At 66.3% G+C, this 54,752-nt stretch carries 61 protein-coding genes (1 of these 61 running past the window's edge); 30 read left to right on the top strand and 31 right to left on the bottom strand.

All coding sequences use genetic code 11. From position 1 onward, the window contains the following. The 3 genes in view from C493_RS11260 to hemC are tightly spaced (at most 14 nt apart) and all read right to left on the bottom strand, a layout consistent with a single transcriptional unit that may run on beyond the window. Positions 1-51, bottom strand: partial view of a uroporphyrinogen-III synthase gene (locus C493_RS11260; protein WP_007259560.1) — the beginning only. 693 nt of this gene lie to the left of the window's left edge; 51 of the gene's 744 nt are visible here — the first part of the coding sequence; its start codon is at positions 49-51; its stop codon lies off the left edge, out of view. Positions 52-60: 9 nt separating this feature from the next. Continuing rightward, on the bottom strand, positions 61-864 hold the full coding sequence (gene cobA / locus C493_RS11255) for a uroporphyrinogen-III C-methyltransferase (RefSeq protein WP_007259559.1): 804 nt from the start codon (positions 862-864) through the stop codon (positions 61-63). A gap of 14 nt (positions 865-878) precedes the next feature. Beyond that, a complete protein-coding gene (hemC, locus tag C493_RS11250) occupies positions 879-2,045 on the bottom strand; it encodes a hydroxymethylbilane synthase (protein WP_007259558.1) in 1,167 nt (388 codons plus the stop codon). Between the two features lie 214 nt (positions 2,046-2,259). Between hemC and C493_RS11245 the strand changes: the two genes are divergently transcribed. The 6 genes from C493_RS11245 to cysE all read left to right on the top strand — a co-directional run bounded on the left by C493_RS11245 (position 2,260) and on the right by cysE (position 5,518). Beyond that, on the top strand, positions 2,260-2,625 hold the full coding sequence (locus C493_RS11245; protein WP_007259557.1) for a group I truncated hemoglobin: 366 nt from the start codon (positions 2,260-2,262) through the stop codon (positions 2,623-2,625). Between the two features lie 84 nt (positions 2,626-2,709). Continuing rightward, entirely contained in the window at positions 2,710-3,528 is an 819-nt protein-coding gene (pheA, locus tag C493_RS11240; protein ID WP_049889314.1) for a prephenate dehydratase, read from the top strand. A 156-nt stretch (positions 3,529-3,684) separates the two neighbouring features. Next, on the top strand, positions 3,685-4,353 hold the full coding sequence (locus C493_RS11235; protein ID WP_007259555.1) for a metallophosphoesterase family protein: 669 nt from the start codon (positions 3,685-3,687) through the stop codon (positions 4,351-4,353). 59 nt (positions 4,354-4,412) lie between these two features. Further along, positions 4,413-4,850 (top strand): hypothetical protein, encoded by a 438-nt coding sequence (locus tag C493_RS11230; RefSeq protein WP_007259554.1) that lies wholly within the window; start codon positions 4,413-4,415, stop codon positions 4,848-4,850. A gap of 25 nt (positions 4,851-4,875) precedes the next feature. After that, positions 4,876-5,016 carry a hypothetical protein gene (locus C493_RS23050; protein WP_161606894.1) on the top strand — a complete coding sequence of 47 codons (141 nt, stop codon included), beginning with the start codon at positions 4,876-4,878 and terminating at the stop codon, positions 5,014-5,016. After that, positions 5,009-5,518 (top strand): serine O-acetyltransferase, encoded by a 510-nt coding sequence (cysE, locus tag C493_RS11225; RefSeq protein ID WP_007259553.1) that lies wholly within the window; start codon positions 5,009-5,011, stop codon positions 5,516-5,518. Before C493_RS23050 ends, cysE begins: the two co-directional genes overlap by 8 nt. Before the next feature lie 28 nt (positions 5,519-5,546). On the opposite strand, the gene C493_RS11220 is transcribed toward cysE, so the two are convergent. Together C493_RS11220 and C493_RS11215 are read right to left on the bottom strand one after the other, a co-directional pair. Beyond that, the gene (locus C493_RS11220; RefSeq protein WP_007259552.1) at positions 5,547-5,915 is read right to left on the bottom strand and encodes a hypothetical protein; all 369 of its coding nucleotides are present in this window, start codon (positions 5,913-5,915) and stop codon (positions 5,547-5,549) included. A 78-nt stretch (positions 5,916-5,993) separates the two neighbouring features. Then, complete coding sequence (locus C493_RS11215) at positions 5,994-7,388, bottom strand: phosphoglucomutase/phosphomannomutase family protein (protein ID WP_007259551.1); 1,395 nt, start codon at positions 7,386-7,388, stop codon at positions 5,994-5,996. 166 nt (positions 7,389-7,554) lie between these two features. Here C493_RS11215 and C493_RS11210 point away from each other — a divergent pair, with 166 nt between their 5' ends. Next, the gene (locus C493_RS11210) at positions 7,555-8,145 is read left to right on the top strand and encodes an NADPH-dependent FMN reductase (RefSeq protein ID WP_007259550.1); all 591 of its coding nucleotides are present in this window, start codon (positions 7,555-7,557) and stop codon (positions 8,143-8,145) included. A gap of 180 nt (positions 8,146-8,325) precedes the next feature. Here the strand turns inward: C493_RS11210 and C493_RS11205 are convergent, their stop codons facing one another. The 4 genes from C493_RS11205 to larB all read right to left on the bottom strand — a co-directional run bounded on the left by C493_RS11205 (position 8,326) and on the right by larB (position 10,811). Next, entirely contained in the window at positions 8,326-9,324 is a 999-nt protein-coding gene (locus C493_RS11205; protein ID WP_007259549.1) for a hypothetical protein, read from the bottom strand. A gap of 98 nt (positions 9,325-9,422) precedes the next feature. Then, the gene (locus tag C493_RS11200) at positions 9,423-9,671 is read right to left on the bottom strand and encodes a GIY-YIG nuclease family protein (protein ID WP_007259548.1); all 249 of its coding nucleotides are present in this window, start codon (positions 9,669-9,671) and stop codon (positions 9,423-9,425) included. A gap of 89 nt (positions 9,672-9,760) precedes the next feature. Next, the gene (locus C493_RS23425) at positions 9,761-9,910 is read right to left on the bottom strand and encodes a DUF7563 family protein (RefSeq protein WP_007259547.1); all 150 of its coding nucleotides are present in this window, start codon (positions 9,908-9,910) and stop codon (positions 9,761-9,763) included. A 142-nt stretch (positions 9,911-10,052) separates the two neighbouring features. Continuing rightward, a complete protein-coding gene (larB, locus tag C493_RS11195) occupies positions 10,053-10,811 on the bottom strand; it encodes a nickel pincer cofactor biosynthesis protein LarB (RefSeq protein WP_049889315.1) in 759 nt (252 codons plus the stop codon). A 323-nt stretch (positions 10,812-11,134) separates the two neighbouring features. On the opposite strand from larB, the gene C493_RS11190 reads away from it, so the two are divergent. Beyond that, entirely contained in the window at positions 11,135-11,302 is a 168-nt protein-coding gene (locus C493_RS11190; RefSeq protein ID WP_005578700.1) for a DUF1931 family protein, read from the top strand. Positions 11,303-11,388: 86 nt separating this feature from the next. Here C493_RS11190 and fni read toward each other — a convergent pair whose 3' ends face one another. Then, positions 11,389-12,450, bottom strand: a complete 1,062-nt coding sequence (fni, locus tag C493_RS11185) for a type 2 isopentenyl-diphosphate Delta-isomerase (RefSeq protein ID WP_007259545.1) — start codon at positions 12,448-12,450, stop codon at positions 11,389-11,391. A 434-nt stretch (positions 12,451-12,884) separates the two neighbouring features. On the opposite strand from fni, the gene C493_RS11180 reads away from it, so the two are divergent. The 3 genes from C493_RS11180 to C493_RS23045 all read left to right on the top strand — a co-directional run bounded on the left by C493_RS11180 (position 12,885) and on the right by C493_RS23045 (position 15,035). Next, positions 12,885-13,307, top strand: a complete 423-nt coding sequence (locus tag C493_RS11180) for a hypothetical protein (protein ID WP_007259544.1) — start codon at positions 12,885-12,887, stop codon at positions 13,305-13,307. Between the two features lie 88 nt (positions 13,308-13,395). Further along, on the top strand, positions 13,396-14,760 hold the full coding sequence (glmM, locus tag C493_RS11175; protein ID WP_007259543.1) for a phosphoglucosamine mutase: 1,365 nt from the start codon (positions 13,396-13,398) through the stop codon (positions 14,758-14,760). A 101-nt stretch (positions 14,761-14,861) separates the two neighbouring features. Then, a complete protein-coding gene (locus C493_RS23045; protein WP_007259542.1) occupies positions 14,862-15,035 on the top strand; it encodes a hypothetical protein in 174 nt (57 codons plus the stop codon). 41 nt (positions 15,036-15,076) lie between these two features. Here C493_RS23045 and C493_RS11170 read toward each other — a convergent pair whose 3' ends face one another. The 6 genes from C493_RS11170 to hisI all read right to left on the bottom strand — a co-directional run bounded on the left by C493_RS11170 (position 15,077) and on the right by hisI (position 21,123). Continuing rightward, the gene (locus C493_RS11170) at positions 15,077-16,630 is read right to left on the bottom strand and encodes a site-2 protease family protein (protein ID WP_449289427.1); all 1,554 of its coding nucleotides are present in this window, start codon (positions 16,628-16,630) and stop codon (positions 15,077-15,079) included. A 435-nt stretch (positions 16,631-17,065) separates the two neighbouring features. After that, entirely contained in the window at positions 17,066-17,575 is a 510-nt protein-coding gene (locus tag C493_RS11165; protein ID WP_007259540.1) for an HPP family protein, read from the bottom strand. A 49-nt stretch (positions 17,576-17,624) separates the two neighbouring features. Then, positions 17,625-18,077 (bottom strand): universal stress protein, encoded by a 453-nt coding sequence (locus C493_RS11160; protein ID WP_049889313.1) that lies wholly within the window; start codon positions 18,075-18,077, stop codon positions 17,625-17,627. 120 nt (positions 18,078-18,197) lie between these two features. Continuing rightward, the gene (locus C493_RS11155) at positions 18,198-19,451 is read right to left on the bottom strand and encodes a sensor histidine kinase (protein ID WP_007259538.1); all 1,254 of its coding nucleotides are present in this window, start codon (positions 19,449-19,451) and stop codon (positions 18,198-18,200) included. A 112-nt stretch (positions 19,452-19,563) separates the two neighbouring features. Beyond that, on the bottom strand, positions 19,564-20,742 hold the full coding sequence (locus tag C493_RS11150; protein WP_007259537.1) for a DUF7118 family protein: 1,179 nt from the start codon (positions 20,740-20,742) through the stop codon (positions 19,564-19,566). Between the two features lie 6 nt (positions 20,743-20,748). Further along, positions 20,749-21,123 (bottom strand): phosphoribosyl-AMP cyclohydrolase, encoded by a 375-nt coding sequence (gene hisI / locus C493_RS11145; RefSeq protein WP_007259536.1) that lies wholly within the window; start codon positions 21,121-21,123, stop codon positions 20,749-20,751. Positions 21,124-21,547: 424 nt separating this feature from the next. Between hisI and C493_RS11140 the strand changes: the two genes are divergently transcribed. Then, positions 21,548-21,784: a hypothetical protein gene (locus C493_RS11140; protein WP_007259535.1), complete on the top strand. Its 237-nt coding sequence runs from the start codon at positions 21,548-21,550 to the stop codon at positions 21,782-21,784. A 24-nt stretch (positions 21,785-21,808) separates the two neighbouring features. On the opposite strand, the gene C493_RS11135 is transcribed toward C493_RS11140, so the two are convergent. Beyond that, positions 21,809-22,006, bottom strand: a complete 198-nt coding sequence (locus C493_RS11135; protein WP_007259534.1) for a hypothetical protein — start codon at positions 22,004-22,006, stop codon at positions 21,809-21,811. Between the two features lie 219 nt (positions 22,007-22,225). On the opposite strand from C493_RS11135, the gene C493_RS24045 reads away from it, so the two are divergent. After that, positions 22,226-22,351 (top strand): DUF7577 domain-containing protein, encoded by a 126-nt coding sequence (locus C493_RS24045; RefSeq protein WP_275039830.1) that lies wholly within the window; start codon positions 22,226-22,228, stop codon positions 22,349-22,351. A gap of 52 nt (positions 22,352-22,403) precedes the next feature. Here C493_RS24045 and serA read toward each other — a convergent pair whose 3' ends face one another. After that, positions 22,404-23,984 carry a phosphoglycerate dehydrogenase gene (serA, locus tag C493_RS11130; RefSeq protein WP_007259533.1) on the bottom strand — a complete coding sequence of 527 codons (1,581 nt, stop codon included), beginning with the start codon at positions 23,982-23,984 and terminating at the stop codon, positions 22,404-22,406. A gap of 225 nt (positions 23,985-24,209) precedes the next feature. On the opposite strand from serA, the gene C493_RS11125 reads away from it, so the two are divergent. After that, positions 24,210-25,046, top strand: a complete 837-nt coding sequence (locus tag C493_RS11125) for an MOSC domain-containing protein (protein WP_007259532.1) — start codon at positions 24,210-24,212, stop codon at positions 25,044-25,046. A 649-nt stretch (positions 25,047-25,695) separates the two neighbouring features. Here C493_RS11125 and C493_RS11120 read toward each other — a convergent pair. Together C493_RS11120 and C493_RS11115 are read right to left on the bottom strand one after the other, a co-directional pair. Further along, positions 25,696-26,115 (bottom strand): DUF7475 family protein, encoded by a 420-nt coding sequence (locus tag C493_RS11120; RefSeq protein WP_049889312.1) that lies wholly within the window; start codon positions 26,113-26,115, stop codon positions 25,696-25,698. 328 nt (positions 26,116-26,443) lie between these two features. Further along, positions 26,444-27,898, bottom strand: a complete 1,455-nt coding sequence (locus C493_RS11115; protein WP_007259530.1) for a DUF6498-containing protein — start codon at positions 27,896-27,898, stop codon at positions 26,444-26,446. A 198-nt stretch (positions 27,899-28,096) separates the two neighbouring features. On the opposite strand from C493_RS11115, the gene C493_RS11110 reads away from it, so the two are divergent. Beyond that, positions 28,097-28,522 carry a universal stress protein gene (locus tag C493_RS11110; RefSeq protein ID WP_007259529.1) on the top strand — a complete coding sequence of 142 codons (426 nt, stop codon included), beginning with the start codon at positions 28,097-28,099 and terminating at the stop codon, positions 28,520-28,522. A gap of 82 nt (positions 28,523-28,604) precedes the next feature. Here C493_RS11110 and C493_RS11105 read toward each other — a convergent pair whose 3' ends face one another. Continuing rightward, entirely contained in the window at positions 28,605-29,501 is an 897-nt protein-coding gene (locus C493_RS11105; protein WP_007259528.1) for a DMT family transporter, read from the bottom strand. Between the two features lie 154 nt (positions 29,502-29,655). On the opposite strand from C493_RS11105, the gene C493_RS11100 reads away from it, so the two are divergent. From C493_RS11100 to C493_RS11080, 5 genes are all read left to right on the top strand, one after another. Further along, a complete protein-coding gene (locus C493_RS11100; RefSeq protein ID WP_007259527.1) occupies positions 29,656-30,123 on the top strand; it encodes a universal stress protein in 468 nt (155 codons plus the stop codon). 759 nt (positions 30,124-30,882) lie between these two features. Next, complete coding sequence (gene serB / locus C493_RS11095; RefSeq protein WP_007259526.1) at positions 30,883-31,533, top strand: phosphoserine phosphatase SerB; 651 nt, start codon at positions 30,883-30,885, stop codon at positions 31,531-31,533. Positions 31,534-31,669: 136 nt separating this feature from the next. Further along, a complete protein-coding gene (locus tag C493_RS11090; protein ID WP_007259525.1) occupies positions 31,670-32,431 on the top strand; it encodes a helix-turn-helix domain-containing protein in 762 nt (253 codons plus the stop codon). Positions 32,432-32,634: 203 nt separating this feature from the next. Further along, on the top strand, positions 32,635-34,116 hold the full coding sequence (locus C493_RS11085) for an amidohydrolase family protein (protein WP_007259524.1): 1,482 nt from the start codon (positions 32,635-32,637) through the stop codon (positions 34,114-34,116). 134 nt (positions 34,117-34,250) lie between these two features. Continuing rightward, complete coding sequence (locus C493_RS11080; RefSeq protein ID WP_007259523.1) at positions 34,251-34,658, top strand: hypothetical protein; 408 nt, start codon at positions 34,251-34,253, stop codon at positions 34,656-34,658. Positions 34,659-34,902: 244 nt separating this feature from the next. On the opposite strand, the gene C493_RS11075 is transcribed toward C493_RS11080, so the two are convergent. The 3 genes from C493_RS11075 to C493_RS11065 all read right to left on the bottom strand — a co-directional run bounded on the left by C493_RS11075 (position 34,903) and on the right by C493_RS11065 (position 38,363). Continuing rightward, complete coding sequence (locus tag C493_RS11075) at positions 34,903-35,691, bottom strand: hypothetical protein (protein WP_007259522.1); 789 nt, start codon at positions 35,689-35,691, stop codon at positions 34,903-34,905. 115 nt (positions 35,692-35,806) lie between these two features. Then, positions 35,807-37,018: a homoserine O-acetyltransferase MetX gene (gene metX / locus C493_RS11070; RefSeq protein ID WP_049889311.1), complete on the bottom strand. Its 1,212-nt coding sequence runs from the start codon at positions 37,016-37,018 to the stop codon at positions 35,807-35,809. 1 nt (position 37,019) lies between these two features. After that, positions 37,020-38,363, bottom strand: a complete 1,344-nt coding sequence (locus tag C493_RS11065; RefSeq protein WP_007259520.1) for an O-acetylhomoserine aminocarboxypropyltransferase/cysteine synthase family protein — start codon at positions 38,361-38,363, stop codon at positions 37,020-37,022. 160 nt (positions 38,364-38,523) lie between these two features. Between C493_RS11065 and C493_RS11060 the strand changes: the two genes are divergently transcribed. From C493_RS11060 to C493_RS11035, 6 genes are all read left to right on the top strand, one after another. Continuing rightward, positions 38,524-39,027, top strand: a complete 504-nt coding sequence (locus C493_RS11060) for a methyltransferase family protein (RefSeq protein WP_007259519.1) — start codon at positions 38,524-38,526, stop codon at positions 39,025-39,027. 171 nt (positions 39,028-39,198) lie between these two features. Beyond that, entirely contained in the window at positions 39,199-40,428 is a 1,230-nt protein-coding gene (locus C493_RS11055) for an MFS transporter (RefSeq protein WP_007259518.1), read from the top strand. A gap of 127 nt (positions 40,429-40,555) precedes the next feature. After that, a complete protein-coding gene (locus C493_RS11050) occupies positions 40,556-41,119 on the top strand; it encodes a plastocyanin/azurin family copper-binding protein (protein WP_007259517.1) in 564 nt (187 codons plus the stop codon). 235 nt (positions 41,120-41,354) lie between these two features. Then, positions 41,355-41,909 (top strand): cupredoxin domain-containing protein, encoded by a 555-nt coding sequence (locus tag C493_RS11045; protein WP_007259516.1) that lies wholly within the window; start codon positions 41,355-41,357, stop codon positions 41,907-41,909. A gap of 137 nt (positions 41,910-42,046) precedes the next feature. Continuing rightward, on the top strand, positions 42,047-43,159 hold the full coding sequence (locus tag C493_RS11040) for a pyridoxal-phosphate-dependent aminotransferase family protein (protein ID WP_007259515.1): 1,113 nt from the start codon (positions 42,047-42,049) through the stop codon (positions 43,157-43,159). Between the two features lie 506 nt (positions 43,160-43,665). Beyond that, positions 43,666-44,928 (top strand): DUF6498-containing protein, encoded by a 1,263-nt coding sequence (locus tag C493_RS11035; protein ID WP_007259514.1) that lies wholly within the window; start codon positions 43,666-43,668, stop codon positions 44,926-44,928. Between the two features lie 46 nt (positions 44,929-44,974). Here C493_RS11035 and C493_RS11030 read toward each other — a convergent pair whose 3' ends face one another. From C493_RS11030 to C493_RS11015, 4 genes are all read right to left on the bottom strand, one after another. Beyond that, complete coding sequence (locus C493_RS11030) at positions 44,975-46,351, bottom strand: S8 family peptidase (RefSeq protein WP_007259513.1); 1,377 nt, start codon at positions 46,349-46,351, stop codon at positions 44,975-44,977. 170 nt (positions 46,352-46,521) lie between these two features. After that, complete coding sequence (eif1A, locus tag C493_RS11025; RefSeq protein ID WP_007259512.1) at positions 46,522-46,812, bottom strand: translation initiation factor eIF-1A; 291 nt, start codon at positions 46,810-46,812, stop codon at positions 46,522-46,524. A gap of 52 nt (positions 46,813-46,864) precedes the next feature. Next, the gene (locus C493_RS23040; protein ID WP_161606893.1) at positions 46,865-47,017 is read right to left on the bottom strand and encodes a hypothetical protein; all 153 of its coding nucleotides are present in this window, start codon (positions 47,015-47,017) and stop codon (positions 46,865-46,867) included. Between the two features lie 336 nt (positions 47,018-47,353). Next, positions 47,354-47,743, bottom strand: coding sequence for a hypothetical protein (locus C493_RS11015; RefSeq protein WP_007259511.1), 390 nt, complete (start codon positions 47,741-47,743; stop codon positions 47,354-47,356). Between the two features lie 141 nt (positions 47,744-47,884). Between C493_RS11015 and C493_RS11010 the strand changes: the two genes are divergently transcribed. After that, positions 47,885-48,064, top strand: coding sequence for a DUF7470 family protein (locus C493_RS11010; protein WP_007259510.1), 180 nt, complete (start codon positions 47,885-47,887; stop codon positions 48,062-48,064). A gap of 354 nt (positions 48,065-48,418) precedes the next feature. Here the strand turns inward: C493_RS11010 and C493_RS11005 are convergent, their stop codons facing one another. Further along, a complete protein-coding gene (locus C493_RS11005) occupies positions 48,419-50,392 on the bottom strand; it encodes a DUF460 domain-containing protein (RefSeq protein ID WP_007259509.1) in 1,974 nt (657 codons plus the stop codon). Positions 50,393-50,571: 179 nt separating this feature from the next. On the opposite strand from C493_RS11005, the gene C493_RS11000 reads away from it, so the two are divergent. After that, positions 50,572-51,273: a hypothetical protein gene (locus C493_RS11000; RefSeq protein ID WP_007259508.1), complete on the top strand. Its 702-nt coding sequence runs from the start codon at positions 50,572-50,574 to the stop codon at positions 51,271-51,273. A gap of 93 nt (positions 51,274-51,366) precedes the next feature. Further along, the gene (locus C493_RS10995; RefSeq protein ID WP_007259507.1) at positions 51,367-51,564 is read left to right on the top strand and encodes a hypothetical protein; all 198 of its coding nucleotides are present in this window, start codon (positions 51,367-51,369) and stop codon (positions 51,562-51,564) included. Here C493_RS10995 and C493_RS10990 read toward each other — a convergent pair. After that, positions 51,561-52,916 (bottom strand): TIGR00341 family protein, encoded by a 1,356-nt coding sequence (locus C493_RS10990; protein ID WP_007259506.1) that lies wholly within the window; start codon positions 52,914-52,916, stop codon positions 51,561-51,563. The two genes, C493_RS10995 and C493_RS10990, sit on opposite strands and share 4 nt — an antisense overlap. 70 nt (positions 52,917-52,986) lie before the next feature. Further along, positions 52,987-53,937 (bottom strand): ribonuclease Z, encoded by a 951-nt coding sequence (gene rnz / locus C493_RS10985; protein WP_049889309.1) that lies wholly within the window; start codon positions 53,935-53,937, stop codon positions 52,987-52,989. Positions 53,938-54,279: 342 nt separating this feature from the next. Between rnz and C493_RS10975 the strand changes: the two genes are divergently transcribed. Then, positions 54,280-54,752, top strand: a 473-nt coding sequence (locus tag C493_RS10975; RefSeq protein ID WP_449289426.1) for a DUF7282 domain-containing protein, incomplete at its 3' end; no start/stop codon positions are given.

Here is a 54,752-nt window from a genome sequence, read left to right as displayed (position 1 = left end):
GAGTCGTTCGTCGTCGGGTCGGAAGACGGCGACGGTAGGTGTGTCGGTCATCGTTGCGGGTTACACCCCCGCTCCGGCGTCGTCGGACTCGTTTTGCAGGAACTCGACGACGGCGTCGCGCGTTCCGGCGACGTCGCCGATCACGGTCACCGCAGGCGGCGAGATGTCCTCTTCGTCGCGAACGTCGACGATGGTCTCGAGCGTTCCCGTCGCTACCGTCTGTCCGGGCCAGGTGCCCCGCTCGACGAGTCCGACCGGCGTCGTCGGATCCATGCCAGCCTCGAGCAGGGCGGCCGTGTAATCCGGCAGGCGACCGACGCCCATCAGGACGACGATGGTGCCGCCGGTCGCGGCCAGCGCGGCCCAGTCGACCGCGGACTCTTCTTTCGTGGGGTCTTCGTGGCCCGTCACGAAGGAGACCGAGGAGGCGTGATCGCGGTGGGTGACCGGGATGCCCGCGACGGCGGGCGCGGCGACGGCCGACGTCACCGCGGGGACGACTTCGAAGGGAACGCCGTGGTCGGCGAGATACTCGGCTTCCTCGCCGCCGCGGCCGAAGACGAACGAGTCGCCGCCCTTGAGCCGTACGACCGACTTTCCGTCCTCGGCGAGTTCGACCAGTCGCTCGTTGATCTCCGACTGGGGCGTGCGCTCGCCGCCGGCGCGCTTGCCGACGTCCTCGCGGCGGTCCTCGGGCAGTGCCTCGATGATCTTCGGGCCCGGAAGCTTGTCGTGGAGCACGACGTCTGCGTTCTCGAGCAGCCGTTTTGCCTTGACCGTGAGCAACTCGGGGTCGCCGGGGCCGCTACCGACGAGGTAGACGGTTCCAGACTCGAGTCCGGATTCTGGAGTGGCTTCTGACATGTTCGTACGACCCCTCACTTCCCCTCGGGCTTATCTTCCTCGGAGATGATGCCGTCGTCGCCGTCGTTGCCGTCGTCTGCGTCGTCGCCGTCGGTCTCCCTCCGCGCCCCTTCGATCAACTCCGCTGCGCCGCGGTCCGCGAGGTCACGCGCGAACTCGCGGGCGGCCTCGGCGTGAGTTTCGACGGGGAGGTCTCGGCTGCCGGTCACCGACTCCTCGCCGTCGCGGTCGAAGACGCTGACGGTCGCGTGGACGTACTCGCCCTGAACGACGGCGTAGATGCCGACCGGAGCGATGCAGCCGCCGCCGAGTTCGGCCAGGATCGTTCGCTCGACGGTCGTCTCGACGCGACTGCGCGGGTGGTCGATCGCCGACTGAATGTCGCGGGCCGTCTCGCCGTCGGTCGCCGTCACCGCCAGCGCGCCCTGTCCCGGCGCGGGGACGAACGTCGACGTCGGCAGTTCCTGGTAGTCGACGGAGCGGGCCAGTCCGCTGCGCTCGAGGCCGGACTGGGCGAGGACGATCGCGTCGTACTCGGTCTCGACCTCGCGTCCGAGCGCCTGGCGCTCGAGTTCCGAGAGGTCGTCGAACCACTCGTCGACGGTGTGGTCGAACGCGGGCTCGAAGTCCTCGTCGCCGGCGTTGCCCTTGCGTTCCTTGTCGGCCTCCGTCCGCTTCTGGTGTTCGTCCTGGAGCGCGGGCGCGAGTAGTTTCTCGAGGCGCGTATCGACGTTCCCTCGCAGCGGTTCGACCTCGAGATCCGGCCGTTCAGACAGCAGTTGGGCGCGCCGGCGGAGACTCGAGGTGCCGACGGTCGCGCCCGCGGGCAGTTCCTCGAGCGTCGACCCGTCGGGCGTGAGCAGCGCGTCTCCCGGCGGGCCGCGTTCCGGAATCGCGGCCGTGACCAGTTGCTCGGGCTGTTCGGTCGGCATGTCCTTCATCGAGTGGATCGCGGCGTCGAGGTCGCCCTCGAGGACGCGTTCGTCGAGTTCGCGGACGAACGCGCCCGTCTTGCCGAGTCTGTGGATCAGTTCGTCTCTGATCTGGTCGCCCGTCGTTTCCACGGTGACGAGTTCGGCCTCGTACCGTCGGTCCTCGAGGGCCTGTGTGACGATCCCGGCCTGTCGCCGAGCGAGCGTCGACCCCCGCGTCGCCAGTCGCAACGTCCCGCGCGTTCTCATACCAACGAATCGGCGCCTGGGGTATGAAAAGCGCACGCTTGGCGGACGAACTGGTCGGATCGCTTACGTGCTCTCGTCTCTCCGACGACGCCAAAGTCAGGATTCGCCCACAGCGTCGCCTCGCCCGCATCGAACGTCTCTATTCGTCGGGCGTTCCAGCCGCGAACACGTTCGACCCGGCGCTTATAATCATCCCATTCGTAGGACCGTTCAGATGAGCGAGACACTGTACGAACGACTCGGTGGTCAGGACGCGATCGGTGCGGTCGTCGATCGATTCTACGAACGCGTCGTCGCCGACGACCAGGTCGCCCACTACTTCGAGGAGACGGACATGCAGAAGCAACGCGCCCACCAGACGCAGTTCATCAGCGCCGTCGCCGGCGGTCCGGTCGAGTACGACGGCGACGACATGGAGAGCGCACACGACGATCTCGGCATCACGAAACCCGACTTCGACGCCATCGTCGAGCACCTCTCGAACACCCTCGAGGAGTTCGACGTTCCCGACGACGACCGCGAGGCCGTCCTCGAGGCGGTCGGCGAGTACGAAGACGACATCGTCACGGTCCCGGCCTGATCGACCGCGTCGGTCTTCCGAGCCGCCGCAACCGCGGGTCTCGGACCCGAGCCCTTTTGATCCCATCGGGACAATCAGTAGGCGATGGCTGCAGTTACCCTGGGTCCCGAAGGAACGTACTCACACCGGGCGACGATGGCGGTCGCGAACGGCGACGACGTCGACTTCCGACAGTCGGTCACGTCGATCGTCGACGCCGTCGCCGGCGGCGAGTACGAGCGGGGCGTTATCCCGATCGAGAACAGCATCGAGGGCTCCGTCACGGAGAGTCTGGACGCCCTCGCGGAGTACGACGTCGCCGTCGTCCGCGAGATTGTCACGCCCATTCGGCACGCGCTGCTCGCACAGGGGCCCGACTTCGACACCGTCGCCAGCCACTCCCAGGCGCTCGCGCAGTGTCGGAGCTACCTCGAGCGGGAGTACCCCGACGCCACCCTGGAGGCCGTCGCCAGCACCGCCCAGGGCGTCGAGTTCGCCCGCGACGACTCTGCCGTCGCCGGCATCGGCCACCCGGCGAACGGCGAGGACGAACCCACCCTCGAGGTGCTCGCCGAGGACATCCAGGATCAGGACTCGAACGCGACGCGCTTCCTGGCGCTCGCCCCCGCCGAAGAGCGCTCGAAGGGCGGCGGCAAGAGTTCGCTCATCGTCTACCCGAGCGCGAACTATCCCGGACTGTTGCTCGAACTCCTCGAGCCCTTCGCCGATCGGGACATCAATCTCACGCGCGTCGAGTCACGCCCCAGCGGCCACCGACTCGGCGACTACGTCTTCCACATCGACATCGAGGCCGGCCTGTACGAGGCCCGCACGAAGGAGGCGCTCGAAGATATCGAGGAACTCGCCGAGAACGGATGGGTTCGCCGACTGGGCTCGTACGATACCGAACACGTCGTGAGCTAGGCGATCGACACCGGAGACCGAACGACTCGAGTTCAACCGCGTCGATACGCCGGATACTGACGTTCTGCACCGTCCGAGATCTCCTGGCACGAATCGTCTCGAACTGCCTCCGATCGCCGACAACCTACAACCGTCTCGAGACCGTTAGAGCCTCGCATGAAGGTCGGACTCATCTCGGACGTTCACGGCAATCGGGTCGCCCTCGAGGCCGTCCTCGAGGAGATGCCGGCGGTCGACGAACTCCTGTGTGCGGGCGACGTCGTCGGCTACAACCCCTGGCCCGCCGACTGCGTCGACGCGCTCCGGAAGCGGGGCGTGCCGACGGTGATGGGCAACCACGACGCCGCGGTCGCCGAGACGGCGCCGTTCACATTCAACGGGATGGCCCAGGCGGGCGTCGACCACTCGCGGCGGCGACTCGACGCCGACCACCTCGCGTGGCTCGAGTCGCTGCCGAACGAACGCCGCGAGTGCGACGGTCGGATCAAACTGGTCCACGGTCATCCGGACGATCCGCAGCGGTACACGCGCTATACGTATCCCCGGGAGTTCTCGTCGGGACTGCTCGACGACGAGGACGTTCTCGTCCTGGGCCACACCCACGTCCAGGGTGTCGAGCGATTTTCCGAGGGGATCGTCGTCAATCCCGGCAGCGTCGGCCAGCCGCGAGACGGCGATCCGCGGGCGGGATACGCCGTCGCCGACCTCGACGCGCTCACCGTCGAGACTCACCGCGTCGAGTACGATATCGAGGCGGTGCAGGCCGCCGTTGCCGAGGCGGGTCTCCCCGACCAGATCGGGACGCGACTCGAGCGCGGGAAGTAATATCCTTCCGAACAGGATACACCGGTATATATTTCTTTCACGAATTTGTGTATCGCTGTATGACGACGCACGAACAGGAATACGACGAACGGACGCTCAACCTGATCGGCGGGGGATCGACGGTGATGAACGTCATCATGTTCGGCGCGATCGGCGTCATCGCACTCGAGAGTACCACGTACGGCGCGCTCATGGGTCTCTTTGGTGGCGTTGGAACCTACCTGTTCCTGCCGTGGATGCTTCGTCTCTCGAGCGTACAGAACGGTTCGGACGAAGACGTTCCCTTCTCGGAGGTCCTCGAGCGAACCGGCGGGAATCCGCGAATGGGGGCCTTCGGACTCGGCCTCGAGATTGGAGCGATCGCAATGTTCGCCGCCGGAATGGCTCTCGACGGCGCGGATCCCCACATCGGACTTGGTGCCGGTCTCGCCGCCACCCTCGCCGTGTTGTTCGTGGCGACTCTCGTGTTCAACCTTCTCAGAAACGAACCCTTTTAGACGCCGTGCTCCGGTAGTCCCACGTATGGCAACCACCGGCGACGCCGCGTGTACCGACCTCGAGCCACCGCGTTGCGCTCCGGGTCGGCGGCGCTGTCGCCTCGAGACGGGACGGCCGTCGTATCGCGTCCTCACCGCCGACGACACGCCCTCGAGCGATGTTTAGCCGACTGCGCGAGGACACGCGGGCGATGTGCGACCGCGACCCCGCCGCGAGGCGGTGTCTCGAGGTCGCGCTCACGTATCCGGGCGTTCACGCGGTCTGGGGACACCGCGTTACCCACCGGCTCTGGAACGCCGGCTTTCGGCTGCTCGCCCGCCTGCTCTCCCACCTGATTCGGCTCCTGACCGGCGTCGAGATTCATCCCGCCGCGACGATCGGCCGCCGTGTGACGATCGATCACGGAATGGGCGTCGTAATCGGCGAGACGGCCGAGATCGGCGACGACGTACACATGTATCACGGCGTCACCCTCGGGGGCGATACGAACGAGCCGGTCAAACGCCACCCGACGGTCGAGGACGGCGTCCGAATCGGCGCGAACGCGACGCTCCTCGGCGATATTACCATTGGCGAGGGCGCGGCCGTCGGCGCCGGCTCGGTCGTTACGAAAGACGTCGAATCGGGTGCGACGGTCGTCGGCGTCCCGGCCGAACAAGTGGATTAAACGGTCGACTGCGATGGGTTCGAGGCCGCTACTCCTGTTCTTCGCTCACCGCGCCGTCGGTTCCCGGCGGCGAGCCTTCTCCCGGAACGCCTTGGCCGGTTGAGACGCTCTCCTCCGACTGCTCGGCGTCGGAATCGGTCGCCGACGGATCCGGATCGGAGCGGTAGCCGAGCTCGAGATGGAGCTTCGCCGTGCAGTCGAAGGCCTCCTCGTCGAGTTCGGTTTCGTTCTCCTGCTGGTCCATGTAGGCGTTACACCGGCCATGTTTGACGATGTTCATCAGCGTCGCTCCGGCGCCACACTCCGGACAGTCGATGTAGTAGCTTCCCTCATCCTGATGCCACGAGTCGGGTGTCAGTTGCGTGTACGCGGCGTCCTCGCGGTCCTCCGTGCTCATACGTGTATGGTACGGCCCGACAGTGGTAAAGAGAAGCCCGGAGCACGCAACCCAGTCCCGGACCACGACCGCTCCGTCTCAGACCAGCGGTTCGACCAGTTCTTCGCCGGCCTCGAGCAACGCCTCGACCCGTTCCTCGTCGGTCGCTTCGGCGTAGACCCGCAGGACGGGCTCGGTCCCGCTGGGTCGAACGAGCACCCACGAACCGTCGGCGAGTTGCAGTTTGAAGCCGTCGGCCGTGTTGACGTCCTCGACGTCGGTTCCGGCGACGGCGTCGGGGATCTCGCCCTCGAGATCCTCGAGCACTCGCGCTTTCTCGTGGTCGGGGCAGGCGACGCTGATCTTGTTCTGGACGACGGTCCCGTGTTCCTCGAGGAGCCGGTCGACCCGCTCGTCGAGCGGTTCCTCGGCGTGCATCGCGGCCGCGAGCAGCGCCATCAGGACACCGTCTTTCTCGCGGACGTGGCCGCGGACGGTGAAGCCGCCCGACTCCTCGCCGCCGACGAGGGCGTCGTGTTCGGCGATCCCCTGGGCGACCCACTTGAAGCCGACGGGAACCTCGTGGACGGCCTCGCCGTGTGCGTCGGCGACGCGGTCGATCAGGAACGTCGTCGAGACGGTCCGGACGGCCGGCCCGGAATCGCCCTCGAGCAGGTAGTCGTAGAGCGCGGCGAAAAACAGGTTCTCGTCGAGGTAGCCGCGCTCGGGCGTGACGATCGCGAGCCGATCGGCGTCGCCGTCGTTTGCGACGCCGAGGTCGGGATCAGTCGCGTCGTCGGTGACGAGGTCGATCAACGTCTCCAGGTTCTCGGGTGCGGGTTCAGGGGCCCCGCCCCCGAACTCGGGATCGCGCTCGCAGCGAAGGAGTTCTAGCGAGGCCCCGGCCCGCTCCAGAAGGGCGTCGGTCGTCCCCCGTCCGCTGCCGTGCATCGCGTCGTAGGCGACGGTCAGTCCCGAGAGGTCCGTACTGCCCGTGATCTCGTCGACTCGCTCGAGGGCAGCGTCGGCGTGTGGCGCCGCGAGGTCGACTTCCTCGACGGTCCCGTGTTCGTCTTCGGGGAGCGGCTCGGGCTCGGCCAATCGGTCCGCGATCGCGTCGGTGACCGCCGGCAGCGCCGGCGCGCCGTCGTCGGGAATGAACTTCACGCCGTTGTACTCCGGCGGGTTGTGCGAGGCCGTGATCGCGAAGCCGCCGAGCAAGTCGCGCTCGACGATCGCGTGTGCGACCAGCGGCGTTGGCCGATCGCGCTCCGGCACGATCACGTCGAAGCCGTTGGCACAGAGCACCCGCGCGAGTTCCTCGGCGAACCCGCGCGAGGTTTCGCGAGCGTCGTAGCCCACTGCGACCGTGCCGTCCCGACCCTCGTCGCGCAGATACGTCGCCACTGCCTGTCCGACCATCCGTACTCGAGGCGTCGTGAACTCCTCGAGGGTCGCCCGCCAGCCGTCGGTACCGAAGCTGATCGTCTCCATACGCCGTTGGTCTACGTCACCCGCGAAAAAGGCGACGCCGTTCGCTTCTTTCGCCGCGATCCGTGCCGCCGTCGTTGGGCAGTTCGATCGCCCTCTCGGATGGGCTCGACCGGAGGCGGTCGCTGCTGGCAACGCCGTTTTCCCGGCTCGTTGCGTATCGACGGGTATGAGTTCGACACCCTCCGTCGTCGCCGTCAGCGGCAGCCTCCGCGAAGAGAGCTACACGCGGACGGCCCTGCAGTACGCGCTTCGGGCCGCCGGAGACGCCGGTGCCGAAACGACGTTGCTCGACCTGCGCGAGTACGATCTCCCCGTCTACGACCCCGACCGCGAGAACCCCGACGAGGCGGAGGAGGCGATGCGGCTCGTCCGCGAGGCCGACGCCGTCGCGCTGGGGACGCCGGTCTACCACGGCTCCTACTCGGGTGCGCTGAAGAACTTCCACGACTACTGCGGATGGGACGAGTACGAGGACACCACCGTCGGTCTGCTCGCGACCGCCGGCGGCGGCAGCTACGGCTCGACGCTCGATCACCTGCGAATTACCGTCCGCGGCGTCCACGGCTGGGTTCTCCCCCATCAGGTCGGCCTCAGAAACGCCTCGTCGACGTTCGAGGCCGATCCCGACGCCATCGACGGCCGACGCTTTCGGGATCCCGAGCTCCGAGAGCGCGTCGAAAAACTGGGTCGGAATCTCGCTCGGTACGCGTTCATCGACCCGAGCGTCACGTCGGCGCAGGCGGCGGCCGACGACTGATACGGATTGCTGTCCCGATGCACCGGCGCAACCGCCGCCCGGATCGCGGGTGCACCGGCCCTGACGGACAGTAACCCGTACGAACGTGGCGACAGCGAGCGACCGAGGCTCCCGACGAACGCAACGAAAACGAACGTTTGCGACCGAACTCACACCGGAAACTCGCCACAGCGGCCCGTCTCAGACGTCGACCGCGTCCAGTCGCTGCTCGAACAGTCGCTCGCCCGTCTCCTCGCAGGTCACGGCGAAGACATCGTGGGAGGTACAGCAGGACTCGACGACCTCTTCGCCCATGCTGATCTCGCCGCCGGTCGGGCAGGTCTCGAGGAACATCCGAAGCCCGTTCAACACCTGTCCTTTCGTCTCGGGGCCGTACCGCTCCCAGTCGGGCGTCCACTCCGCGAGCGCGTGGCTGGCGGCGATATCGGCGAGCAACGCCGCCCGTGAGGGCCAGCGCCCGGCGACGCCCCGCTGGGCGACCAGCAGGTACGTCTCGCCTCGCGACTCGAGGTCGAACGTCTCGGGATCGAGGTCGAAGTCGAACGCCTCGGCCGCGTCCGCGGCGTCGATCCCCGCCTCGTCGACGGTCTCGATCGCCTCGAACCAGACAGTCTCGAACTCGTCGGTGAGACAGAGGTCGTCGCTGTCCTCGCAGGGCTCGAGCACGTCGTACTCGAGGAAGTAGGTCTCGAGGTCGATCGGCTCCGAGTCGGGTGTTGATTCGGATTCGGGTTCGGGCTCGGATTCGGACTCGGATCGGGAGTCCCGTTCGGTCGCCGCCCCCTCGCCGCGGTCGGCCGTCGACTCGTCGGTCGAGAGCGGACTGTCAGTTCCCGCTCCGGCGCTCGCATCGCCGTCCGCGACGGACGCCGTTCCGTCCGCGTCGATGCCGCCGAGCCCGCTAGCGAGTTCTGGTTCGGGTTCCTTGCCGAACCAGCGCAGTACCGCCGGCGGAAGGTAGCGCTTCGTCAGCGTCGGCGTTCCGGGGACGAGATAGCCCCGTAAGTAGATGAGCGCGATCGAGAATCCGACCGCGAGGAGGCCGCCGAGTTTCGTCTTGCGGGCGATCAGCGATCCGACGATCGCGGCGATCGCCAGATTCAGGATCGTACACGGTTCACACCGATTTTCGCCGGTGTACTCCGGTTGTTTGAGCTCGTCGACGATCTCGAGATCCATGTCGTTTCGAGCAACACAGTCGGCGTGTATCTATTTTTCGGGACATGTGTCGAGAGAATTCTACTCGAGTGACGCGACATTGTGGTCTCTCCGCGCGGTCACTCGAGGCCGACCAGCCGTTCTTTCTGGCGGCGAGAGAGCTGTTTGATCTCGTATTCGCGGGACATCGCGGCCGACCGGGACTCGTAGCGTTCGTGGTAGCGCAGTTCGACGGGCGTACGTCCGCGCGTGTACTTCGCGCCCTCGCCGGCGTCGTGTTCGGCGACCCGCCGCTCGAGGTCGGTCGTGTAGCCGGTATACAACGAGCCGTCGGCACACTCGAGGACGTAGACGACGTGATCTGACATGCGCTGTGTACGCGACCGGTCGAATCGGATCCTAAAAAGCATCACGCTACCGGGGGCGTATGGTTGTCGGGTGCGATGCTACGCGGGGATCAGACGCTTCGCGTGCGTTCTCTGGCAGCCTGTTCGATGCCGGCGTTGGCCGAACAGCTCACGCATGCGCGAATCTTGCCGTTCTCGTCGGCGAAGACGCGCGCGAAGCGCTCGGAGACGTGCGCGTCGCAGTGATCACAGGTGGGCATTGGATGCTGGTCACACCGGCGAAAGCCGGTATCAGGATCTATTCGATGCAACGGTAAATAACCTTCTCCAAACGCTGTTTGGCTTTCGCACTGAGCGAGATATTTTTCAGAATGTGTTAGGTCGTGCGGTTAAATAGCACGATCACGTTCGGGCGTCGTCGATCGCGCGAGCGATCAGCGTCGCCTGCGCTCCGGCGACGAAGCCGGCGTCGATGTTGACGACCGAGAGGACGGTACAGGACTGGAGCATCCCCGCGAGGGCGGCTTCGCCGTCGCCGCCGTGGCCGTAACCGCTGGCGACGGGAACGGCGATGACCGGCGTATCGACGAGTCCGGCAATCACGGTCGGTAACGCCCCCTCGCGGCCCGCGGCGACGACCAGGACGTCGGCGTCGCGAAGCCGGTCGACCTGGTCGAGCGTCCGGTCTAACGCCGCGACGCCGACGTCGTCGATCCGGTCGACCGTCGCGCCCGCGTCCGCGCAGACGACTTCGGTCTCGTCGGCGACCGGACCGTCGACCGTTCCTGCGGTGACGATGCCGACCGTGGCCTCGAGCGACGACTCCTCGAAGCCGTCGGTCGTCGCACGTACTGTCGAACCGCGCCGTTCGACGGTCGCGTCCGGAAACGATACCGTCAACTCGGTTTCGAGCGCCTCGATCTGCGTCTCGGTCGCGCGGGTTACCAGCGCCCGGTCGGTCGTCTCGAGGGCGGCTTCGGCGAGCGCGACGACGTCGGCGGTCGACTTCCCCTCGGCGAGGATCGCCTCCGGAATTCCGCGACGCTGTTTTCGGGCGGCGTCGAACCGCCCGGCGTCGCCGGTGACGTACCCCGCGAGTTCGGCTTCGGCTTGCGCCGGCGACAGCGAGCCGTCGGCGACGGCCTCGAGAAGTTCGCGCATACCCGTCTTTCGGTGCCGAATCGACTCGAATCCATCGACCTGATTCATCGACCCGAATCGAGTCGCGGCGGGGAGTCGTGAGAGCCGATGTGATCCCAGCGGCCCAGTCGAGTATCAAGTCGAAAGCGCGCGCGAGCGCAGCCACACCGCGCGCGAGCGGGATTTCCGGTCGAAATAGCGATCGAATTCGAGTCAGCGATTCATCAAACATATACTTTCCGGTAGTCACCACCGCCGAAACAGGCAGGTGAACCGCTGCAACCCCCGTATTCCTGTTCGTAACCACAACCCTTATATTGGGTAACGCGGAACCCGTATACCGTATGGCAGACCTTATCGTCAAAGCCGCCGTGAAGGAAGCGCTCGATGACAAGAACGTCGCCTCGGACTTCTACGAAGCCCTCGACGAGGAAGTCGACGAGCTCCTCGAGGACGCAGCCCGACGCGCCGAAGCGAACGACCGGAAGACGGTCCAGCCCCGCGACCTGTAAGCGACGCCACGCAATCGCTTTTTTATCGACGCTCCGACGCGTAGTGTAGCCTGTCCGTTCAGAAGCCGATATCGTCTAGTCGATGCCTACAGCCCGCGCTCTTCGAAGTAGGTGTTCGTTCGGCCGAGGGTCACGTAGTCGGCGTCCCGTAGCTCGTCGATCGAGGCCGAGCCGGTGACGAACATCGCCGTCCGAAGCTCGAGCTCGAGCGTCTCGATCAGGTCGACGACCGTCTCGGTCCCCTGTCCGGCGGGGCCGAGGAACGGTTTCGCGAGTCCGCCGGCTCGCGCGCCGAGCGCGATCGCCTTCGCGATGTCCAGTCCCGAGCGGACGCCGCCGCTGGCGACCACGCAGTCGTGGACCGCGGCCGCTTCGGCCGTGCTGACCGCGGTCGGGACGCCCCACGCTCGGAACAGCTTGCCGACGTGCTCCTGGCGCGACGCGCCGACGGCGGCCGCCCGGTAGGATTCGATCCCCGACCAGGTCGTTCCGCCCTGTCCGGCGACGTCGATGGCGTCGACGCCCGCGTCGGCCAGTCGCTGGGCCGTCTCGCGGGCGATTCCGTTCCCCGTCTCCTTGACGACGACCGGAACCGACAGCTCGCTTGCGACCCGTTCGATCTCCTCGAGACAGCCCCGCGCGTCGACGTCTCCTTCCGGCTGGACGGCTTCCTGGAGGAAGTTCAGGTGGATCGCCATCGCGTCGGCGTCGATCATCTCGACGGCGCGTTCGACGTCCGCTACGTCGTACTCGAGTAGCTGTGCCGCGCCGACGTTGCCGTACAGCAAGGCGTCGGGGGCGACATCTCTGACGACGGTGTAGGACTCGAGTAGCGCCTCGTCGTCGAGTTCGAGGCCGGCGCGCTGGCTGCCGACGCCCATCGCGACGTTCGTCTCCTGGGCGGCCTCGGCCAGCGCGCGGTTGATCTTGGTCGTGTTCGGGTGGCCGCCCGTCATGCTCTCGATGACGATCGGCGCGTCGAGTTCGCGGCCGAACAGCGTCGTCGTCGTCTCGATCTCGTCCCGGTGGATCTCCGGGAGCGCCTCGTGAACGAGCTCGATATCGGCGAAGCCGGCGCCGGACGTCTCGACGTCCTCCTCCTCGATGATGCGGATGTGATCGTCTTTCCTGTCGGATGTCTCGGGCATCGAATCGTCTCCAGCGGAGAATGCGCCGTCGGCATTGAAAAGGTGTCTATCGACGGGCACCGATCAGGTATCGACGCTCACATTCGCGGACGCGGAAAACGCCACCGTTCGGGCCGGAGAGGGAGGAGACGGAACTCACGGGAGCGCGACCACCGGTGGCCCCAGTTCGGCCACTCGAATTCGACCGTCGTCTCGCCGCTCGAGACGCACGTGTCGGTCTGTTTCCCCAGTCCGTCGTCACAGTCGAAATATCAGGCCATCATCCGGCAGGGAAACGTACCGAGGCTCCCACATCGGTCCGCACCCCACGCTCTTTGGCGTCGTTCGCCTTATCGATTCGCCGACAGAACCGATCGAAGCGCACTCGTAAGCGATACGTACCGAACCCTATCGAATGTCGCTTTTTTCCCGGTCGACGCCGTACGTCGGCGTCGATGCTTCGGAAATTGCTCATCGCCTTCGGCTGCTACGAGATCGCCAAACCGCAGCCGGTCATCGACGCCTGCGAGCGGATCGGCCTCGAGAACCCCGACGACGCCCAGTTGCGCCCGCGGGCGCTGTGGGGGGCACGACTCGAGGGGCTGTTGTTCGTCTGGGTGCTGGTTCGCGGCCGGGAGGGGTCGACGTTGGTCAGTACGCTCCTCGGCGCGGCCGGTCTCGCCCTGCTCGCCGTTCCGCGACCGTTCATCGATCTGAGCCAGCGGCTGGTCTACGAGAACGCCGACGACCTCGAGTTGAAGCCGTGGGTAAAGCCCGCGGCGCGGGCGCTCGGCGCGCTTTATCTGCTCGTCGTGGTGCTCTCGACGCGCGGCGACGAGTCGACGGCGGCGTCGGAAGACGCCACGGCGACGGCGTGATCGCGACGCTCGCGAGGCGTCCGCTCCACCGTTGTTTGCCGTGACGGTTACGCAATCCCTTTGAGGGAACCCCACGCACTAGCAGGCGATGCAAGTGTTCGGATCGAGCGGGACGCGGGGCGTCGCCAACGAGGAACTGACGCCCGAGTTCGTCCTGCGCGTCGCGAAAGCGGCCGGAACGGCCTGGGGGGTCGACCGCGTCGGCATCGCGCGCGACACGCGATACACGGGGCGGATGCTGGCCGACGCGGCCGCGAGCGGACTCGCCAGCACGGGGACTGACGTCGACCGGCTCGGCATCGTTCCGACACCGGGTGCACAGGCCTACGCCGAACGGGAGGGGGTCCCGGTCATGGTCGTCACGGCCTCGCACAACCCGCCGCAGTACAACGGGGTCAAACTCGTCGGCGCAGACGGGATCGAACTCGCGATCACCGACCTCGAGTCGATCGAAGAAGTCCTCCTCTCGGAACAGTCGGCCGTCGCGCCGTGGGACGAGACCGGCCGCGTCCGAGAGATCGACGGCGTCCGCCGCGCCTACGTCGACGAACTGCTCGCGGCGGCCGACCGAGAGACCATCGCGGACGCCGAGTTGACGGTCGCGCTCGACCCAGGTCACGGCGCCGGCGCGCTCACGAGCCCCGAGTTCTTCCGCGAACTCGGCTGTCGCGTCGTCACCGTCAACGGCCAGGCCGACGGCCACTTCCCCGGACGCGACCCCGAGCCCGTCCCGGACAACCTCGCGGACCTCGGCGAACTCGTCCGGGCGACCGACGCGGACGTCGGCATCGCCCACGACGGCGACGCCGACCGCGCGATCTTCTACGACGAGACCGGCACCTACGTCGAGGGCGACGCCGCGCTCGCCGCGCTCGCGGCCGCCGAACTCGAGGCCGGCGATACGACCGTCTCGGCGGTCAACGTCTCCCAGCGACTCGTCGACGTCGTCGGCGATGTCGGCGCCGACCTCGAACTGACGCCGATCGGGTCGACGAACATCATCACCCGCATCGAGGAACTCGAGGAGAACGGCGAACGCGTGCCGATCGCCGGCGAGGGCAACGGCGGGATCTTCTTCCCGTCCTACCGGCTCACTCGCGACGGCGCCTTCACCGCCGCGCGATTCCTCGAGCTGGTCGCCGAGCGCCCCGCCAGCGAGATCGTCGCCCCCTACGACGGCTACGCGAACGTCCGCCACAACGTCGAGTACGAATCGACGGCCGAACGCGACGCGATGCTCGACGCCGCCGCGAACCACGCACAGGAGGCCGACGCCGAGCTCAACACCCGCGACGGCTACCGACTCGATTACGGCGACGCCTGGGTGCTCGCACGCCCCTCCGGCACCGAGCCGCTCGTCCGGATCTACGCCGAAGCCAGAAACGAAGCCCGCGCCAGCGAACTCGCCGACGAGATGCTCGAGACGCTGGCCGACGCGAAAGCCGACGCCTGATCCGATTCGGTCTCCTTCGACTCACCGTCATTCGCCGCGACTCGAGTGGACTCGAGTCACGCACCGAAAGTCGTTTATCTCTTATATGTTTCTCTCCGATCATGAGCGACGCACGCCAGAAGGACGCGCTGTTGCTGCTGATCGGCATCCAGCTCTCGATTTTCCCCCTCGTCGTTCCGGAACTGTTTCCGCTGTTCGTCGTCGCGGTGCTCGTCTTCGTCGCCGTCGTGGTGAGCGAACTCTCGCGGCGCTACGGGGAGTATCGCACCGCTTGACGACCCGATCCGATCCGTTACGCTACCGGTGGACGACCGGCTCAACCGACCAGGAACGGACTCGCGAGCACCAGCGCGATCGCGACGCCGACGAGCCCGCTGGCGCCGACCATCGCCGCGCTGGCGACCCGTGCCGGCGACTCGAGTCCGATTCTCGAGCCGACGTCCTCGACGGTCGTGCGCAGTATCTTGGCGCCGTCGAGCGGGTAGCAGGGAATGCAGTTGAAGACGCCGAGCAGGAGGTTGAGCCACCACGCCCAGAACAGTAGAGTTGCGACGACGAACACGACGCCCTCGAGCGCGGCGAGCGAGCCCGTAACGGTGTAAAAGTCCGCAACCGAGCCGACGAAGCCACCGAAGTTCGCCGACGAGACGCCGTCGATCATGCCGGCGAAGGGAAGCGCAAAGAGCGCCAGCGCGCCGGCAAGCACCGAGGCGTCGAGGCCGTCCCCGGCCCCCACGTCGCCGGAGAGCACCGCGAGGTGTTGCTCGTGGGGATGGGCGTCGACGCCGAGGTCGGTCACCGTGATCCCGCTCGTTCCCGGAGCGAGCGCGACGCCGAGTGCGGCGTCGCCGTCGCGCTCGCCGAGCGTCACCGCGTACGTCTCGACCTCGCCGTCGACGGCCGCCTCGAGGGTGACGGTCTCGCCGGGTTCGGCGTCCTCGAGCGCGTCGAAGAGGTCCCCGTCGTCGACGATCCGCTCGCCGTCGAGGACCGTGATCACGAGCGAGTCGGGTTCGTCGCCGGGGTCGAGTACGCCGGCGGCCGCCAGCGCCCCGTCGCTGTCGACGTCGCTTACGGCGACGCCGGCGACGACCGTCCGCGGACCGCTTCCGTCGTCGGTCTCGAGATCGACGACTGTCGCGTTCTCGAGGGCGGTGGCGAACTCTCGCTCGGTGGCGACCGCCTCGCCGTCGACCGCGGTGATCGTCTGGCCCGGCTCGAGTGCGGTCGCCTCTCCGTCGCCCCCGCCGTCGCCGCTGCCCGCGAGCGCGCTGGTGACGACCACCGATCGCTCGATGGTGACGGTTTTGGTGCCGTCGCGAGCGCCCTCGACGCCGAGCTCGACGCTGTCGTTCGCCGCCTCGAGGGCCTCGCGATGGTCGTCGTCACTTTCGATCCTCTCGCCGTCGACCGCGGTGATCACGTCGCCGCGCTCGAGGCCCGCCTCGTCGGCCGGCGTGCCCGGATAGACGCCGCCGACGGCGACGCCGGGGACGGCGGCGATCGAGGTCGAAACGAGCAGGACGAGACAGCCGACGGCGACGGCCGCCAGCGCGAGGTTGTTCGCGATGCCGGCGGCGTAGATCCGGTTGCGGCTGCTCGTCTCCGCCTCGCGCTCGTCGTCCTCGTCGATGCCGACGAACGCCCCGAAGGGGACGACGGCGAGAACGATCAGGCCGGCCGACTCGACGGAAATGCCCTCGACGCGGCTGAGGACGCCGTGACCGAACTCGTGGACGAAGAGGCCGACGAACAGCCCGGCGAGGATCTCGGGCGTCGCGGCGAGCGGGAGGAAGTCGTTGACGCCCGGAATCGCGAGCGCGTTTCGCGGCTGGTTGACCTCGCTTGCGCCCCCCTGTGTCAGGGCCACGAACGCCGCAAAGAGCACCAGTCCGAACGTGATGACGAGCAAGGCCAGGGTGACCGCGACGCCGCCGTTCGTCCACACGCGCCAGCGTCGGCGGTGGCGCGGCGCCGCCAACCGATCGAGGGCGCCGAGTCCGTTCGTGGTCTCGAACGTGACCAGCGGTCCCCAGACGCGGATCCACGACGGGAGCAGCCCGCGGGCCTCGAGNGCCGTGTAGACGGCGAATCCGAGAACGATCCAGAACAGCGTCGTCAACACGGTCCGATCGACCTCCGCTGGCTCGCGGCGTCCGACGTGTCGACCGCGGGGACTCGAGTCGTCACCGATCCGTCTTCACCCATCTATTCGATTTCGTGATAGTAACGAGACACGATCAACGTATCGGTCTCGCAGCGTCCGTTCGGTGACGGCGGCCTCGCTCGACGAGCGAGCGCCGGCTCACGACCGGAACCGCTCGCCGTAGCGCGCGCCCAGCCGTTCGGTCGCGAGCAGGAGCTGGTGGGCAGCGACCAGAACGACGACGGTACCGACGATCAGCACGCCCTCGCGGATCGTCGAGAGAAGGCCGAGCGAGACGATCAGCGTCGTCGCACAGGCCGGGGGATGGCGCGTCCCGGTCGCGAGCATGCCGCCAGCGGTCAGCGTGGTCGCGAGGACGCCGCTCGCGGCGAGTCTGAGCCCCTCGAGCGAGCCCGGATCGGCGACCGCCGTCATCGTGATGCCGGCCCCGAGCAGGTGGTACGCGAACAGTCCGGCGACCACGCCGATCGCGTGACCGCCGATCACGCGCCGCGGCGCGGTCGCGTCGCTGTCCTGAAACAGCGCCAGGACGAACGCCGACGGACCGAGGCTCGGAAACAGCAACGGGAGGCCGGACAGCCACGCCATCACCGCGGTCGTCGAAATGAGAAGGCCGGTGTGGAGCGTGGTCCCCGTCCGGTCGTCCATAGCGTCCCGTCGGTGGCCCCGAGAGAAAAGACCGCTGCTCTGGCGGCCATTAGCGGTTCGTCTCGGACCGAGACCGGGAACGAGGGACGATCGTCACCGGAATCGTCGACCGACGCGTGACGCCCTCCGCGACGCTGCCAAGCAGCATTCGGGAGACGCCCGACCGGCCCTCGCTGCCCATCACGATCTGATCGGCGCCGATCTCTTCGCCGTGCTCGAGGATCGCCGTCGGCGACGAGCCTTCGATGACGGTCGCCTCGAGGGGTCGGCCGTCTTCGGCGGCGACCTCGCGGATATCCGCGAAAAACGACGGCTCGTCCGCGTCGCCGCCGCCGTCGCTGTCCGCCGCGACGGGCGGCCGTCCGCCGCCGTAGCCCGCCTCGAGGTCGTCGACGACGTGGATGACGCGAATCTCGTCGTCCGGAAACATCGCCAGCGCGTGCTCGAGCGCTGCTCGAGCGGGCTCGGAGTCGTCCATCGGCACGAGGATGCGTCTCGCCATACCACGGCTACGACCGACGTGGCCTTCAGTTGACGGGGCGGACGCGAGCGGGCGCGGGTGTCGGGGTCACGCCGCCCTCGTCGCGGATGTCATCGACGGTGGCCGCACGCCGACCGACCGTCACCTCGTCTGCAGGGGTTCGCTTTCGACGGGTGAGATCGCCGCCGGGTGATCCGCGTCGGGGAGCGTCACGAAGAACGTCGATCCCTCTCCGGGTGCAGTTTCGACCCGGATCTCGCCGCCGTGGCGTTCGACGATCCGTTTGCACACCGCCAGCCCGATTCCCGAACCCGACCGGTCGTCGGCCGTCTCGAGTCGCTGAAAGATCTCGAAGATGCGCTCCGTGTCGGCCGGCTCCATTCCGATCCCTTCGTCGCTGACGGCGATCGTCCACGCGCCCTCGTCGCCGTCGCCGCCGTCGCGCTCGGCCGTAATCCGCACCCGAGGCGGTTCGTCGCCGCTGTACTCGATCGCGTTCGACAGCAGGTTCTGAAACACCTGCCGCAACTGACTCTCGTCGCCGGTGACGGTCGGCAGGGACTCGCTCTCGATTTCGGCGTCGTGCTCTTCGATCTTGAGCTGTAGGTCGGTTCGAACGTCCTCGAGGACGACCTCGAGGTCGACGGGCTCGAACGACTCGCCCTGCGTCTGTATCCGTGAGTACGCGAGCAGCCCGTCGATCATCGTCCCCATCCGCTCGGCGCCGTCGACCGCGTAGTCGACGAACTCCTGCCCGTCGTCGTCGAGTTCGTCGCCGTAGCGCCGCTCGAGAAGCCGCACGTAGCTCCTGACCATCCGCAAGGGTTCCTGGAGGTCGTGGGAGACGGCGTAGGCGAACTCCTCGAGTCGCTCGTTCGACGCCTCCAGTTCGGTGACCGCCTCCTCGAGGCGCTGCTCGGTTCGTCGTAACTGCTCGTTTTGTTTCTCGAGTTCGTACTTCTGCTGGAGCTCCCTGTTCTGGCGCTCGAGCGCCTGTGACTGCGCTTTCGTGCGCGCGCTCTGAACGCCGATGAGGAGTCCGGTGATCGAACTGATCGATAACAGAATCGTCTGCGTGCCGCCCGTGAGGTCGAGTTCGACGGCGGGGTGGAGCTCGCGCAACCCGACGACGACGGCCATAATGGCGATGCCGCCGCCGGTCCACGCGACGATCCGCGAGTAGAGTTCGGGCGGAATCGCCGTCGTCGGCAACCACGCGGCGGTGTACATCATTGCGAGCCCCGGAGCGCCGATCAACACCGCGTCGATGGTGACCTCTACCAGCGCAACCTCCGGTTGATCGCCGTTGCTGAGCAGCGTGTAGCCGATCGACCCGCCAGCGAGGGCAACAAGGACCAATCCGAGCGCGGTAAGGAGACGATTCCAGTGAGCCATTGGCTCCCGCTAGGGGGCAATGGTATATTAACGAGTTGGTCTGTGTTATTAACCATTTAGAGACTATCAATGATGCCGACCGATCACAACTTCGCTCGGGTGGGACCCCGTCTCAGACCGGGTCGTCGACGTCGAGCGCGTCCTCGAGGCGCGCTCGCTCGGCCCGCAGCGCCTCGAGTTCGTCGGCGACCTGGCCGTCGGCGAGTCGCTCGCGCTCGTCGGCGGTGAGCTGCGTGACCGCCTGTGCAGCCGTCTGGAGTCGGTCGTACTCGAACGCGGGATCGGTCGTGAGCCGGCGGATCGAGCGCAGTTGCGCGACGGCGTCCGCACCGGCGACGCGTTCGACGAACGGGCGGTACTCGCGAGTTCGTCGCCGAAGTACGCCCGCCTCGGCCGGCGGCCACGGAATCGTCAGCGGTTCGCCGTCGATGCCGTCGAGGAACGTCTGCTGGGTCGCGACCCGTCGCTTGAGTTCGTCCGCGCTGTCGACGTAGTGCTCGAGCTTCGACCGGGAGTAGTCGGCGTACTCGAGCAGTTCCGGCAGCGTGTACTCGCCGGCCTCGTTCTCGTCGACGTACGCGGCGAGGTCCTCCGGCGGTTGCTCGTAGTCCACGAACGGATACCAGCGGCTGCGCTCGAGCAGGGCGAAGACCTCCCGAGCCGACGCCTCGAGGCGGTACTCCTCGACGGCGGCGACGATCAGCTCGTTGTACGCCTCGATCGGGTCGCGGAGGTCCTCGACGGGCGCCTCGAGGTCGGCGGTCGCGAGTTCGAGGAGCCGCTCGCGCTCGGGGATCTCGTCGTCGAGTTCCCGCAGCCGTTTGGCCGCGCCCGTCCGGGCGTCGTCGATGGCCTCGCGGGCCGCCTCGCGCTCGTCGAGCATGTCGGCGTACTGGCGGGCGGGATCCAGCGCCTCGTTCGCGCGCTCGAAGTCGTCCTCGCTGAGCCGGCGCTTGTCGATGGCGTCGAGGGCGTCCTCAAAGGCGTCGCGGCCCTTGAGGTCGTCCGGGAGACTCGAGACGAGCGAATCGAACTTCCCCTCGAGTTCGACGTAGGCCTTGAAGTTCTCCCGGCCGGTGCCCGTCGCGCGGTCGACGTAGTCCTCGAGCAGCCCGGTCGCCTCGCGGTAGGCCTCGGCGGCGTCGGCGACCGCCTCGCCGCCGTGCTCGTCGATCCGACGTTCGGCCCGCTCGAACCGCTCGCGGGCGGCCTCGAGCGCCTCGAGGGGAGACTGGTCGTCACCGTCGCCGTTGCCGGCGGTCGCGCCGGCGTCGTGGACGCGTTCGCTCATAGCCTGTTAGTCGTCGTCGTAGACCGCGTCGGGGTCGAAGGCCCGTTCGCCGACGTTCTCTCCCTCGAGCGTGCGGTAGAAACACGAGCGATGGCCCGTGTGGCAGGCGCCGCCCTCCTGGTCGACGAGATAGAGCAGGGTGTCGGCGTCGCAGTCGACGCGGACCTCCTCGACGGCCTGCGTGTGGCCGCTCGTCTTGCCCTTCTGCCAGAGCTCGTCGCGGCTCCGGGAGTAGTAGTGGGCGACCCCCGTCTCGCGCGTGCGCTCGAGGGCCTCCGGGGAGACGTACGCGAGCATCAGCACCTCGCCCGTTTCCGCGTCCTGTGCGATCGCGGGGACGAGTCCGTTCTCGCCGAAGTCGACCGCAACGTCTTCGTCCATATCCGAGGGTTGGTTGGAGGGCCGATAGGTCTTTTGTCACCGCGCTCGAGTCGCTGTGGGCACTCGCTCGAGGCGACGGGCGTGCTCATTCCCGACCGGAGGGGCGCGCGTACGCCGTCGGATCCGCTCCTGATCCGGGCGTCGCCGCGACTCTCGAACGTCTCTCGCGTTCCAACGCCAGAGGAATGAACCGCCGAATCGAACCGATGAACGGAACCGCCGAATCGAACCGATGAACGGAACCGCCGAATCGAACCGATGAACGCGACGGCGTACAGGCTCGGTCTCGTCACCTCGACTCGAGCAACGCGATCGATCCGGGTCGACGTGCGGATCGACGAACGGTCAGGTTTCGCCGCGCGCACCAATCACAATCGGCGATCTGGTGAAAACGCTTAAGTTCACCATTGGCAATTATAGTCGTATGTCAACAAATAACACAGGGGGCGAGCACGCGTTTCGCCTCGATCTCGGCGTCGTCGGGGAGCTGCTCGTTTCGGTAATCGTCACGCTGCAGGTACTGCTGTACGCCACCGCCGTGGTGATCTCCGCGTTCTCGCTGTATGCGCTTCCGCTCGAGCTGTTTCCCGTCGCGGCCGTGCTGGTTGGAACGGCGATCGCCACCGGTCACCTGCTCGGTCTCCTCTACGTACGGGCGTGAGAGCGCGACCGTTCGGTCGGTCGGCTAGTCGGTTTCGCCGCCGCCGAACGGAAACGCCAACACCAGCACACCCATCGCCAGCGCGACGAGCAGGCCGCCGCGGACGAGCGTGCCGGTCGGCGACGGGATCGCGAACACGCCCGTCAGCACGTCGAGTCCGACGACGAGCACCAGCAGGCCGAGCATCGACGGGACGGCGAGTGCGATCGCGTTGCGGATCATCCATCGGCTCTCCACGGCGTCGTCGACGGCGCTCGGCGTCGATCGCGGCTCGGACGGGTAGTTTGGATTGCCATGGTTTTCCCTCCCACGAACGGAGGCGTTCGACGGGGATACCCCTGCGTACTGTGAATCGGACCTGTCGGCTCTCGAGCCGTCCGTTCGCTCGGGCTTGCAAACGTCACCGCGACGGTCTTCCGACTCGAGGGCGCACACTCGCTGATGAGTACCTCGACGCAGTCCGAACAGCCGGTGACCTGCCGAACGTGTGGCACGGAAAACGAGCCGTTCTACACCTACTGTCGCAACTGTCTCCAGACGCTGCCCTCGAGGCCGGAGTCGCTGTGAGAACGGACCGATCGGTCGGGGCGTCTCGCGCGTGCGAGCGCCCGATCGGGATCTACCCGTTGAGCGTGATGTAGTCGATGCCGATGATGCGGTCGTCTTCCTCGAGTTCCTCTTTCGCTTCGTCGGGAACCTGGCTGTCGACGTTGTACACCGTAAGCGCCTCGCCGCCGTGGGCCTCGCGGGCGTTGAACATCCCGGCGATGTTGACGCCGTGGGCGCCCATCACGGAACCGATGAGGCCGATGACGCCGGGCTCGTCGGTGTTGCGCGTAACGACCATCTTCCCATGGGGGATGGCGTCGACGCGGTAGCCGTCGACGCGGACGATTCGTGGATCGTCGCCCGCAAAGAGCGTTCCCTCGACCGTCACGGCGTTGTCGTCGTTGCTGACGGTTACCGAGATGAGGCTCTGGAAGTCCTCGGCCTGTCGCGTTTTCGACTCCGTCACGTCGACGCCGCGGTCCTCGGCGATCTGGGGCGCGTTGACGGCGTTGACCTGCCACTCGAGCGGCTCGAAGACGCCCTTCAGGGCGCTCGCGGTGACGAACTCGACGTCCTCGTCGGCGATGTCGCCCTCGTAGGTGATCTCGACGTCCTCGATGCGGCCCTCGAGCAGTTGGGCGGCGACCTTGCCGGCCGTCTCGGCGATCTCGATGTAGGGTTCGACGCGCGGGAATGCGCTCTCGTCGATCGAGGGCGCGTTGAGCGCGTTCGCGACGGGTTCGCCGACGAGTGCGGCGCTGACCTGCTCGGCGGTCGAGGTCGCGACGTTCTCCTGGGCGGCCTCCGTCGAGGCACCCAGGTGGGGCGTGACGATGACGTCTTCGTGCTCGAGCAGCGGCGAGTCCGCCGAGAGGGGCTCCTCGGCGAAGACGTCCAGTGCGGCGCCAGCGAGGGTGCCGTCCTCGACTTTCGCCGCGAGCGCGTCCTCCTGGATGATGCCGCCGCGGCCGACGTTGATGACGTAGCCGTCCTCGAGGAGGTCGAGTTCCTCCTCGCCGATCATGCCTTCCGTTTCCGGCGTGAGGGGCGTGTGGATGGTGAGGAAGTCGGCGCGGGCGAGACAGTCCTCGAACTCGACGAGCTCGGCGCCGAGCCGGTCGGCGCGCTCCTCGGAGATGTAGGGGTCGAAGGCGACGATGTCCATGCCCAGCGAGTCGAGTTTCTTGGCGACCTCCTGGCCGACGCGGCCGAGGCCGACGACGCCCAGTGTCTTGCTGTCGAGTTCGGCGCCGAGATACTCGCTTTTGGCCCACTCGCCGTTCTTCAGGCGGATGTGTGCCTGCGGAATCGAACGGGCGGCCGCGAACGTCATCGCGACGGTGTGTTCGGCGGCGGCGCGAACGTTGCCCTCGGGAGCGTTGGCGACGATGACGCCCTCGTCCGTCGCGGCCTCGATATCGATGTTGTCGACGCCGATCCCCGCACGGCCGACGATCGCGAGTTCGTCGGCCGCCTCGAGTACCTCCGCGGTGACTTCGGTTCCCGAGCGGACGATCAGCCCGTTGGCGTCCGATACCGCCTCGAGGAGGTCCTCGCCCTCGAGGTCGTAGCCTGTCTCGACGTCGTGGCCGGCGTCTCTGAGTACGTCCAGACCAGCGTCGGCGATCGGGTCCGTGACCAGTACCTTCATGCGCGAGACAATCGGGCGCAACAGGTAAACGCTTCCGTTGTTGCGAGCGGTGGCAAAAATTGTCCACAGCGGTCGCGTACGGACGGTGCGGGCCGTGGCGTTATCGCCCGAGTTCGTTCCGACTTCGACGATCGCAGGTCGGAACTGACGACTGTCCGTTCCGCCTTTCGCCCGAAAGCTGTTCGAACGGACAGTTATATGCGCGTCTCGAGGCAATAGCAAGCAATGGCACGACTCGAGCGACTCACGGTGTATCCGGTGAAGGGACTCGACGGCATCGACCTCGAGGCGACGACCGTCCTCGAGGGCGGGACGCTGGCCCACGACCGGGAGTTCGCCCTGTTCGATACGGACGGCGAGGTGATCAACGGGAAGCGAACCGAGCGAGTTCACGACCTGCGGACCGATTTCGATCCGGAGACGACCGAACTCGCGGTGTCGGTCGCCGGCGACGCGGCTGGCACGGACGAGGAAGGCACGGCGACCGCGACAGGCGTGACGGTCGACACAGACGCCCAATTCGACCTCGGGGACGCCGCGGACCGCGAGCGCGCGGCCGACTGGTTCGGCGACTACTTCGGCGAAGAGCTGACCCTCGAGCGCGACCGAACGCTGGGCTACGTCGACCGCCGCGAGATGGGGCCGTCGGTCATCAGCACCGCGACGCTCGAGGCGGTCGCCGACTGGTTCGACGACCTGACCGTCGAGAGCGTGCGGCGACGCATGCGGGCGAACGTCGAGGTCGACGGGGTCGAGCCGTTCTGGGAGGACCGCTTCGTCGGCGACGACGCCCCCGCCTTCGAAATCGACGGGGTGCGACTCGAGGGCGTCACGCCCTGTGGTCGCTGCGTCGTCCCGACGCGCGATCCCGAGACGGGCGAGCCGGATTCCGAGTTCCGCCGGCGGTTCGTCGAGAAGCGCGAGGAGACGTTCCCCGACTGGGCCGACGAGGGCGCGTTCGACCACTACTACACGCTGATGCTGATCGCGCGGGTACCGGCGGAAGATCGGGGGACGTCGCTCGAGGTCGGGGATCCAGTTCGTGTCCTCGACGGCGACTGACGTGAATGGGAGAGCAGGTCAATCGCTCGAACCCCAAGAAACTCGTATTCGAAAGCCCGAGCTCGTTTGAGCGTTATCACGCTGTTTTGGCGCTGTTCAACCCCGCCCGCAGTGTTGACGCAAATCGAAGATTTGCGAAAGCCGAAAACCGCAGGTTTTCGGAAGGGCGGGGAATCCGCCTTGGTTTTCTTTTTGAACCTCTTGACCAGTGGGTCTTTCAGACGGGTTACTGTCCGTCAGGTCCGGCGCACCCGCGACCCGGGCGGCGGTTGCGCCGGGACATCGGTACCGCAATCCGTATCAGACGTCCTGCTGATACTGTTCGGACAGCAGTCAGTGCGGCGTCGGTCGCGAATCCGCGGTCGGCTCCGACGGCGACGATCGCAGTCGCGCGATCGATCGGCAACGCGTGCTGTCCGGCAGTATGAATAGCAGGCGGTGAAGTGCCTCGGGGTCACGTGGTTCGTGAATCGAAGATTCTCGTCATCACGAGAGAGCGTTGCTCTCTCGAACGACCCCGGGGTTTCCTGTTTCCACGACGCACTTTGTCGATTCCACAGGGAATGCAGTCTCCGCAGGCGTGGATTCGGTCTCTCCCTGATTTCGTGGACGTGATGGACCGCTCAGGCGCGGTCCGCCCTCGGTTTGATCAGTCCGCGATTGCAGCGTACAGGTAGAGTGCACATACCGCGAGAACGGCCTCGGCTGCTTTCGTGATGACAGCCAGCGGGTTGAGGCTCCCGTCCATGTAAAACGCAGTAAGTCCCCAGCCCTGGACCGGAAACAGCGCGAGAATCGTCACGATCGAGTAGACCGCCGCGACGAGAAACAGCCATCGTCGCCAGTAGACGGTCAGATAGAGGATCAGTCCGCCGAGGAAGCCGAGCCCGTTGAGGACGAACAGGATTGCGAGTATCTCGCTGAAATCGATGGCGTTCGTGGCCGCTACCAGATGCAACACGCCTGTAACTAGTGCCGCGAGAATCGCGACGTATCCGGCAGGGTTGGAGGGGCGGACGAACGTACTAGCTGTACTACTATCTGTACCAGTCGTGGGATTAGCACACATATCCGACGTGTCGGCCAGCCGGGCCAAAAACAGTCTGGTACGACCCTCGAACGCCGAGCTAGACGGGTCAGCAGCCGACCGGCGAGCCGGACGTGTCCGGGACGCTCGAGCGCGACCAACTGGTCCCGCCCGCGGAGAGCTACGTCTGGCCGTAGACCAGTCGCGAGCACTCGATCGACGAACAGCTGCTCGCGATCACCCTCCGCTCGTTGTCATGTGCTATCCGATACCGGCGGTCGGCCGCCAGTGACGACCGTCGTCCTCATCCAGCCCCTCGAGCGGGCGACCCGGTTCCTGCGGTATCTCTTCGGGGGACGCCCGCGTCGTCTCACCCGCCGGTCGAACAGGCCCACTTCCAGAGGCCAACCGGGATCACCAGCACGAACGGCGCGTAGAAGAGCGCGTTGACCCGCGCGTTCATCGAGCTCTCGGGATAGGCGAGGACGGCGGCGATTCCGAGGACGGCCGCGGCGCCGAGACCGAGCGCCGCGACCGCGAGGGGTCGGTTGACGGGCTCGAGGTCGCGCCGGCCGAGCGGCAGTTCGAAGACGTCGATCAGCCGGTCGGGATCGTCGATCGGTCCGAGTCGCCGCTCGGTCTCGGTCGAGCGGATCCCGGTCGTCACCGTGACGGTTCGCGTCCCCAGCAGCCGATCGACGGACCGATCCGGCTCGAAGTCGACGTTGCGGAGTCGGTAGACCGACTCGGCCCACTGGGGCTCCCCAAGCAACCGGTCGGTGGCGACGAGGTGGTCGCCCCGGCGCTGGAACTCGAGCGTGCCGTGCTCGAGGTAGTGGGTGGCGACCTGAACGGCGAGGGCGACGAGCAACAGGACGACGGTGGCGACGACGCCGAGCCAGAACACCGCGACGGAGTCGGCCACCGCCGTGACCGCGACGATGACGAGCAGCCAGATGGCGCCGAAGAAGGGGACGAAAAAGAGGAGCCCCCACAGCGAGTGGAGCGCTCCCTCGAGGAGGACCGCGTTGCGATTCGGTCGGAACCGCTCGTCGGGGCTCGGTTCCGGTGCCTCCGGAACCCGAACGGGATCCGGCGTCTCGGTGGCACCCGACGGCCCGGCGAGCCAGCCGGCGAAACGGTCGGCGAGGCGAGCGCCGTCGGCCTCCTCGCGGGCCGCCCTGGCGGACGACCACTCGACGAGAAGTTTCGCGCCGACGACGAGGACGAGCGCCCCCGTCGAGCCGAGAACCACGCCGAGGAATGCGAGCGCAAACGCCACGACGGTCAGCTGGCGAATCGGCGTCTCCACGACGGCGTACGGCGAGACGCGCTCGTACTCCCGATTTCCGAAGTACTGCCGCCTCGCCTCCGCGAGCTGGCCGACCGCGAGGGCGGCGACGCTCGAGAGGACCGCCAGGTTCACCGCGCTCGCATCGGGCTGGAACGCCGCGACGACGCCGATCCCGAAGAAGACCGCGTACATGACGGCGGCGACGACGACGCTGGCGGCGAAGGGCACGTTGCGAGGGTAGATCGGCGGCAGGGCGTCGTGGACCCGAAACCGGCCGCGTTTCTCGGTCAGCTTCGACTCCGAGGCGGTGACGATGCCCTCGCGGTCCGACGGCGGCGGTCGCTGGGCGAACAGCGCTTTCCCGGCCGCGATCGGTATCGACAGTGCGAGTTCGGCGCCGTAGATCACCACGAGCGTCACCGGCTCCCAGCCAAGCCAGAGGACGCCGAAAAGCGGCAGGAGGTTCGCGACGAGGATCGGCGCGAACGCGGACGGCTCGCCGTCTCGGGCCGGCGGACGGAGGACGGACATCGACGTTCGACTCCGTCGTCTCACCTCGAGAACATAAACGGTCCGTTCTCGGCGAGGACGGCGGCGCTCGTCGGCCGACGACCAGCGACAGGCCACTGACCGCGGGAATCGAACGGACGCGTCGTCGACGACCTGCGCCGGTTCCCCAATGCGAGCGGACGTGGTACCGATTTACCGTTTCGAGGTGTACGGTCTCCTATGAACATCCTCGTCGCAACCGACGGCTCCGACGTCAGCGATACCGCGGTCGAACACGCGGCGGCCGAGGCGGACGCGTGGGACGCGCCCCTCGAGATCGTTCACGTCCTGACCCCTGAGACGAAACTCGTCGACGGCACCCTCGTCCTCCCCGGCGAAGACGAAGCGGTCGAGCAGGGCGAACGAACGCTCGTGCAGGCCGAGCGCCGCGCGATCGAGACCGTGGCGAACGGCGACCTCGAGGCCGAGACCAAACTGCTGGCGGGCAGACCCGCCCAGGCGATCGTCGACCGCGCCGCGGAGATCGACGCCCGCGGTATCTACGTGGGCCACCGGGGGCTCTCGGAGGAGCGCGAACGGGTCGTTGGCAGCGTCGCGAAGACGGTGGTCGACAAGGCGACCGTTCCGGTGACGATCGTCAAGTGATCGCAGTCGGGTTCGGTTGAGAGACGGTCAGCCGAGCGGTGCCACCCTCGAGTCGGGCTCAGAGACGCCCTCGAGTCGGCTCTCAGAGCGTGATCAGCACGGCGCCGACGACGATCAGCGCGGCGCCCGCGACGACGCCCCGTGTCACCCGCTCGAGGTCGCGAAGCAAGACGGCCGCGAACACCAGCGTGAAAAATGGCGCGGTCGCCACCAGCGGATCGACGATGGCGATCCGGCCCGCCTCGAGCCCCAGAGCGGCCATCAGCGCGAGCATCGCGACGGCCGTCAGGACGCCGCTGCCGGCGAAGTAGCGATAGGACTCCCGCGGGCGGCGAAAGACGTCGGTCCGACCGAGCGCGAGGACGTACGCGAGCAGCGCGACCAGCCCCGCCGTTTCGTTGAGCGCGACCGCCTCGAGCGCCGATATCGGCGTCTCGAGCATCCCGTACCGGCGGGCGACGTTGGCGACGGCGAAGGTCGCGGCGGCGGCGATCGGCCACAGCAGGTCGCGGGGCCGCCAGCCCGCGAGGTCACCGCCTTTCGAGACCGCGAGCAGGGAGAGGCCCGCGACGAGAACGACGATACCGACCCCCGTCACCGGTCCGAGCGGTTCGTCGAGGACGGCCAGCGCGATCAGCGTCGCGAACAGCGGCCGCGTACTCAAGATCGCGCTGTTGAGACTCGCGCCGACCCTGTCGACGCCGACGAAGATCGTGATACGGCCGAGCGCCGTGCCGACGACGCCCGCGAAGGCGAAGACGGCCAGCACCTCGAGGGTGAGCCCCGAGAACGCCGACCCGCCGTAGAGGACGGCGATGACGACCCAGTAGATCGCCGAGTCGACGGCGGCGACGGCGACCGACGCCTGCACCGAGTCGCCGCCGGCCTCCATCCCTCGCTTGTCGAAGATCGGCGCAAACCCCCAGAAGATCGCGGGAATCAGGGCGAGGGCGACCACCTCGAGCGTCGCGCTCGTCATCGGATCGGGTCACCCGCTCGTCGTCGCCGACTCATGCTCGAATCGAACTGGGGATGCCGACCGGGTCAACGTTGCGATGGCGGCCTATCGACCGTCTTTTCACTCGCTCGAAATACGGGCCGCCCTTATGAGCGTAGACTGCGTACTGGCAGATATGTACGATCGGATACTCCTCCCGACCGACGCGGAGAAAGGCGCCGAACTGGCGACCGAGCACGCGATCACCGTCGCCGAGTCGACCGGTGCGGAGTTACACCTGCTGTACGTCGTCGACAGCGATGTCTACAGCTCGTATACCGGCGACGAGTACGTCCACGAGTTCGAGGGCCTCGAGTCGGCGCTCGAGCAGATCGGCGAGGACGCCCTCGAGGCGGCCGCCGACGCGGCCCGGGACGCCGGCCTCGAGCCGACGACGGCCGTCCGCCACGGAACGCCCCACGAGGAGGTTCTGGCCTACGCCGACGACGAAGCCGTCGACGTGATCGTCATGGGCTCGAAGGAGCGTCCCGGCGAGTACCGTCAGCTGCTCGGCAGCGTCACGGAGCGCGTCTCGAGGCTGGCCTCGCGGCCGGTGACGATCGTCAAGACGCCGGTGGCAGGAGCGGACGACGCGAACCGGTGATCGGCACCGTCGGTTCGGGAGTGCCCGGTCACCGCCGGGGATGGCCGCGAACGATCGTCGCGCTTGTACGTCACTGCACACCCGATCGCAGGACTGCACTGGGATCGGTGTGTAAATCGTCACAAGAGCGACGATAACCGTTGTTTCACTCCGGAACGAATCGTCCACGGGCAGTGGCGCGCGCTGTCGGAGAATCGAACAATAGTGAGGTTCTCCGACGACGCTGCGCGAGGGATGAGCGACTGCAAGGAGCGAATCGGCTGGGGAGGATGCGGGATCCCTATAGTAGCCACTGAACGTCAGTGCACACCTGATCGCAGTACGGCGTTGCGATCAGTGTGTAAACCGTTTCAGTGGCTACTATAGTGGCCAGTGTGAGGAGAGCGGTCGCGTCACGACTCTCGGTATAAGCCAGCTTTAGCAAGCGTGTATGCGAGTTGAACAGGAGCGTTCGCGCGAACGAGCGGTCCGAAGGACCCGGTAGTGAGCGCGATTCACCGGTCGAGCGGAGCGAGACCGGCTTTTTGGCATGAACGGGTTTTCGCCGAGCGGTGCGCGAAGCGCACCCGAGGCGAAAAGAGGTTCGTCTGTACTGAACGCGAGTTTCACAAGAAGTTCTGAACAACGAACCCGTACACCCAACTACTGGTAGTGAACGCAAATTTCAGCGGCGAAGCCGGACGCCGGACCGTTCCGCTTGACGACTGAGCCGGGCCGAAACCTGAACTGGTTTATCCGGCGGCCCACAATCGGCGAGCGATGACAGTCGTCGCTTTCGACTTCGACGGGACGCTTTCGGACTCCGAGATGACCGTACTGCTTGGCGACCGCTGTGGCGTCGCCGACGACATGGCCGAGATCACCGAAGCCTCGATGAACGACGAGATCGACTACGCCGAGAGCCTGCGCAAGCGCGCGGCCCTGCTCGAGGGGCTCTCGGCCGCGGACGCGCAGGCCGCCTTCGACGAGGTCGAACTCCGCGAGGGCGCAGCCGACCTCATCGAGGAACTCAACGACGCCGGCGTCACGACCGCCATCCTCACCGGCGGCTTCGAGCGCGGCGTCGCCGCCGCCCTCGAGCGCGAGGGCGCGTCGGTCGACCACATCGTCTCGAACCGACTTCCGATGGACGACGAGGAAACGGAACTCACTGGCGACGTCGACGGCCCGCTCATCGAGGGCACCAAGGACGACGCCCTCGAGGATCTCGCCGACGACGTCGGCGCCGACCTCGAGGAGACGGTCGCCGTCGGCGACGGCGCGAACGACCTTCCGATGCTGCAGGTCGCCGGCCTCTCGATCGGTTTCGAGCCGAAGCCGGCCGTCGAACCCCACTGCGAGGTCGTCGTCACCTCGATGGCCGAGGCTCGCGAGGTCTTCCTCGAGGAAGGCGTGCTGCCCGAGAACTGAGCGCCGAGTGACGCGGTCGGCGCCGCTTGCCAATCCACCCGAACGATTCGGGTTCCGATCAGACACGTTAACTCCTAGAGCTTTTTTGGCATATGCCAACGGTGGGCTCTTGATCGTTCCCGTGGCCCGGGTACGTATGCGCGAGTTCGCCTTTACGATCGCCTACGAACCCGGCGCGGACCACGTGATGGACGTCTTTATCGATCATCCCGGGCTGTACGCGCGGACGGTCTCCTGTCACGCGACGACGGACACGATGTGGCGCCTCGACGAGGTCACCGGCCCGCCGGAGGCGCTCGCGGCGTACGACGACTGCCTCGAGGGGATCGAACGCTGCTCGAGTCTCCGCGGGATGGGCGGCTGTCCGGTCGACTGGACCTGCGAGACGCTCGCAGAGCGGCCCACCAGCCGGCTGGTCTACTCGCGTCAGTCGGAAGGCGACGGCTGCCGGTCGGTGCCGTATCTCGCCGCGATACACCTCGGTGACGGCGTCCTCTGCCGAGCTGAGCAACACGGCCGCGAGTACAAGTGGCGCATTTTGGCCGACGACGACGCCGCGATCAGGGAGATCTACGACGAACTCGAGGCGAACCTCCGGGACGGACTCGGCCTCGAGTTCGAACGCCTCAGCGAGCCGACCGAGTGGCCGACCGACCGCTCCGGCGGGTCGGAACTGCCCTACAAACACCGCGAGGCGCTCGAGTTGGCCGTCGAGTACGGTTACTACGACAGCCCGCGGCGGGCGTCGGTCGCGGAAATCGCCGACGCGGAAGGGATCGCGACCTCGACGCTGCAGTACCGGCTGACCCAGGCCGAATCGTGGCTCGCGACGTCGTTCGTCTCGAGTGCGACCGCGGGTCCGGTCACAGCGGCGGTTGGAACGACAGCCGACGACTGACGACCGTCTCTCTCCCGATCCGACGAACTCGGGATTCTGTATAGCACTATGTGGTTTTCGACCCTGAACGGGCCTGCACGTCCCCCGTTTTCGGATCCGTCGGTCGATCAGCGGCGGCTACTGGTTCTCGAGTCGACACGAGTTGGGATATTCCGAACCAAATTCCATCCTCGTTCGCGGGGTATCGCGACTCGAGTCCACCCATGCCAACCGACACACCCCGTACCGACGGCAGCGTCTCGAGGCGAAGCTATCTGGGAGCCAGCGGCGGCGCGTTAGCGGCGCTCTCGTTCGCCCCCGTCGGCAGCGCCACCGAGAACGGCGACGACAGCGCGCCGACTCCGGAGTCGGCCGACCGAATCCTGATCGAGAACGGAACGGTCGTGACGGTCGATCCCGACCTCGGCACGCGTTACGACGCCGACGTGCTCGTCGAGGACGGCCGGATCGAGGACGTCGGCCGCGGCCTCGACGGCGGCGACGCCGAGCGCATCGACGCCGGCGACGCGATCGTCTGTCCCGGCTTCGTCAACGCGCACATACACGCGTGGCAGGCGGGCGTCCGCGGCGTCGCCGGCGACTGGTCGTTCATGGAGTACCTCGATCTGATGCTCGGGGAGGTAAGCAGCCACTACAACCCCAACGACGCCTATCTCGGCAACCTCTTTGGCGCGCTCGAGCAACTCAACGCGGGGACGACGACGATCCTGGACTGGTTCCACATCGCCAACTCGCCGGCCCACACGAACCGCGCGGTCGACGCGCTCGAGGACGCCGGCATTCGGGCCGTCTTCGCCCACGGGCCGCCGGGCGACGACAACGAGACCTGGTGGGAAGCGAGCACGGAACCCCACCCCGACGACGTTCGACGACTCGCCGAAGAGCGGTTCCCGACCGACGACGGGTTGCTGAGACTCGCGCTCGGAATCCGCGGCCCCGATTACTCGACGGACGAAGTCGTCGAACAGGACATCGAACTCGCGCGCGAACTCGACGTGCTCGCCTCGATGCACATCGGCTCGCTCGGTCCCGGCGGCGTCGAGACCCTCGAGGAACTCGACTTGCTGGGCGACGACCTGAACTACGTCCACGGTAATCGCCTCACCGACGAGGAGTTCGACCTCATCGGCGAGAGCGGCGGCTCGGTGACGACCACGCCCGAAGTCGAGATGCAGATGGGAATGGGGATGCCCCCGCTTCGCCAGACGCTCGACGCCGACGCGATCCCATCGCTCGGCGTCGACATCGTCTCGAACGTCAGCGGCGACATGTTCACTCAGACCCGGTTCGGGCTCCAGACCCAGCGAGCGCTCGACAACCAGCCGACCGTCGAGGCGGGCGAGCAGGTCCAGGAACTCTCGCTCACCGCGGCGGAGGCCCTCGAGTTCGCCACGATCGAGGGGGCCCGTGCGCTCGGTCTCGAGGACGAAATCGGCTCGCTGACGCCGGGCAAGCGCGCGGATATCACGCTCGTTCGGGCGGACGATATCAATACGACGCCGGTTCACGACCCGGTCGAGACGGTCGTCTTCCAGGCGGGCGTCGCGAACGTCGACACGGTACTCGTCGACGGCACCGTGGTCAAACACGACGGCGAACTGCGAAACGAGGTCGCCAGAAACCGCCAGCAGCAACTCGTGCAATCCGGTCAGCGGATCCTCCGACGGAGCGGACTACTCGAGTGACGCTGGGGAACTGTCGCCCGCTCTCGAGTCCCAGACCGTCGCCGTTCGAGACCGGTCCGTAGCCGCGAATATCCGCTGTAGCGGCCGTTTTCAGCACCGAGAAGTTTTTAACTCATGTCCGAGTAAGCAGTTGTATGATGTGGCAAGATCTCGTCTTCATGCTCGGTAGCGGCCTTTCGATCGTCTTTCTCGCTCCCACGCTCCGCGACGCGACGGCGCGGGTCCCGCTCGGAACGAGTCTCCCCTCGATGGGGATCGGACTGGTCTACGGCGCGACGTTTCTCACGCTCGGAATGGGGTTCTCTGCGGCCGGATCGCTCGCGGCCGGGACCATGTGGGCGTTGATCGCCGCGGTCCGTTCGCCGACCGGCAAGCACCTCACCGGCCGTCTGCTCCGCCTCGAGAGTCCCGTCCTGTTGGCGACCGATCTGCGCCGCTGGCTCGCGAGTTTCGACGCGGCGGGTAGCGCCGACCAGTACGCCGCGTTCGACGCCGTCGCCGACCGGCAGTACGCGTCGACGACCGATCGACACGCAGACTGATACGGATTGCTGTCCCGATGTCCCGGCGCAACCGCTGCCCGGGTCGCGGGTGCGCCGGAACTGACGGACAGTAAACCGTATGAATCAGCGTTTTTTCTCGAATACGTTCCGGATCGACGCGTTCGTGTTTCGATTTCTGCTCTCGCGCCAGTACGGTGTCGTCACTCTCGCGTCGACCGCGCAAAAAATCGACCGATCCCCCGAGGCACCCACCCCAGTGGGACGGCAGTTGTACTCGAGGCGCTTACTGAGTGACCTTCGCCATCACGGTCTCGAGGGCGTCTTCCCACTGCGTGACCAGTCCGCCGATCACGGCGAGAACGGCGGGGATGAGCAGGCCGGCGTAGAGCACCGCACCCGTGGTGGCCGGACCGAACTCGAGATCGCTGGTGACCTCGCCGTCACTGTTGAAAAACTGTTCGGCGTCGAGTCCGGCGACGCTTCCGCTCGAGGTCTCGGTCCCGACGAACGACACGACGAGTTCGTCGGAGTAGGTGTGAGTCAGCAAGAACGCGGCGAGCAACGCGAACACGAGGTACGGCGGAACGACCGTGGCGCTGGCTTTCACTGCGTCGACGGCGTTGTCGGTGCCGGTGTACTTGGCAATTCCGTAGCCGGCCGCCAGCGCGCCTCCGAGCGTCAGCAGCGCCAGTACCGTCGTTGAGAGCGTGAATGGGGACGTCGCGAACGCCGCGGCGTGATTCGGCGCGTCGCCGAGCGTTGCCGGTTCGCCCTCGGCCTCGAAGCCGGTCCCGAGCGCGCTGAGGTAGCTCCAGCCGCCGGCGGTCGCGACGCCGACCATCTCCGTATCCCCCGCGGGCGTCGAATCAGCCGTCGCGATGATCGTAAACAGCAGGTGCGAGAGGTACGTCGCGATCACCGCGATCGACCCGACGACTGCGCCCTCCTTGATCGGGAGTTCGCTCGACGCGCTCTGCGTGGCCGGCTGCTGTGCCTGCGTCTGCCTCTGGGCCTGTTCCGGCTGGCTTTCCGTCTGTCCGTCTTCGTACTCGAGTTGACTGTCGTCTGCCATCGATAACAGATCAAACTACATGACATTATATGTTACGGCACAGTAGTAGAAATCAGTAATATTAGCGCTACCAAGAGTTGTTTAGCGCGCCAATGAGACGATTTTAATACGACGACTATTCGGAGAAGAGGCTCGTATGAACCGGTGCGAACGAGTCAGTTTCGGCGGGTTCGGATTCGGGTTCGGTGTCGGTAATCGTTCGCCCGGCGAGACCGTCGGAGAGCAGTTCCGACAGCGGCGGACCGACCTTCTCGGGTTCGACGAGAAAGGCGTCGTGGCCGTGGTCTGACTCGACGACGTGGTGGGCGACGTCGACGCCGGCCTCGCGACAGGCCTCGGCGAGCGCCTCGGACTGTTCGACGGTGAAGTGCCAGTCGCCGGTAAACGAGAGCAAGAGAAGCTCTCCTTCGAACGCCGCCAGCGCGTCCGAATCGGACTCGTAGCCCGCCGAGAGGTCGAAGTCGTCCATCGCGCGGGTCAGGTAGAGGTAGCTGTTGGCGTCGAATCGGTCGGTGAACTTGTCGGCCTGATAGTCGAGGTAGGACTCGACCTCGCGGTAGGGGAAAAACGCCGCGGCCGGGTCCGGCGGCTCCTCGCGGACGGTCTCGCGGCCGGCGGATCGGCGGCCGAACTTGCGGGACATCGAAGCCTTCGAGAGGTACATGATGTGTCCGATCTGGCGCGCGCGTGCGAGCCCCTCCTCCGGCTCCGGCCCGCCGTAGTAGTGGCCGTCGTTCCAGTTCGGATCGGCGGTGATCGCCCGCCGGGCGACCGTATCGAGTGCGAGACACTGCGGATCGAGTCTGGCGGCGGTCGCGACGGCCCCGGCGCGACCGACGTCGTCGGGATAGCGCCGGAGCCAGTCGAGGACGTTCATGCCGCCGACGCTGCCGCCGATGACGGCGTGGAGGCGGCCGACGCCGAGTTCGTCGAGCAGTCGCCGCTGGGCGCGCGTCCAGTCGCCGACCGTTACCGGCGGGAAGTCCGTGCCGTACGGTTCGCCTGTTTCGGGATTCTCGCTTGCCGGTCCCGTCGTGCCGTAACACGAGCCCGGGACGTTCGCACAGACGACGTAGTACTCGCTCGTGTCGATCGCCTTTCCGGGGCCGACGACGTCGCCCCACCAGGCGCGAGCCTGACCCGCGGTGTCGCCGCCGGCGTCGGGTCGCCGGGCGACGTGCGAGCTCCCGGTGAGCGCGTGACAGACGAGGACGGCGTTGTCACCCGTAAAGTCGCCGTAGGTCTCGTAGGCCACCTCTAGGGCCGGGATCGTCTCCCCCGACAGAAACTGGAACTCGCCCAGTTCGGCCGTATCCTGTGTCGTCACGTTAGACACCTCCCGAGTTGGCACTCGAGGCACCCATTGCCGTCTCGATCGCCTGTTCTACATCGGCCAGAATATCCTCGGGATCCTCGATTCCGACGGACATTCGGACGAGATCGTCGGTCACGCCCGCCTCTTCGCGTTCGGCGGAGGTAAGTTGCCCGTGAGTGGTACTCGCAGGGTGGATCACGAGCGTCTTCGCGTCGCCGATGTTGGCGAGGAACTGGGCGACCTCGACGCTCTCGCAGAAGGTCTTGCCCGCTTCGAATCCGCCCTCGAGGCCGAACGCAACCATTCCGCCGAAATCCTCGAGATAGCGCCGCGCGTTGTCGTGGGTCGGGTGCGTCTCGAGTCCCGGGTGCGTGACCCAGGCGACGTCCTCGTGGTCCGTGAGGTATTCGGCGACGATGGCGGCGTTCTCACAGTGTTTCTCGACGCGCAACGGCATCGACTCGAGTCCCTGCAGGGTTTGCCAGGCGTCGAACGGCGACTGCTGGTTGCCCAGGCTGCGCAGCGCGCGAAAGCGCGCCGCCTCGGCGAACGGTGCCTCGGGAAAGTCCCGCGAGAAGTCGACGTCGTGGTAGGCGTGGTTCGGACCGGCGATCTCGTCGTAGCCGTGCTCGCCCCACGGGAACGAGCCGCCGTCGACGAGGACGCCGCCGACGGTCGTCCCCGAGCCGTGGAGCCACTTGGTCGTCGACTCCCAGACGACGTCCGCGCCGTGTTCTAACGGGCGACAGAGCGCGGGCGTCGCGAACGTGTTGTCGACGACGAGCGGCACGCCGTTGTCGTGGGCGATCCCGGCGACGCGCTCGAAGTCGGGCGTAACGAGCGAGGGGTTACCGATCGTCTCGACGTGAACGAACGCCGTGTTCTCGTCGATCGCCTCCTCGTAGGCGTCGTACTCGAGGGTCGGCACGAACGTCGTCTCGATATCGCGACGCGAGGCCGTTTTCGAGAGGTAGGCCGTCGTCCCGCCGTAGGTGTCGGTCGAACAGACGACGTTGTCGCCCGCTTCGGCGAGGAGCAGCGTCGCCGAGTCGAGCGCGGCCATCCCGCTTCCCGTCGCGATAGCGCCCGCCCCGCCTTCGAGGGCGGCCAGCCGCTTCTCGAGCGTTCGCACGGTCGGGTTGGCGATCCGCGAGTAGATGTAGCCCTCGCCCTCGAGGGCGTAGAGATCGGCGGCGGTATCGGCGTCGTCGAAGACGTAGGAGGTGGTCTGGTAGATCGGCGGCGCCATCGCGCCCGTCTCCGGATCGGGCGATTGGCCGGCGTGGACGCTGCGTGTCCCGAGCCCGCGCTCGGAACGGTCCGAGTCGGCGGTCCGGTCGCTCGAGTCGTCGCTCATGTTTAGTATGCATACTACTGCACGTTCTTATGCGTCTCAGTAACGGCAAAAACCGCAGCCGATTCGAGCTGATTCACACACGGCGGTCGGTTCACTTCTATGTGTGGCGGTCACACATATCATTATAGCGCCCGCTGCTGTAGGTGGCGTACTCCGACCGATGTCGTCACCGCCGACGCTACTCAAAACGGCAGTGTTCACGGTTCTCGTCCCGGGAACCGTCGTCGTCGCGATCCCTCGAGCGCTGGCCCGATACGACCGGGAATCGCCGAGCCTCGACTCGCGGGCCGCTCGGCTGGTCGGGGACGTCTCGTTCGCGGTCGGCAGTCTGCTGTACCTCCACACCGCGTTCCGATTCGCGAGCGAGGGCGACGGAACGCCGGCGCCCCGCGACGAGCCGGACGATCTCGTCACCGGCGGAGTGTACAGATACACGCGAAACCCGATGTACATCGGCGTCCTGTTGTGTCTCATTGGACAGGCCGTCAGGTACCGATCGCTACACGTCTGCTGGTGGGGAGTCGTCTGCTGGCTCGGCTTTCACCGCCGAATCCTCGAGTACGAGGAGCCACACCTGCGGGAGAAACACGGCGACGCCTACGAGGAGTACTGCGAGCGCGTCCCGCGCTGGGTTCCCCGCGTCCTCGAGTATCGTAGCCACTGAAACGAGTTACACACTGATCGAAACGCCGTCCGGCGATCGGGCGTGCACTGACGTTCAGTGGCTACTACAGGCGATGGCGCCGAACGTATCCCGTCGGAAGACCCGACCGTCGAACCGGTCGATCGGGACGAGACGGACGACTTGATGGTTCCGCAGTCGAAAGTAGCGCGTGTGCACTCGAGCGACCGAGAGCGGATCCTCCTCGCTGGCGTCGTCTTCGCCGTGTTGTTCTCCCAGCTACTGCTCTATCCCGGCGTCGGCACGCTCGTCGAGACGCTGGGCGCCGCCGAGGCGTCGTCGTCGGTCGCGGCGACCGAACTCGACGCGAGTATGTGGTTTCTCGTCGCCGAGTTCGCCGCCTACGTCGCCTTCGTCGGCGTCTGGGGGCTCGCCAGCGACGTGACCGGCAAGCGCACGCCGTTTATCGTCGCCGGCGCCGTCGCCGGCGCCGCGAGTTACGCCGCGCTCGCGGCCGTGCCGTCGATCGGTTCGATTCCGTTCGAGGGCGTCCTCCTCCTGCGCGTCCTCCAGGGGGCGATGACCATCGGCGCGTTCTCGCTGACGATGACGATGCTGATGGATCTCGAGGGCGGTCACGGGCGAAACATGGGCGCCGCCGGCATCGCCATCGGTCTCGGCGCGGCCCTCGGCGCGCCGATCGGCGGCCAACTCACCGAGGTCGACCCTCTCGCGCCGCTGCTCGGCGCCGCCGCATTGCTCCTCGTCGTGGGCGCACTCGTCACCCGCGTCGAGGACCGAACGCCGACGAACAAACGAACCGCACGCGCGTTACTGCAGGGCGTCCGGAAGCGACCGACGCTGTCGATTCCCTACGCCTTCGGCTTCGTCGATCGGCTGACCGCCGGCTTCTTCGCGCTCGTCGGCACGCTGTACTTTCAGGAGACGTTCGGCGTCGGCCCCGCCCAGACCGGCCTCCTGCTGGCCTGCTTTTTCGCCCCGTTCGCCCTGTTGCAGTACCCGATGGGTGCGCTATCCGACCGGATCGGTCGGACGATTCCGATCGTGATCGGCTCGCTGTGTTACGGCCTCGGCATTCTCGCGGTCGGCGCCGCGCCGTCGGTCACGACGGCGGCAATCGCCATGATCAGCGTCGGCGTTCTCGGCGCGCTGGTCTCGCCCGCGACGATGGCGCTGGTCACCGACATCGCCGACGAGAGCGAACGCGGCGTCGCGATGGCCGGCTTCAACGTCGCCGGCAGTCTCGGCTTTCTGGGCGGCTTTCTCATCGGCGGCACCGTCGCCGGCAGTTACGGCTACGACCTCGCCTTCCTCACCGTCGGCGGACTCGAGATCCTGATCGCGCTCGTCGCTGTGCCGGCGTTCCTGCGATTCTCGATCGGCCGCGACCGGTTCACCAGCGAGGACCGCGGTCGGATCTGACCGCTCGACTCGTTATTCCGTCCGCAAACGGCCAGAAATAAGCTGGATTTTGAATGGTGTGGAATCGCATGGCAGTGTCACGATAGAGGGTATCAATTTTTATGTACTCAATTCATACCCCAAAGTGATGGCACGAGACAACCCAATCTCGCGGCGGACAGCGCTGAAGGTCACGGGTGCGGCTGCGGCAACCGCACTCGTCGCTGGCTGTTCCGACGACGACAACGGTGACGACGACAACGGCGAAGAAGAGTACGAGATGGAACCCGGAGAGGAGATCATCTTCTACGGTGACCAGAACGGCTGGGAAGGCAAAGAGCCAAGCGACATCGAGGACGTCCAGAACCCGACGCTCGTCCTCGAGGAAGGCGAAGAGTACACCATCGGCTGGGACGAGGGCGACGGTGTCGAGCACAACATCGAAATCTGGAACGATGACGACGAAGTCGTCGACGGCTACGAGACCGAACTGACCGACGACGACGAGCCCGACGACCAGATGCTCGAGATTACGGCCACCGAGGAGATGGCCGCCTACGTCTGTCAGCCCCACGACACCGCGATGTACGGTGAGATTCGCGTCGAAGAGGGCGACGGCGAAGAGAACGGCGACGAAGAAAACGGTGAGGAGAACGGCGAAGAAAACGGCGAGGAGAACGGCGAAGAAAACGGCAACGGCGACGACGAGTAACGACGTCGTAGCGTATCACCGTTTTCGTCACAGTCGGCTGACGCCGCCGTAAATTCGGCCCGTCAATCGACTTATTCGCTTCGTGCGGACAGAGATGCTCGCGATATTTTTCGCCAGGCGTGATACGGTTACTCGAGTGACGACGCCGTCAGTCCCACCACGTATAGATTTCGGTGACGTACAGATTTTCGAGTCTATCTCGAACACTTATCAGTGGTTCCGGTGTGGGTCGACTATGACCGAATCCGACCGACTGCGGCGCCGAAGGCTGCTTCGAAGCGCCGGCGTGGCGGTCGCTGGTGCGGCCGTCGCCGGCTGTCTCGACCAGCACAGCGCCGGCGACGGCGGGGACGACGACGACTCGAACGACGACAAGAGCGCGGCGGACGACCCCGACGACGACGGGACCGACGGCGAGAACGGATCCGCCGACGACTCGAACGACGACGACTCCCCGGTCGCGATCGATCCCGGCGCCCGAATCGAGTTCTACGGCGACAGCCTGGGCTGGGAGGGCGTCGAACCGGCGGCGATCGAGGGTCTCCAGAACCCGACGCTCGTCCTCGAGGCCGGCGAAACGTACGAGATCGGCTGGCACGACGGCGACATCGCACAGCACAACATCGAGATCTGGGACGCCGACGACGCCCTCGTCGAGGACTATCAGACGCGCGTCGTCGCCGAACCCGAGACGCCGCAGTTCCTCGAGATCGAAGCCACAGAGGAGATGGCCTACTACGTCTGCGAGCCCCACGACGCGGCGATGCGCGGCGAAATCGTCGTCGAGTAGTTGCGGTCTCGAGGCCGAGCGTTCGCCGATCGATTCGGCGTTCGGTCCTCCGCTTTCGACCGGCGTTCGTCCGCCTGAGACGGCATCAAAAGTACCATACCACCTCGCGACTCAGTGGACCGTATCAGGTGATTTCCGTGACCGAGAAACGCGAGTATACGGGCGACTATCCCGATAAGACGCTGTACATCCCCGGCCCGACCGAGGTGCGCGAGGACGTCATCGAGTCGATGTGCGAGCCGATGTTCGGCCACCGCATGGACCGCATGACCGACCTCTATACGACCATCGTCGAGGACACCAAGGAGTTCCTCGGGACCGACAACGAGGTCGTCATCCTCACCGGCTCGGGCACCGAGTTCATGGAGAGTTCGATCCTCAACCTCGTCGACGAGAACGTCCTCGTGACGACCTGTGGCAGCTTCAGCGAACGCCAGGCCAACGTCGCCGAACGCCTCGGCAAGTCCGTCGACACCCTCGAGTACGAGTGGGGCCAGGCGGTCAAACCCGCGGACGTCCGCGAGCGACTCGAGACGAGCGACACCGACTACGACGTCGTCACCTGCGTGATGAACGAGTCTTCGACGGGCGTCCGAAACCCGGTCGAGGAGATCGGCGACGTCGTCGCCGACTTCGAGGAGACGTACTTCGTCGTCGACGCCGTCTCCGCGCTGGGCGGCGACTACGTCGACATCGACGCCCACGGCATCGACGTTATCTTCACGTCGGTCCAGAAGGCCTTCGCCATGCCCCCCGGCCTCGCCGTCTGCGTCGTCAGCGACGACGCCTACGAGCGCGAACTCGAGTCCGAGTCGGCCTCGTGGTACGGCGGCTTCCAGCGCACCATCGACTACTACGAGCGCAAGGGCCAGACCCACTCCACGCCCGCCATTCCGGTCATGCTCGCCTACCGCACGCAGATGAAGCACATGCTCTCTGAGGGCCACGACGCCCGCGACGAGCGCCACCGCGAGATGGCCGAGTACACCCGCGAGTGGGCTCGCGAGCACTTCGACATGTTCCCCGAGGAGGGCTACGAATCCCAGACGGTCGCCTGCATCGAGAACACGCAGGGGATCGACGTCGCCGAGACCATCGAGACCGTCTCCGAAGAGTACGACATGGTCTTCTCGAACGGCTACGGCTCACAGCTCGGCGAGGAGACGTTCCGTATCGGCCACATGGGCGAACACGACCTCGAGTCCATTCGGGAGCTGACCGACGCGATCGAGGACGTCGCTGGGCTGTAGACCGACACTACCCCCCGATCGACCGTCGTCAATTTTCGTCGACAGGTTTCTCCGTGTCCTACTCTCATCGCCGCCTCCATTTTTGCCCCCGCCCTGATCTCTTGTGGCCACTGAAACGAGTTACACACTGACCGCAACGCCGCACTGCGGTCAGGTGTACAGTGACGGTCAGTGGCTACGAGACATCCTCGTTTTCGCGTCCCACGTTCCACGTCACCAGTGTCACTCCAGTCTGCCGTGGCCCGTACGGGTTCGCGCCGAGTGGCTAACGAGGCGTGAACTGACTGTACGCGGGGGAAGAGCGACCGCAGGGAGCGAATCGGTTGGGGGAGGGCGTGGTGACTTACTGTGTCTCGTGTGAGCAAGACCACTACAATCAAATCACGCACGCAGCTACGATGAACCGCAACACGTGGCTGTGATTGCCGTCTCGAGTCCGATGCATTCACTTACCCAACCCGACAGAAGGGCAACTATTATACTCCTCAGATCGGGATAGTTGGTGAATGGACGCCATCGAACGAGTGTCCACCGACGCGCCACGATCCGAGGCGGTCGCCGTTCTCATCGCAGCCCTCGTCCCACTCGTCGGCGTCTTCGCGTTCGGCTGGCACGCGGCGACGATCGTGACGATCTTTTGGTTCGAACTCGCTATCATGTGCTTTTGGGCCCTCGTCCGCGCCCTCTTTGCCGGCCGCCCGTCAGAATTCGCGCCGGAGATGCTGTTCCTCGGCGCGCTCGCTGACCGTTCCGTCGCGATTCCGATTCCGGTGATGGGACTTGAAATACGGCTTTCGACGCTCCCCGTACTGGTCGTCGCGAGCCCAGTTCTCGCGTTCGTCTGGTTCGTGGCCGGAACCGTGACCGTCGGACTCGTCGGCGACCACGTGCTCGAATCGGACGCGCTCGAAGCGGTGACGCTCGCGATCGTCGTGCTCTTTCTCGTCGAGGGCGGCCGGACGGTGCTCGACTATTTCTACCGGCAGGGGTATCGCGAACACAGCGCACAGACGGCGATACACGGCGTGTTCTGGCGCGGTGGCGTGCTCTTTTTCGTGGGGCTGTTCGGAGCACTTCTGGCTACAACGGCCGACCCCTCGGTTGCCAGCGACGAGCCCATCGCCGACGCCGACTCAACGCTTGTCAGCGGGTCGCTCCTGGTCGGCATCATCCTTCTCAAACTCGGGTTCGATCTCGCCGTCGTCTACCGTGATCGACTTCAGGCGCTCGACGAGTCGACCGACGTGGAAATCGGATTCGCGTACGAACCACCGATGCCTGCAGCCGTCGACACTTCGCTGAGCAACGACCACAAGCGCGTGCGTCCGCCGAGCAGCGGTCGACTGCTCGCGACCGCCTCGCATGCTCGCCGCCATCCGAGTGCGTGGCTCGTGGGGGCGTTTCCCGCCGTCGCCGGGCTACTGTTCGCGTTCGGCGGTGTCTGGGCGGTTTCTGTCGGACTCCTCACCCTCGCTGTCGTCGTTGTACTCCTCCTGATCCACGTCGACTACTGGCTCCGATATGCTGGCGTCGAGTACCGGACCGACGTCGACTCGATCGTCGCCTATGACCGGCTCTTTCGGACGCCCGTGTGGCGGATCGAGGCATGGGACGAAAGCGAGGTACGGATCGAACGCGACCGGATCGATAACTGGCTCGATACGTCGACCGTGGTCGTCGAACTCCCTGACAGGGAGCGTCGGCTTCCCCGGCTTCGAGACACCGATTCCGTTCTCGAGGTCTTCGATCGGCTGCCGAGACGCCGGTGATCGCTTGCGAGCAACAGGACGACCGTTCGGGAGTCAGAATGTCCTGCTAGCCGAACAGCCCACGAAGCCACTCGAGTGCGCCCGTAAGCAGGTCGGCGACCCGCCGAACTACCGACGTCACTCGGTCGAGAAGCGACCGCGCGTCGCTTCCGTGCTCGCCGCCTTCGGTCGCGCGTTCGTCGCCGACAGCCGCGCGGGCGTCGACGAGTCCGTCTCCTTCTTCGCACGTGTCGAGTACCGTCTCGGCAGTCTCGCCGAGAATGTCCCGGATCGATTCGTTTGGTCCCGGGCCGTCTTCCTCGCGCGTTTGCCAGCAAAGCGCCGCGACGCCGGCGACGAACGGCGCGGCGATGCTCGTTCCGCTGGCTTCGGCGTACTCGTTGCCGACGGTCGTCGAGGTGACGTCGGTTCCCGGCGCCAGCAGGTCGACGGCCGAGCCGACGCTGCTGTAGGACGCGAGTGTCTCGTCTTCGTTCATCGCGGTGACGGCGATCACGTCGTCGTGGGTCGCGGGATAGGTCATCGTCTCCGCGCCACAGGTGCCGTCGCCGGCGTTACCCTCGTTGCCAGCCGCGGTGACGAGGAGGTGGCCGGCGTCGTGTGCGGTCTCGATCGCCTGATCCACCGCGGAACTGGATGACTCGCCGCCGAGACTCATCGAGATGAGTTCGATATCGTTCGAGACGCACCAGTCGATCCCGGCGATCAGTTCGCTGTACCGCCCGCTTCCGTCGTCGTCGAGCACCTTCACGGCGTACAGGTCCGACGCCGGGGCGACGCCGACGACGCCGCGGTCGTTGTCCGTCGCGCCGGCGACCCCCGCGACGTGGGTCCCGTGGCCGTGGCGGTCCTCGTAGTCGCCCGCGGTTCCGTCGGCGGTGAAGTTCTGGCCGCCCTCGACCGAGAGGCTACAGTGGTCGGTCTGGATCCCCGTATCGAGGATGCCGATATCGACGCCCGATCCGTCGGGTTCGACCTCGTCGGCGCCGATTCGCTCGAGTCCCCACGAGGCTCGCTGCTCGGGGTGAGTCGAGCAGTCCGACCGATCTGGCGGCAGCAGAAAATCGAGCACCGACGGCGACCAGTCGTCGGGGATCCCCGTCTCGTCGTCGTCTTCGATGAAGGAGACGCGCCGGTCCGAACGAAGGACCGAGCGGTTCTCGGTCGGAATCTCCGCGACGACGAACTCGAAGTTGTCGTACTCGAGGAGCGTCGTTCCGCCGAGCGACTCGATGACGCTCAGGAGTTCGCCGAGCCCGTCGAGCAGGCTCGTTTGCGGGTGGACGAACACGCGTTCGGTGTCAGCGCCCGTCTCCGCCTCGGCGTCGTCGTCGGATTCCGTCGCCGAGGCGGGCGATCCAATTACTCCGGCCGCGACGCCGACGCCGACGCTCTGCAGGACCCGTCGCCGACTGAGTTGCATGCACGGTCACACGAACAAGTGCGGGATAAATCTTCCGCGCGTTCGTGACAGTCACTGAACGCAACCGGTATCGAACGCGAGTCGACGGCGTCGATACTCACGTCGCAGTTGTTGTCGAGCGTCGCGATTCGAAAATGTGCCGTCCCTCGAGCGCTCCCGAACTGCTATCGCTATTGAATGTGACCTTCTCGGCGGAGCTGGTCGGCTTCGCTCTTCTCGTAGCGCCAGGTGATATCGGCCTTCTCGTCCTGCCAGTCCCACGGCTCGACCAGAACGACGTCGTCCTCGCGGATCCAGATCCGCTTTTGCATCTTGCCGGGAATGCGCGCGGTCCGTTCCTGGCCGTCGGCACAGCGTACTTTCACCCGATTCGCCCCGAGCATGTCCGTGACGGTCGCAAAGACCTCGTCGTCCTCTGGCATTCGGAGGTTCTTCCGACCACCATCGCCGTCGTCACTCATGGGCGATAATTCACAGTCGAGGGCTTTAAACTGTTTGTTAGCCGTCGTCGGCTCAAAGAGCCACTGTGTCGTCCGCCAGGGATTCCGGGACCGAAGCCGAGTACTCGAGTCGGTCGGTGGTTCCGTCGGTCAGCCTGAGCGTCGCGTCGGTTCCGGCCGGAACGCCCTGATCGCCTCTGGCGGCGGCGATATCGACCGAAATCACCGAGCGGTCGTCGTGGTCGACGAGTCGGTCGTGTGCGCCGTCGCCGTGGCGGTGGGACGTTACGAATTCGGTCGCCGTCGGTTCGTTGCGCTCGCTGCTCCCGCCGTGCTCGAGGGCGGCTGTCGTCGTCTCGTCGACGTACTCGAAGGTGAGTTTCGAGAGATCTATAGTAGCCAGTGAAAGTCAATGCACACCCGATCGCAGGACAGCGTCGCGATCGGTGTGTAAATCGTTTCACTGGCTACTATAGTANGATCTATAGTAGCCAGTGAAAGTCAATGCACACCCGATCGCAGGACAGCGTCGCGATCGGTGTGTAAATCGTTTCACTGGCTACTATACCTCGTCGGCTCCGGCGACGAGGATCACCGTCAACTCGATCTCGTCGATCGTTCCCTCTGGCGAGACGTGACCGACCGCCTGCATGGGTCCGAGTCGGTCGACGGTTTCGTTCGCATCGTCCGCTCCGTCGTCGGATGGGTCACCGTTGTCGGTGTCCCCGCGACCGGCCGAGTCATCCACCTCGTCCGTTTCATTCTGTGAGTCTCGATCACGTCGGTCGTCGTCACCAGCCGTGGACGCGGTATCCGATCCAGTTTCGTCGGCGGCCTCGTCGCTATCGAGTTCCTGACAGCCCGCGAGACCGGCGATTCCGGACGCCGCAAGCGCCGCCGTCGTTCGGAGGTAGCTCCGCCGACAGACCGAGCGCGAGTTTCCAGCAGTCATCGTTCGTTCCCATCCAGAAGGGCGTTGATCAACGCACCGACCGTTCTCATCGGCTGTCCCGCGAGACGATCGCGTTCACCGTCCCGTACCCGAAACCCGGAAACCACGCCGTTTATTTCCCTCCGCTGGACAGTCGTGAGTATGTTTCAGAATCTGGGTCCGCTGGGTATCGTCGGGTTCGTGATCGTTCTCGCCGGAATTGCGTTGATCGCCTACCAGAACCTCTTGATCGCCGCCGGCATGGCGATGATCCTCGCTGGACTCGGCCTCGTCGTCAAGGCGCTGATCACGGGCGTCATGCAGAGCTTCGGAATGTACTGATTCCGCTCGGCTCGACGGGCCGGCGATAGCGTTCCCAAACGATCTATCCGTTCGTCGACTCGACACGTCCCCGGGATCTGCGCTCCATTACTCTGTCGTCGTTCTGGTCTGTATCTCCGCGAGCATCGGTCTCGGAGCAGGTATCGGCCACGCGACGACGGTCGTACTCGAGCTCTCGATTCTCGTCCTCGGACTCGTCGCCAGCGGCGGTCTCGCTCGCGCCCCGTTCGTCAACGGTCCTGTCGACGAGCCCTCGGAACTGACCGAGGAGGTCGACCTCGAGGCGGTGCCCTGGGTGCTGTTTGCTGTTGCCTGTTGACTTCGCGGACTACGCACCGATCGAACGCGGACTCCTCAGACCTCGTTGTCGCCAGCCCGGTGTTCGCTGATGAGCTGGTCGACCATCGCCGCCTTGCGGTCGCGTTCGCGTTCGGTGGCGCGGTCGTGCCAGTCGTCGATGACGGCCTCGACGTCGTCCTCGCGGGCGACGGCGAGTTCGTCGACTTCCTGCATGGCGACGTCGTCGGCCGGCCCGACCGGAATCTCGGCGTCGAAGAGGATCTCGTCGGCGATTTCGGAAAGCCCGCCGTCTTTCAAGATCACGCGCGGCTCGAACTCGGCGAGCAGTTCGGCCGTCGACCGTCCGGCGCCGCTGGCGTCGCGGAGGTAGACGACGTCGTCGACGGCGATGCCGTACTGCTCGTCGGCCTCGCGGATCGCGCCCTTCGTGAACTTCTCGACGACCTTGACCGGGACGAGTCCCTCCTTTTTCGCCGAGACGTCGCTGAAGTTCGAGTGATCGAGCTTCCAGAGCGCCTTCATCCGCTCGACTTTCGACTCGAGCGTCTCGACCTCCTCGCGGGCCTCGTCGCGTTCGCGCTCGAGTCGGTTCGCCTTCCGCTCGAGTCGGTTCACCTCGCGGTCCTTGCGGACCTGGGTTCGCTCCTCGCGGCGGGCGAGGCTGAGTTCGGACTCGAGTTCGTCGATTCGTTCGTCGCGGTCTTCGATGCGGCCCTCGAGGGTCTCGACGTGGGACTGGAGTCGCTCGACCTGTCGCTCGAGGGACTTGATCCGCTTTTCTTCCGCGGTGAGTTCGCGGGGCTCGTGTTCGGTCGACTCCGTTTCGCCGTCGTCGTCGTCCTCCAGGTCTCGAAGGACGGCCTCGACGCTTTCCTCGTTGGCGACGACGCGGGCGATCACCTCGCCGCGGTCGACGCCCGGCGGGAGTTTGTCGGCGATGCGTTCGAACTGATCCTCGTGGGCGTCGAACGCGTAGAGGGCGGCGGCCATCGCGTCGCGCTGGTGGTCGTCGTCGTAGGGCTCCTCGCGCGTGCGGTGTTGCTTCTCGTCGATCGGCAGATCGCGCTCGGGCGTCCAGCCCGCGGCGTCGAAGCTCCGGCGGAATTTTTCGACCGTTTCGGGGATCGGCGTCACGTCGGCCGCGACGACGATCGGTCGGCCGCGCTCGACGATCCACTCGATCACGTCCGCGGTGTCGCTCATGCGCGAACTCCAGACGTCTAACACCTCGCCTTCGAGCGAGACGATGGCGGCCGCGGTGGTCGTTCCGGGATCGATCCCGACGAGGACGTGATCGCGGCGTTTGGCGAGCGGACGGAACTCGATTCCGTCCCGGCGTTCGCGTTCGATTTCGACGCGGACGTCGCCGGACCGGTTCCGCGAGACGGGGATCTCGCTCGGCTTCGCCTCGACGGTGAAGACGGCGTTGGCGAAGCCGCCGTAGGCCTCCCGGACCTCGCGGTCGTACTCGAGGTTTTCGGCCTCGAGTTCGGATTCGACCTCGCGGGCGCGCTTTTTGACGGAGCCGTGAATGCGACGGGTGTAGCGGTCCTCGCTCCAGCCGCCGCTACCGGTCGAACGACCCCGCGAGACCTTCAGTTCCGTCGTATCGGTAAAGGCAGACACCTCGTGGCCGACGCTGTGGGCGGCCAGTCGAGCCGCGGCTTCGGCCTCCTGCATGGGGTCTTTGCCGTAGGGGATGCCGTGGCGTTTCGCGACTCTCGAGAGGGGCTCGGGCTGTTCGGCGCCGGTCACCTGAACGAGCTTCGTGCCGGTCGGGAGCGAGCCCAGAAAGTGGATGAGCTGATCCTTGTCGGCGGCCAGCTCGTACATATTGTCCGTCGCGACGATCGCCGGCTCCTCGTCGTCGATCAGCCGTCGGAGTTTGCGGTGGGTGACGACGTCCCGATCCACGTCGTCGCCGTCGTAGACCGCCAGCGCGTACGACGGCGCGTCGCCGCGTACGTCACCGCTTTGAACGTCGACTCCGAAGACGACTGCATCGAGCGCACTGGTTCGCGTGCTCACGGGGGCCCATAGGGGCGAGCCAGTGATAAATCCGACGCGGGATGGGGGGTCGTCGTCGGTGGCCGGGATCCACACCACAGCGCAACGCATCCGCTCTCGTCGGCGCCGGACGACATTGCGTGCGATGGATCTCGCGTCTCGGTGGCTACTATAAAGTGTTCGCGACGTCTGTCAACGATATGGACGATCGACCGCCACGAGACGACGACGCAGAGCCCGGAACCGGAACCGAGACCGAACCCGAAACCGAGGCGGAAACGGAACCGCACGCGGAGGGACCGGCCGAACCGACACCGGACTCGAGCGAACGGGCCAGCGAAGACGTCCCGTCGGACGCTCGAGGAGCCACCGAGACGCCGGACCGCTTGCGTCGAGACGGTCCGAGCGACGAGTCGGTCGGGGCGCTCGTCCAGCAGCCGATCGTCAAGTCGTGGACGACGTATCTGACGCTGCTGTTCGGACTCGCCGGAGCGGGATTCGGACTCTTCGGGATCCTCGTCGACGCCTTCGACGAACCGATCGTCGACGGCGGACCGGCCGGCTTCGGCGCGGCGTTTTCGATTCCGCTGACGGTCACGCCGTATCTCGGTATCCTGCTCGCCGTCGTCGTCGGCGCCGGTCTCGGCTGGGGGCTGTCGCGGGACCGATCGACGACCTACACCGTCGCCGGCGTCGGCGCCGGCGTCGCGACGGCCGCCTTCTGGCTGGTCGCGGCGCTGTTCGGCTCGGTGCCGCTCGAGGCCTCCCTCGAGGTCGGCGGCCTGCTCGTCAACGCGATCGTCGCCGGATTCACCGCCGGAGTCGTCGCCGTCGGCGGCGTCTGGGTGACACGAACGCGAGCCCCGGTCGGGCTCCTCGAGTCGCGCGGCGAGCGGCGGTGACCGGCGATAATCCAGCCCGACGTCCCGGCGCTCGAGGCGACGGCGCGTGTGCTCCGCCCCAACCCCTTTCCCGCCGCCGACTGCATATCGGGTATGCCGGGAACGTACCGATGCGAGTCCTGTAGCGCCCACTTCAAGGGCTCCCGAATGCAGTGTGGCGTCTGCGGGACGGCTGGCACCGAGACCGACCGGGAGACGTGTTTGAGCTGTGGCGTGAGCCTGACCGACTCGAAACACCAGCAGTGTCCGCGGTGTGGTTCGACCGAGGTCGAGCGACTCGAGCGTGGCTAGACGCTGGGATCGTCCTCGTCGGTCGCCGTCTGTCCTTCGATGTCGGCGCCGCCGACGGTGACGAACCGAACCTGCGTCTCGGTGTCGGTCGCCGTGTGGTCGTCGATCCGTTCCTCGAGCGTCGCGACGAGTTCTGCGTCGTAGCCGTCCGGCGGGCCGCCGATCTCGATAACGACGGAATCGATCTGCTGGGTCGCGTCGAGCGAGGAGTCGAGCGGCAGTCCCTCTTCGCGGACGACGACTTCGAGTTCGAGCAGCGATAGATCGTCGTACTCGGCGAGAGCGGCTTCGGCCTCCTCGTTCGCCGTGCCCTCGAACTCCGAGACCTGATACGAGGAGTACGTCACGCCGGTCAGGAACAGCGAGAGCAGGAGGATGACGCCGACGAAGACGGCAGCCTGCTTGAAAAACTGCCGGTTGGCCGTCGATACTTCGAACCAGCTGTTGGGACGATATCCCATGTATCGCAGTGTCAACAAACCGGCGAGGTTGACGCCGAGGAGATTTATCAGCACGAGAACGGTCGAGCCGAGTGCGGCGACGGGAAGCCCGTAGGCGAGAGCGATGCCGGCCGCCGCCATCGGCGGGACGAGCGCCGCGGCGATCATGACGCCGACGATCGCGATCGAGAAGCCGGTCGCGAGACTGAGGATGCCCGCGGCGCCGGCGCCGAGGGCCACGGGCAACAGGAGGAGTTCCGGCGCGATCCGCTCGGCGATTTCGTCGATCTGCGTGATCTCGGCGCCCGGCGGGACGAGAAACAGCGCCTGAAACATCCACGCGACGATCGCGGCGACGACGATCCCGCCGAAGACGCCGGTAAACTGGTACCGAAGGCCGGTCATGAACATCTCGCGATCGTTGACGACCGTGCCGATGGACGCGCTCAGGGCGGGTCCGATCAACGGCGCGATGACCATCGATCCGACGACGACGGCCGGCGAGTCGAGCATCAGGCCGACGGTGGCGACGATCGCGCTGATCAGCGTCATCGCAAAGAACACGCTGAACGTCGGCGTCAGCTCGTCGGCTCTGGTCAGCAACTCCTGTCTCGAGATCTGTTCTTCCTCGACGGACTCGGTCGCGTGCTCGTCCTGTAGCTGCTCGAACTTCCGGGAGATTACCGTCTCGGCATCCACGACGACGGTGTAGGACTGTTCGTCGAGTCCGGCGTCCTGTAGCGAGTCGAGAACGGGTTCGACGGCGTTCGTCGGGACCGGAAAGGTGACGATGGCGTCGTACTCCCGATTGCTGCTCTCCTCGGTCACGACGTAGTCGATCCCCTCGTCGTCTAGCAGGTCGAGCACCGTCTCCCGCTTGCCGATCGGGACCGTGACCTGGATGTGACGCATCCCGTAGAACTCATCGTCGGGACCAAAAGTCGCTGGGGCGGAACCTGCCGGTTCGACGGCGTCTCCCGGCTCAGTCGTCTGCGTTCGTGTCGTCGTCGGCGTCCGGATACGGAATCTCGAGGTCAGTTCCGTCTTCGGGAATCACCAGTTCGCCGTCGAACACCGCCTGCGCCTGGGACTCGTGATCGTCGGTGTGCCCGGCGTACCTCGAGGAGATGTGGACGAGGGCGAGTCGGTCCGCCGCGGCGCGGTTGGCGATTTCGGCGGCCTGTCGCGCCGTCGAGTGGGCCGTCTTCGCCGCGCGGTCGGCCCGATCGTCTGCGAACGTCGCGTCGTGAATCAGCAGGTCGGGCTCGTTGGCGACCTCGATCGCGGCCGCCGTTGGCCGCGTGTCGCCGGTGTAGACGATCGAGCGACCGGGGCGGGGGTCGCCGACGACCTGGTCCGGCTCGACGACGGTGCCGTCCTCGAGTTCGACGGGCTCGCCCGCGTGCAGTTTCGAGAACTTCGGCCCCACCGGAACCCCCAGCTCTTCGGCGCGCTCGCGGTCGAACCGTCCCTTGCGTTCGTCTTCGACCAGGGCGTAGCCGACCGATCGGGTGTCGTGGTCGGTGGCGAACGCCCGGACCTCGTACTCGTCTGCGCGATAGGCGACGTCGCCGTCGCCGACCTCGCTGATCCGCACCGGAAACGAGGGGCGGTTGCCGAGGGCGTTGACCAACCCCTTCAGTTGACGTCGCGTTCCGGCGGGCGTGTGGATGGCGAGCGGGGCTTCGCGGTCGTTGAAGTCCATCGTCTGGAGCAGTCCCGGAATCCCGAGGACGTGGTCGCCGTGAAGGTGCGTGACGAACAGGTGTGAGACCGAAAAGCCGGTCCCGTAGCGCATCATCTGGCGCTGGGTTCCCTCGCCGGCGTCGAACAGCAACTCGTCGCCCGCTCGAGCGACGAAGATCGCGCTCGGATTCCGCTCGGTCGTCGGAATCGCCCCGGCCGTCCCCAGAAACGTCACGCGCAGTGGCATCGGTGCTTCCTCTGTCTGCCGGCACTAAACCCTCTTCGGATGGGACGCGTGCCCCACCGTGACGACGCCGGTTCTCGTCGGCTGGGAGCGTCCGGTCGATGCAGCCGAGTGAGACCGAGCACGCGAACGGTCGGGCAATCGGTGGCACCGTTTCGTATCTCCTGCCCACCGAGTCGAACGACAATTTGGGGCTCGAGACCGTCGTTACCAGCACTATTTCGGCCGATGAACGATTCCGAACGATGGCGACTCGAGCGAATCGATCGCAACTCTGTCCACGCCGTGCGAACGAACTCAGCGTTTTAGGTTGTTCGAACACCTAGAGGCGATCGTACTCCCCCAATGAGTTCGAGAGTGACGTTCGGAACGATCAAACGCGTCGTCGCGATCCTGATCGCGATCGTGATCGTCCTCGCAGCGGGAATTATCGTCGGACAGGCCCCGGCGCTGTTCGGCGTCGAGGACGATCCCGCGGCGTCGATCGAGTTCGACGATCAGGACGGCGACGGAGAGTCGATCGTCATCGACGAGGTCAGCCTCTCGGACGGCGGCTTCATCGTCGTCACCGACGGCGCCGACGCCCCCATCGCTGTCTCAGACTACCTCGGGTCGGGTACCCACGAAAACGTGACCGTCGAGCGCGACGAAGACGCCGACGAAGAACTCGTCGGACGGCTCACCGCAACGGTTCACCAGGATACCACCGACGACGAGACCTACGCCTACGACGACACCGACGGCGAGGAAGACCGGCCCTACCTCGAGGACGGCTTCCCCGTTTCGGACACCGCGACGGTGACGACCACGGACGACGG

Origin of the sequence: Natronolimnohabitans innermongolicus JCM 12255 (assembly GCF_000337215.1) — an archaeon.
In the GTDB taxonomy this organism is placed as follows: Archaea; Halobacteriota; Halobacteria; order Halobacteriales; family Natrialbaceae; genus Natronolimnohabitans; species Natronolimnohabitans innermongolicus.
Note: the sequence above shows the minus strand (reverse complement) of the source record. Positions and strands in the feature narration are given on the sequence as shown.

Excerpts from the sequence above, each read along its gene's own strand:
- cobA (WP_007259559.1), bottom strand. The coding sequence starts at position 864 with ATGTCAGAAGCCACTCCAGAATCCGGACTCGAGTCTGGAACCGTCTAC.
- hemC (WP_007259558.1), bottom strand. The coding sequence starts at position 2,045 with ATGAGAACGCGCGGGACGTTGCGACTGGCGACGCGGGGGTCGACGCTC.
- C493_RS11245 (WP_007259557.1), top strand. The coding sequence starts at position 2,260 with ATGAGCGAGACACTGTACGAACGACTCGGTGGTCAGGACGCGATCGGT.
- pheA (WP_049889314.1), top strand. The coding sequence starts at position 2,710 with ATGGCTGCAGTTACCCTGGGTCCCGAAGGAACGTACTCACACCGGGCG.
- C493_RS11235 (WP_007259555.1), top strand. The coding sequence starts at position 3,685 with ATGAAGGTCGGACTCATCTCGGACGTTCACGGCAATCGGGTCGCCCTC.
- C493_RS11230 (WP_007259554.1), top strand. The coding sequence starts at position 4,413 with ATGACGACGCACGAACAGGAATACGACGAACGGACGCTCAACCTGATC.
- C493_RS23050 (WP_161606894.1), top strand. The coding sequence starts at position 4,876 with ATGGCAACCACCGGCGACGCCGCGTGTACCGACCTCGAGCCACCGCGT.
- cysE (WP_007259553.1), top strand. The coding sequence starts at position 5,009 with ATGTTTAGCCGACTGCGCGAGGACACGCGGGCGATGTGCGACCGCGAC.
- C493_RS11220 (WP_007259552.1), bottom strand. The coding sequence starts at position 5,915 with ATGAGCACGGAGGACCGCGAGGACGCCGCGTACACGCAACTGACACCC.
- C493_RS11215 (WP_007259551.1), bottom strand. The coding sequence starts at position 7,388 with ATGGAGACGATCAGCTTCGGTACCGACGGCTGGCGGGCGACCCTCGAG.
- C493_RS11210 (WP_007259550.1), top strand. The coding sequence starts at position 7,555 with ATGAGTTCGACACCCTCCGTCGTCGCCGTCAGCGGCAGCCTCCGCGAA.
- C493_RS11205 (WP_007259549.1), bottom strand. The coding sequence starts at position 9,324 with ATGGATCTCGAGATCGTCGACGAGCTCAAACAACCGGAGTACACCGGC.
- C493_RS11200 (WP_007259548.1), bottom strand. The coding sequence starts at position 9,671 with ATGTCAGATCACGTCGTCTACGTCCTCGAGTGTGCCGACGGCTCGTTG.
- C493_RS23425 (WP_007259547.1), bottom strand. The coding sequence starts at position 9,910 with ATGCCCACCTGTGATCACTGCGACGCGCACGTCTCCGAGCGCTTCGCG.
- larB (WP_049889315.1), bottom strand. The coding sequence starts at position 10,811 with ATGCGCGAACTTCTCGAGGCCGTCGCCGACGGCTCGCTGTCGCCGGCG.
- C493_RS11190 (WP_005578700.1), top strand. The coding sequence starts at position 11,135 with ATGGCAGACCTTATCGTCAAAGCCGCCGTGAAGGAAGCGCTCGATGAC.
- fni (WP_007259545.1), bottom strand. The coding sequence starts at position 12,450 with ATGCCCGAGACATCCGACAGGAAAGACGATCACATCCGCATCATCGAG.
- C493_RS11180 (WP_007259544.1), top strand. The coding sequence starts at position 12,885 with ATGCTTCGGAAATTGCTCATCGCCTTCGGCTGCTACGAGATCGCCAAA.
- glmM (WP_007259543.1), top strand. The coding sequence starts at position 13,396 with ATGCAAGTGTTCGGATCGAGCGGGACGCGGGGCGTCGCCAACGAGGAA.
- C493_RS23045 (WP_007259542.1), top strand. The coding sequence starts at position 14,862 with ATGAGCGACGCACGCCAGAAGGACGCGCTGTTGCTGCTGATCGGCATC.
- C493_RS11165 (WP_007259540.1), bottom strand. The coding sequence starts at position 17,575 with ATGGACGACCGGACGGGGACCACGCTCCACACCGGCCTTCTCATTTCG.
- C493_RS11160 (WP_049889313.1), bottom strand. The coding sequence starts at position 18,077 with ATGGCGAGACGCATCCTCGTGCCGATGGACGACTCCGAGCCCGCTCGA.
- C493_RS11155 (WP_007259538.1), bottom strand. The coding sequence starts at position 19,451 with ATGGCTCACTGGAATCGTCTCCTTACCGCGCTCGGATTGGTCCTTGTT.
- C493_RS11150 (WP_007259537.1), bottom strand. The coding sequence starts at position 20,742 with ATGAGCGAACGCGTCCACGACGCCGGCGCGACCGCCGGCAACGGCGAC.
- hisI (WP_007259536.1), bottom strand. The coding sequence starts at position 21,123 with ATGGACGAAGACGTTGCGGTCGACTTCGGCGAGAACGGACTCGTCCCC.
- C493_RS11140 (WP_007259535.1), top strand. The coding sequence starts at position 21,548 with ATGTCAACAAATAACACAGGGGGCGAGCACGCGTTTCGCCTCGATCTC.
- C493_RS11135 (WP_007259534.1), bottom strand. The coding sequence starts at position 22,006 with ATGATCCGCAACGCGATCGCACTCGCCGTCCCGTCGATGCTCGGCCTG.
- C493_RS24045 (WP_275039830.1), top strand. The coding sequence starts at position 22,226 with ATGAGTACCTCGACGCAGTCCGAACAGCCGGTGACCTGCCGAACGTGT.
- serA (WP_007259533.1), bottom strand. The coding sequence starts at position 23,984 with ATGAAGGTACTGGTCACGGACCCGATCGCCGACGCTGGTCTGGACGTA.
- C493_RS11125 (WP_007259532.1), top strand. The coding sequence starts at position 24,210 with ATGGCACGACTCGAGCGACTCACGGTGTATCCGGTGAAGGGACTCGAC.
- C493_RS11120 (WP_049889312.1), bottom strand. The coding sequence starts at position 26,115 with ATGTGTGCTAATCCCACGACTGGTACAGATAGTAGTACAGCTAGTACG.
- C493_RS11115 (WP_007259530.1), bottom strand. The coding sequence starts at position 27,898 with ATGTCCGTCCTCCGTCCGCCGGCCCGAGACGGCGAGCCGTCCGCGTTC.
- C493_RS11110 (WP_007259529.1), top strand. The coding sequence starts at position 28,097 with ATGAACATCCTCGTCGCAACCGACGGCTCCGACGTCAGCGATACCGCG.
- C493_RS11105 (WP_007259528.1), bottom strand. The coding sequence starts at position 29,501 with ATGACGAGCGCGACGCTCGAGGTGGTCGCCCTCGCCCTGATTCCCGCG.
- C493_RS11100 (WP_007259527.1), top strand. The coding sequence starts at position 29,656 with ATGTACGATCGGATACTCCTCCCGACCGACGCGGAGAAAGGCGCCGAA.
- serB (WP_007259526.1), top strand. The coding sequence starts at position 30,883 with ATGACAGTCGTCGCTTTCGACTTCGACGGGACGCTTTCGGACTCCGAG.
- C493_RS11090 (WP_007259525.1), top strand. The coding sequence starts at position 31,670 with ATGCGCGAGTTCGCCTTTACGATCGCCTACGAACCCGGCGCGGACCAC.
- C493_RS11085 (WP_007259524.1), top strand. The coding sequence starts at position 32,635 with ATGCCAACCGACACACCCCGTACCGACGGCAGCGTCTCGAGGCGAAGC.
- C493_RS11080 (WP_007259523.1), top strand. The coding sequence starts at position 34,251 with ATGATGTGGCAAGATCTCGTCTTCATGCTCGGTAGCGGCCTTTCGATC.
- C493_RS11075 (WP_007259522.1), bottom strand. The coding sequence starts at position 35,691 with ATGGCAGACGACAGTCAACTCGAGTACGAAGACGGACAGACGGAAAGC.
- C493_RS11065 (WP_007259520.1), bottom strand. The coding sequence starts at position 38,363 with ATGAGCGACGACTCGAGCGACCGGACCGCCGACTCGGACCGTTCCGAG.
- C493_RS11060 (WP_007259519.1), top strand. The coding sequence starts at position 38,524 with ATGTCGTCACCGCCGACGCTACTCAAAACGGCAGTGTTCACGGTTCTC.
- C493_RS11050 (WP_007259517.1), top strand. The coding sequence starts at position 40,556 with ATGGCACGAGACAACCCAATCTCGCGGCGGACAGCGCTGAAGGTCACG.
- C493_RS11045 (WP_007259516.1), top strand. The coding sequence starts at position 41,355 with ATGACCGAATCCGACCGACTGCGGCGCCGAAGGCTGCTTCGAAGCGCC.
- C493_RS11035 (WP_007259514.1), top strand. The coding sequence starts at position 43,666 with ATGGACGCCATCGAACGAGTGTCCACCGACGCGCCACGATCCGAGGCG.
- C493_RS11030 (WP_007259513.1), bottom strand. The coding sequence starts at position 46,351 with ATGCAACTCAGTCGGCGACGGGTCCTGCAGAGCGTCGGCGTCGGCGTC.
- eif1A (WP_007259512.1), bottom strand. The coding sequence starts at position 46,812 with ATGAGTGACGACGGCGATGGTGGTCGGAAGAACCTCCGAATGCCAGAG.
- C493_RS11015 (WP_007259511.1), bottom strand. The coding sequence starts at position 47,743 with ATGACTGCTGGAAACTCGCGCTCGGTCTGTCGGCGGAGCTACCTCCGA.
- C493_RS11010 (WP_007259510.1), top strand. The coding sequence starts at position 47,885 with ATGTTTCAGAATCTGGGTCCGCTGGGTATCGTCGGGTTCGTGATCGTT.
- C493_RS11000 (WP_007259508.1), top strand. The coding sequence starts at position 50,572 with ATGGACGATCGACCGCCACGAGACGACGACGCAGAGCCCGGAACCGGA.
- C493_RS10995 (WP_007259507.1), top strand. The coding sequence starts at position 51,367 with ATGCCGGGAACGTACCGATGCGAGTCCTGTAGCGCCCACTTCAAGGGC.
- C493_RS10990 (WP_007259506.1), bottom strand. The coding sequence starts at position 52,916 with ATGCGTCACATCCAGGTCACGGTCCCGATCGGCAAGCGGGAGACGGTG.
- rnz (WP_049889309.1), bottom strand. The coding sequence starts at position 53,937 with ATGCCACTGCGCGTGACGTTTCTGGGGACGGCCGGGGCGATTCCGACG.